Source organism: Streptomyces sp. NPDC046303 (genome assembly GCF_055588085.1).
Map to the genome: position 1 here is coordinate 114,519 of NZ_JBVJFA010000002.1, position 57,406 is coordinate 171,924.

A 57,406-nucleotide genomic window follows, 5' to 3' on the forward strand; every position below is an offset into this window, starting at 1 on the left:
GGCGCCCGATGCGTGTCCGGCGAAGGTCATCGCGTCGTAGCCGGTGGTGGGACCGGGGATCATGCCCAGCACTCCCGCCACCAGGAATACCACGCCGATCAGCAGCGCGGCCCATTGCACCAGGGACGCGGGAGCCGCCGCGCGGCGGCTGCGAGGGGACATGGCGAGCCTCCTTCGCTCAGGACGGCCCCGGGCGGGACGAGCCCCGGATCCCGTCTCCCTGCGGCTACCCCCGTTTCCGGAGGCTACGCAGCCCCACGGGGTGGCTGGTGGATCAGGGATCGGCCGGGCCGGGGGTGGTCATGAGGTGGTCGTACAGGCGGAACAGCCGCAGTCGGCCGGGGTCCTTGTCGTCGCCCGCGGCGAGGGCGTCCCAGCAGCGCAGGGCCAGGGCGCGGGCGCGGGTTCCGGGCCAGGGCTGCGGGAGCAGTTCGAGGGGCAGGAGCGGGTCGGGTGCCATCGCGGCGGTGAAGGCCGTCGCCAGTTCGATCGCGTACGTCAGCCGCTCGGTCCCGGTGGGCGGGGCGGGCTCGGAGAATCTGGCCAGGCGGGCGGCGGCGAGCGCCGCGAGGGCCTCGTGGCGGTCGGCGATCGCCCCGAGCGGCCAGAGCAGGGCGGCCAGCCGGACGGGATCGGATTCCTCGCCGACCCGTAGGTCGCGGCTGGTGAGGCGGGTGAGGGAGGGCAGGACGCCGAGGTGCCGGGCGTGGGCTTCGAAGACGTCCCCGATCGCGTTGGCGCTGACGTAGAGCCCGCCCTGAAGGGGGGCCGCGCCGAGGTGGAGCAGGGTATCGCGCAGCGTGTCGCGGGCCTGCCGGGCCGACTCGGGAATCGCGAAGCCGAACAGGTGCCAGGTGCCGTCCCAAGGGGCGAGTCCCTGGTCCTGCCGGTAGGCGTGGCGGACGTACTCCACCTCCGGCGCGATGGCGCCGGTGGGGTCGGCGGTGGCGTGCAGCCGGGCCTTGCGGCCGCGCCCTTCCTGGGTGAACCGGCCTTCGGAGACCAGCCGTTTGATGCACAGTCTGACTTGCTGGTCCGTCATGCCGAGCGCCTCGGCGACCGCGTACAGCTCTCCGGCGTCGACGGTCCCGTCCTCACGGACGAGGGCGAACACCAGGGTCCGCGTGCCGATGCCGGGCGCGGCGGGCTCCGTTCCGGGCGCGGGTCCGCTGGTCATCGCTGCTGCTCCTTGGAGGTGCCGTGGACGCCGTCACCGGGGGGCGCGGGAACGGCGCGATGCATCGTGGTCACCGCGCCGAAGCCCATCAGGCCCCTGAGGTACGGCGTCTGCTCGGTGCGTCCGGCGGTGAAGCCGTGTCGCTCGTACAGGGCGCGGGCCCGGGGGTTGACGTCGATGACGTCCAGGCGGACCCGGGAGCAGCCGTGTTCGGCAGCGATGGCCGCGACCTCGGTCAGCAGCATACTGCCGATGCCGGCGCCCCGGTGGGCAGGGTCGACGGCGATGCCGTCCATGACGAGCTCCCCCGGCTCCGGCGTCCGTTCGAGCAGGGCCAGCAGGGCGATCCGCGGCAGGCCGCGGAAGAGTCCGTACTGCGAGAGCACGTCGCGGACGCCGCCGCCGGTCAGCGCGCGCCCGCCGAGCTGGTAGCCGGCCACACCCACGACCCGGTCGCCGTCGCCCGGGGCGAGGGCGACCGCGGCGCGGTCGTGGTGGAGGTGGCCGGCGATGAACGCGCGGCCCTGCTCCGGCGGGCCCAGGCCGGCGCCGAGCTTGCGGCCGAAGGCCTCCCAGTACAGCTCGGCTACCCGCTCTTCGGCCCCCGGGGGCACGCCCCGCCGGATGACGACTGCAGTGTCCATGATCTCTCCTCGCGTTCTCCGTACGAGCATAGTACGGTCGATTCAGGAACGACCGTTTTGGATTCGATAGTTTCGAGGGGGATGGATGACGCCGACGAACACGCCGTACCGCCGCCGGGTGCTGCGGGCCGTGCTCGCGACGCTGGCCGCACTGGCCGTCGTGGCGGCCGGCCTGGGCGGGCTGGTGGTCTGGCAGAACACCTACGACCTGCGGGAGGAGCGGGTCTCGTTCCACCGGGACCGGGACCGGGAGGGCCGGGACGGCGGGGCCCTGGACGGGGTACTGGCTCTGCCCAAGGAGGGCAAGGGGCCCTTCCCGCTGGTGGTCTTCGTCCACGGGGACGGGCCGGTCGACGCGACGCACGAGACCTTCTACCGGCCGATCTGGGAGTCCTTCGCCCGCGCCGGATACGCCTCGCTGTCCTGGAACAAGCCGGGCGTGGGCGGCTCGCCCGGCGACTGGCTCGACCAGTCCATGGACGACCGCGCCCAGGAAGCCGTCGACGCCATCGCGTGGGCCCGGCAGCGGCCGGACATCGACGGCGCCCGGATCGGCCTGTGGGGCGCCAGCCAGGCCGGCTGGGTGCTTCCCAAGATCGCGGCCAAGGACGGCGGTGTGCGGTTCGTCATCGCCGTCTCGCCCGCCGTCAACTGGCACCGGCAGGGCCGCTACAACCTCCTCGCCGAACTGCGCCGGGACGGCGCCTCCGAGACCGAGGTCGCCGCCGCGCTGCGCCGCCGCGACACGGGCCTGGAACTGCTCGGGAGGGGCGCGTCCTACGAGGAGTACGTACGCGCCGTCGGCGACCCGCAGGGCATGACGGCCGCCCGCTGGAGGTTCGTCTCCAAGAACCACACGGCCGACGCGAGCGCCGACCTGCCGGCGCTGCGCGGGGTGCCGGTGCTGCTGGTGCTCGGCGGACACGACGTGAACGTGGACGTCGCCGACACCGAGGCCGCCTACCGGCGGCTGCTGCCGGGGCCCGCGCTGCGCGTCAGCCGCTACCCGGACGCCACGCACGGCCTGGTGAGGCACGAGGTCGAGAGCTCCTCGTTCCGCCTCACCGTGACCGCGCTGTGCGCGCCGAGGGCCCTGTTCGCCGAGGGATTCCTGGCCGGCCAGCGGCACTTCCTGACCTCTGTCGGCGCCGAAGGGGCGAAGCGATGACCAGTCGACCCACGGCAGGACCGGCAGGAGCCTCGGCGGGACCCGCGGCGGGGGCGGCGGCGGGGGCGGCGGCCGCACCTCGGCGCCTCTCCGACGTCGACGCCCTGCGCGGCTTCGCCCTCTGGGGCATCCTCATGGTCAACATCGCCTTCATGGCCTCGGCCTACCGGGGCACCGGCACGGACGATCCGGCGTTCGGCTCCGCGCTCGACACCGCCGTCCGCTTCGTCACCGGGGTCTTCTTCGAGACCAAGTTCTACCTGCTCTTCTCCTTCCTCTTCGGCTACAGCTTCACCCTCCAACTGGCCTCCGCGGACCGCGATGGCGCCGCCTTCCTGCCCCGCTTCCTACGGCGCTGCGCGGGCCTGTTCGTCCTCGGCCTCTGCCACGCCGTCCTGCTCTTCCCCGGGGACATCCTCACCACGTACGCCGTGCTCGGACTCCTCCTGCTCGCCGTGCACCGGATCCGGCCGCGTACCGCGGTGCGCGCCGCCGTCGTCCTGTTCGCCGTCACCGCGGTCGGCTACCTGCTGCTGGCCTGGGCAGTCGCCGCCACCGGGGGCGGCGGCATCGACACCGCCGCCGTCGCCGAACGGGGCGGCCAGGCCACCGAGGCGCTGCGCGGCGACGCCGCAGCGGTGATCGGAGCGCACCTGCGGCAGCTGCCCGACGTGGTGTTCATCCTGGCCTTCTTCCAAGCACCGGCCGCTTTCGCCGCGTTCCTGCTGGGTCTGGCGGCCGGCAAACGCTCCGTGCTCGCCGATCCCGCCCGCCACGCGCCGTTGCTCCGCCGCATCCAGTGGACCGGCTTCACCGTAGGTATCGCGGGCGGCCTGGTCTGGGCACACGCGGGCCAGTGGCATCCGGGTACGGCGTACCAGCTGGTGGCGGTGGCCGTGGACGTGGTGACCGCGCCACTGCTGGCGGCCGCCTACGCGGCCACGGTGCTGCGGACGCTGGCCGGACCCCGTGGCCGGCCGCTGGCGGCGGCCCTTGCCCCGGCGGGCAGGATGACGCTGACCAACTACCTCACCCAGTCGCTGGTCCTGGCCTTCGTGTTCACCGGTTTCGGCGCCGCGCTCGTGGGACGGGTCGCCCCGGCGCTGGTATCGGTGACGGCCCTGGCCCTGTTCGCCGTACAGCTGGTCTTCAGCCGCTGGTGGCTGGCCCGCCATCGCTACGGACCCGTCGAGTGGGCGCTGCGCGCCGTGACCCTGGCCCGTCTGCCGCGCCGGAAGGACCGGGCGGCGTGAGGGTGCCGGCGCGGGAACGGGGAACGCGGCGTGCGGCGCTGGCAGGTGGAGCAGCGGAAGCCGGCGGACGGGCCCACCAGAGGCCGTAGAGCGTCCGTTCGGGTGGCGTCATCCCTTCGCCGACCGCAAGTGCCGCTGGAAGCACCCCGGTCCGTGCTGTGCTGTGGCCACAGCCGCAAGACGGCAGTACGCGGGCCCGCCCGCTGTTCGTGGCAGGCACGCCCCAACAGCGAAGGAGGACTGATGTCGCGCAACCGGAAGGACCGGCGAAGCCGGAGCAGGATCGGCCAACTACTGGCCGCCGCAGTCGTGTTGACCGTGACTTTGCTGAACGTCTCAGGCGCCCATGCCGCCGTGGTCCACTCCAAACCGGACCCGGACTGGGACGCCATCGCCCGATGTGAATCGAGCGGGAACTGGCGGGCGAACACCGGCAACGGCCATTACGGCGGGTTGCAGTTCACCCAGTCGAGCTGGAAGGCGGCAGGAGGCCGCAAGTACGCACCACGCGCCGACCTCGCCACGAAGGCGGAGCAGATCGCGACGGCGAGGAGACTCGCCAAGATCCAGGGCATGGGCGCCTGGACCTGCGCACGCCGCCGCTGAGGAGGACCGGACGCGGGACGCGCCCACGGCCGGCAGCCGTTGCCGACCGCGTCCGTCTTTCCGCCGCGCACGACCGGCAGTTGGAGGCGTAGCCGCCGACCCGGAACGAGTCGGCCTGGTGCCTGGTGCCTGGTGGTCTGGTGGCCGCCGGGTCCGGACCAGGCCGGCTCACGCGGCGGCGCTACGCCCGCTGCGCTCGGGCGTCGGAATACCCCGGCCTTCGGGTGAACACATCCCCGAATGCTGCGAGGTCACCGCACGACGCCCTCGGCCCGCTGGAATTCGACCCGGAAATGCGCGTCGGCTTGCCGCGCTCCGGTGCTTTCCTGTCAGAGCCTGCTGAAATGAGCCACGTCAGGGCTGATTCCCTCCAGGTGACACCGGAACGTCGAAGCGTCGGGAACATCGCTCGGCATGACCGGCGCCAGCCGCCTTGACCTGGACTTTCGCCCGATCCGCGGGTCGGGGAAGCACGAGGGCGTGACCGTCTCCATGTAATCCATGCCTCCATACAAGCCGTGTCACCTCGAGCTCTCCTTGAGCCCCTCTGGGGATCGCATTCAGAGACGCGTCAGCGGCGTGTCCGTCGGGCAACTCTCCTGCTAAATTTCCGGATTCATGAACTATCGCTTGTGATAGACATGAAGAAATATGCGCGGGCATACCGGGGACCGACTCGCCCCGTGCAGCCGTCGCATGCACGACCCGACCGCTCCCACACCCCGCCGCATCCACGTCACCTCCGGGGCCTGGCCGGACACCCCGCGCCCTCCCGTGACGTGTCTCCGCATGCGCGAGCTGCGAACCCACCCACCGACATCATCGACAGTGAGGGAATTACCGTGCCGGCACACCAGAAGCTCTACCTGCGCCCGTCCGTGGTGGCCCAGCCCCTGCTGCACCGCTGGTACGCGTGGCCCTACCTGCTGGCGCCCCACACCGGCGCACTCAACCTGCGGGACCGTCTCCTGCCGATCGTGGACAGCTACCTGAAGGCACCCCACCTCCACGATGCGGTCACCTCGGACCCGCACCGCTACGGCGCGCCCTTCCTCGACCCCCAGGGCGCCACCCACGATGAAGTCCAGGCGGCGCGCGAGACCATGGTCAAGGAAGGCCAGGCCAAGCTCCAGCTCGCCGACGACATATCCGAACTCCGCGCCCTGCTGCGCGAGAAGGCGCTCGGCGGATCGATGGAACCCCTCTACCCCCTGGTTCCCCACTCCCTCCGCGGGCGGGTCGAGCTCATCTACGACACCGCCCACCGGCCCTCCTTCCGCTTCTTCGAAGCGCTGATGTACGGCTCGCCGGCGTATGAGCGCGACGCCCAGTGCGTCTCCCTCACCGCCGCACCGAGCCCCCAGCCCTTCGTGTACAGCAGCCCCGTCCTCCCGCGCCCCGACCGCCTGGACATCGATCTGCCCTTCGACTCCCCGCTGTGGAACGAACTGTTCGCGGCGCGCCTCGACCCCGTCGACGTCCCGCACCTCGCGCAGCGCCTCGGGGTCGCCGATGCCGACCTTCCGGCGTTCACCGCGCTGTTCCACGACGTGCCGCCGTCGCCGCACACCCCGCCCGCGCCCGGAGACGTCCGGATGCGGTACCTCAATCACGCGTCCGTGCTGATCGAGACCGGCACCTCGTCCGTGCTCCTCGACCCGCTCATCGGCTACACCGGCGACGGATACGAGCACTACACCATCGAAGACCTCCCCCGGCACATCGACGCCGTCGTCATCAGCCACTTCCACTCGGACCACTTCTCGCTCGAGACCCTGCTCCAGCTCCGCACCCGCATCGGCACGATCATCGTCCCCCGCGCCTCCGGCGGATCGCTGCCCGATCCCAGCCTCAAGGCGATGCTCCAGGCCCTCGGGTTCTCCAACGTCCAGGAGCTGGCCGAACTCGAAACCCACCGCGTGGCCGACGGCGTCGACGTCACCGCCCTGCCCTTCGTGGGCGAGCACGCCGACCTCGACATCCGCACCAAGATGGTGCCCCTCGTCCAAGCCGGCGGCCGCAGGCTCCTGTTCGCCACCGACATCACGCCGCTCGAACCCGCCCTGTTCGACAACGTCCCCGGCCTCACCGAGACTCCTCTCGACGCGCTCTTCATCGGCCTCGAATGCGTCGGAGCCCCCCTGAACTGGCTCTACGGGCCGATGCTGGAAGGGAAGCTCTCCCGTGAGCACAACAACGGGCGCCGGCTCAAGGGCAGCAACGCCGCCCAGGCCGACGAGCTCGCCCGCCAGCTCAACGCCCGGCACGTCTACGCCTACGCCATGGGCCTCGAGCCCTGGCTCAAGCACCTCACCGGTTCCGAATACGACCCCGAAGCCGAACCCGTGCAGCAGGCGGGCGTCCTCACCCGGCTGAGTGCCGAACGCGGCATCACCGCCGAGCTCCTGCGCGACCGGGCCGAGCGCACCTGGCCCGTGGCCGACCCGGCGAACCCGTAGGTCCGGCCGTGTACTCGAGTGTTAATAGAGGGCCCTTCGATCAGCCGGGGCTAGGCTTTGAAAATCGAGAATTGCCAATAATCCGGCAGGGGGCGTTTGTTGATGAACCATGAGGATCCGAAGACTCTGACTTTCCTTTTCGAGGAATGCGCCAGAAGATTTTCGGGTCATACTGCCCTGGAATTCGAAGGTGAGCTCCTGAGCTACGGCGAGCTGAATCGCCGGGCAAACAAACTGGCCCACCACCTGCGGGACGCGTGCGGAGTCCGCCCCGACGACCGGGTGGCGATCCTGGTCCGGCATCCGCCCGACGTGATCATAGCCATGCTGGCCGCCCTCAAGGCCGGCGGCGCCTACGTCCCGCTGGACCCCGACAACCCGCCCGCGGTAACCCAGCGGATCGTCGAGGACGTGGCACCGAGGGCCATGGTGATCGAGTCTTCAGCGGCCGCCGGCGCGATGTTCTTCGACGGCGAGCTCTTCGTTCTGGACGTCATGGGCGGCGCCCTCGACACGCCGGACTCCGACCCCGAGCCGGCCGCCGGGCCCGGCGACCTCGCGTACGTGGTGTACACCTCGGGATCGACCGGCGCCCCCAAGGGCGTGGCCGTCGAGCACCGAGCGATCGTCAATACGCTGACGTGGCGCAATTCCTATTACGGATTCGGTCCGCACGATGTGACCCTGGCCATTCCGCGGCCGTCTTTCGACAGTGCCGTGGCGGACACTTTCTGTGCCCTCACCTCCGGTGCGCGTCTGCTCCTGCCGCGCCGCGACCGAATTACCGACCGGCATTATCTCACCGGCCTGATGGAGCACCGGGAGGTCAGCCACTTCCTGATCACCCCGATGCTGTACAAACGCCTCCTGGAAGGCATGGAAGCCCAGCGGGTGACGTCCCTGCGGTGCGTCACGATCGCCGGTGAATGGTTCACGCCGGGCCTGACCCAGGAGCATTTCCTGCGTGTTCCGGACGTGCACCTGTACAACGAGTACGGGCCCTCCGAAAACGCGGTCTGCTCCACGGTCCACCGCCTCGCCGCCACCGACGAGCGCGTGCTCATCGGCAAGCCGATCGAGCACACCGAGGCGTTCGTCCTCGACGAGGACGGTGCGGCCGTGGCGCCGGGCGGAATCGGCGAGCTCCACCTGGCAGGAGCGGGCCTGGCCCGCGGCTACCTGGGACAGCCGGACCTGACCGCGGAGCGGTTCTTCACGCCGGCCTCGCCCCCGGCCGCCGGGAAGCGCCTCTACCGCACCGGGGACATCGTCCGGCAGCACGAGAACGGCGACCTCGAATTCATCGAGCGCCGCGACGGCCAGGTGAAGATCCGGGGCCGCCGCGTCGAGTTGGGCCACGTGGCCCGGGTCCTCTCGCAGGACGTCGCGGTCGGCCACGTCCACGTGCTGCACCACGCCACCGACGCCGACACGCCGCTCCTGCTCGCCTTCGTCCAGGGGGCCACCGGCCAGGACGTCGACCGGCTGCGCGCCACGGCGCAGGAGAACCTGCCGGAGTACATGGTCCCCTCGGCGATCATCCCGGTCGACTCCGTGCCGCTCACCGGCAACGGCAAGGTCGACAACAGGGCCCTGCTGGCCCTGTACGCGGATTCCGTCGGCCAGGGCGCCACGGGCCCCGAGCCGTCGACACGAGTCGAAGCCGCGCTCCTGGAGATCTGGCGGGAGCTGTTCGCGCCCCTGCCCGTCGGCCTGGACGACGACTTCCTGGACCTCGGCGGCGACTCCCTCGCCGTGATGGACCTGCTCTCCCGCGTGGAGACGCGGATCGGGGTACAGCTCGACGTCTCCGACCCGTACACGGACCGGACCATCCGGAGCCTGGCCCTCAACATCGAGAACCGACAGAACGACAAGGTGGGTACAAAGTGAGCAGGCAAAGCGGTACTGACTCCGTGTTCGGCGGTGTCGACTACGACGTGGTCATCGCGGGCGGCGGCCTCGCCGGGCTCTGCCTGGCCAAGCAGCTCAAGGACGCGCAGCCCGAGCTCTCCGTCCTCGTCCTGGAGCGCGAGCGCTCACCCATGCCGCTGTCCGCGCACAAGGTCGGCGAGTCCTCGGTCGAGGTGGGCGCGTACTACTTCCACCACGTCCTCGGCCTGTACGACTACCTGGAGGAGGAGCACCTGGAGAAGCTGGGGCTCCGGTACTTCTACGGCGGCGGCTCGGGCCTCCACGAGGAAGCCGAGTTCGGCGTCAACCGCTTCCTCCCGGCGAAGTCCTACCAGCTCAACCGCGGCTCCTTCGAGGAGCACCTGCGCGTGGTGGCGACGGGCGCCGGCGCCGAGCTGACGCAGGGCGTCAAGGTGCTCGACATCGAGCTCGGCGAGCAGGACACCCCGCACCGGGTGACGTACCAGTCCGTCGACGGGGACGGCCAGGAGGCGACCGGCGTCACCTGCCGATGGGTCGTCGACGCCACGGGCCGGCACCGGCTGCTGCAGCGCAAGCTCGACCTCACCAAGCGGTACCCCAAGCCCCACAACTCGGTGTGGTTCCGGCTCGAAGGCCGCCTCGACACCGACGAGGCGGTCGGTCCCGAGCACACCGGCTGGCACGACCGCATCACCGAGCCGCGCTGGCACTCCACCAACCACTTCATGTTCGAAGGCGGTTGGATATGGGCCATCCCGCTGGCCCCCGACCACACCAGCGTCGGCATCGTCGTGTCCGACGACCTCCACCCGGTCACCAAGTTCAACCGGATCGAGAAGGCCATCGACTTCGTCGTGGAGCGCGTTCCGGGCTTCGACCCCGCCATCCGCGAGCTGCCGGTCCTCGACTTCCGCGTACTGAAGAACTACAGCCACTCCTCGCAGCAGGTCTTCTCGCAGGACCGCTGGGCGTGCGTCGGCGACGCCGCCGTCTTCGCCGACCCCTACTACTCCGTGGGGTCGAACCTGATCGGCTACGCCAACAGCTTCGTGACCGAAATGGTCAGCCGGGACGTGAAGCAGTCCTTCGACGAGGGCTTCGTGCGGTACGCCAACCGCTGGTTCCTCTCGCTCGCCGAGGGCCTCACCATGAACATCCAGGGCTCCTACGCCTTCCACGACAACGCCGTGATCATGTCGTTGAAGACGATCTGGGACTACTACGTCGGATGGTCCTTCTCCGACCCGCAGTTCTACGGGAAGACCTTCCTGGACGAGTCGGCGAGCACGACCCTCAGCGCGCTCGGCGCCCACGCGGTGGCGACCCAGGGCACGATCATGAACCTGTTCCAGGCCTGGGCGCGCACCTACCGCGGCGTCTTCGCCTTCGACTACATCGACTACTACGACGACGTGCCCACCCTCGCCCGGCTCTTCGAGCAGAACCTGCCGGGTGACGACGTACCCGCCTTCGGTACGGTGCTCACGAGCGTGCGCGACGGTCTGGACCGCATCGAGGAGCTGGCCCACGTCATCTTCTACCTCGCCCTCGAGGACGCCCTTCCCGAGCGCCTCGAAGAGATCCGCTCGCGGGGCTGGCTCAACGTCTCGGCCCTGAGCCTGGACCCGGAACGCTGGGAGCGGGACGGCCTGTTCACGCCCAAGAGCCGGCCCAGGCTCGACGAGGTCGAGGCCCTGGAGAAGGAGCTGCGCGCCCTCTACCGCAGCACCCAGGCGCCCGCCGTACCGTAGCGGCCCGCACCGCCCGCCCACCCGGGCGAACACCCGGGTGGGCGGGCGGGTACCGTCCCGGAGGCGGAGCTCTCCGTCTCCTTCTCGAGTTCCGATCCAGCGCCGGTCGAGCGGTGTTGCGGGCCCTGTGATGCTGTCGTAGCGTCAACTCCATTGAATGCCCCCGGCGTCGGAGCCAGTCGAGGTGGGCGACCCGCACGTCACCACCGCCGCAGCCGCGCCCGAAGAGCAGCCCCGCTCCTCCGCCCCCTCTTCAGCAGCCGGTGCAGCCCGATGTGCGTGCGCCGGCCGGAAAACACCTCCCGAAGGGCTCACTGCGTTGCGTCACTCATCGACATCGGCCGATTCGGTCTACCCGCGGCCGCTGGAAGCCTACGGTTGGTCCCCTGAGCTCGACGGCCAGTTCGCCTCCCTCGCCGACGCCGCGTGGGTGCCCGGCCGGGTCATCCGGGTCGACCGCGGCCGCTGCGACGTCGTGATCGCCGACGGCGACTCCGAGGTGACCGTCGTCCACGCCGACACCGGTCCGGTCGCGAACCCCGACCCGATGAAAATGCCCTGCACGGGCGACTGGGTGGCCGTCCAGGTCGGCGCGGCCGGCACGTACGTCCAGGCGCTGCTGCCGCGCCGCACGGCGATGGTCCGCTCCAGCGCCTCGCAGCGCTCCGACGGCCAGGTTCTCGCCGCCAACATCGACACCATCGGTGTCGTCGTGGCCCTGGACACCGAGCCGGACCTCGGACGGATCGAGCGGTTCCTCGCCCTCGCGTGGGAGAGCGGCGCGCAGCCGGTCATGATCCTCACCAAGTCCGACCTCGCCGAGGACGCGGACGGCGTCCGCGAAACGGTCGAGCAGGCCTCGCCCGGCGTGGACGTCCTGGTCGTCAGCGCCACCACCGACGACGGCATGGACATCCTCGCTGCCGTACTGACGGGGACCAGCGTCCTGGTCGGACAGTCGGGCGCGGGCAAGTCCACCATCGCCAACGTCCTGATGGGCCGCTCCGTGATGGAGACCCAGCAGACCAGGAGCGACGGCAAGGGCCGCCACACCACGACCACCCGCGAGCTGATGCCCCTGCCCGGCGGCGGGGTCCTGATCGACACCCCCGGCATCCGCGGCGTGGGCCTGTACGACGCCTCCGACGGCCTGCAGCAGACGTTCTCGGAGATCGAGCAGCTCGCCGAGGAATGCCGGTTCCGGGACTGCGACCACATCGCGGAACCCGGCTGTGCGGTACGCGAGGCCATCGAGGACGGCATGCTCCAGCAGCGCCGCCTGGACAGCTACCACAAGCTGCTCCGCGAGAACCAGTGGATCGCCTCGCGGAGCGATGCCCGCCTGCGCCAGGAGCGCCTCAAGGCGCTGAAGACGCAGGGCAAGGAAGGCATGGCCAACATGATCGCGAAGCGCGGCTGACGCGAGGCAACGGCCCGGCCGGGGCACCGGGCGCCCGCACTGCGGGCCGCCCGGTGCCCCGCCCCGAAAGTGCATGGGCACCCTGTGGTGTCAGCGGTGACCTGCGGACCGGCTCGGCCACGACCCGGCGGTGCGCGGTCCCTTCGCGTCCCACTCGGTGACGGGTGTGCCCGCACGTGCCCGACGCGGTGTTCGAACCCCCATGGCCGCCCACGCGCCGGGGAGGACACCGCTTGGCCAACGGGCAGTTCTTCATTCGTCCTCGAGCAAGGAATCTGCCCATGACGTCCGACCCTGTTGTGCCCGCCACCACGATCCGCCCCCGGCGCACGGGCGCCGCGCAGTCGGCGCCGGCCCGTGCCCGGCTGGCGCTGACCGCCTCCGCCTCCGACGGCCTGGCCAAGGTCTCCGGCGGGCGCCCCCTGGAGGAACTGGTCGCCCTCACCGCAGCGACGGCAGTGGTCGTCGGTGCGGCCGAGCACACCGACGAGCCGGTGGTGGCCGTGTCCGGCCCGGCCGGGCCGGTGCTGGCCGGGATAGGGCTCGCCGACCGGTCCACCGTCGGCGATCTGGTCCGGGCCGCCGACGCGTCGCTGCGGTCGGCGCCCGTCGTGTCCGACGAGGAGGCGGCACTCGCCGGCGCGGTGCTGGTCCGCTCGGCCCGGGTCGGCGCCGGCCTCCCCGCCCGCGCGTCCCGGCAGGACGTCATCGAGCTGACCCTGACCGAGCCCGGTGCGGACGGCGTACGCGAACTCGTGGCCGAGGCCGGACCGGATCGCGCCGAGCCATGGTTCCTCGACGTCCTGCTGCGGTCGCTGGCCCGGGTCCTGGCCGGATTCGCCGACCCGCACGGCCCCGCCGCCGCACTCCCGGCGGCCGACGCGGACGATGTCGCGGCGGCCACGGCCCTCGGCCGACGCGGCTTCACACCACAGATCGCCCCCACGACGCTGACGGCGCCCATCGAAGAGGCGGTCCGTGCGCACCCGGACCGTACGGCCGTCGTCGCCGGCACCGAGACCCTGACCTACCGCCAGTTCTGGCAGGCCGCGCAGGCCGTGGCGGCCCGCCTGCACGCGGCCGGCATCGGACGGGGACACCGGGTCGGGGTGCTCACCGGCAAGACGATCCACGCCGTGCCGGCGATCACCGGCACCCTGCTCGCGGGCGCGGCCTACGTGCCGCTCGACCCCAGGTCACCGGCGGCGAGGCTGGCCGAGATCCTCGACGACGCCGCATGCGCAGCCGTCCTCGCCGCACCCGACCTGCTCACCGGGCTGCCCGCCGGCCTCACCACCCCGGTGATCGACATCCAGGCCGCGGCCGCCGGCCCCGCCGCCGAGTCCGACGCCGGCCTGCCCGGGCCCCTCCCGGACGACCTCGCGTACGTGGTGTACACCTCGGGGTCGACCGGCAGGCCCAAGGGCGTGGAAGTCCGGCACCGCGCCATCGCGAGCTACGTGCACTGGAAGGTGCGCCACCACGGTCTGGACCCCGACACCAGGGTGCTGCAACTGCCCTCGCTGGCCTTCGACAGCTCGGTCGCCGACCTCTTCCCGGTACTGGCCGCCGGCGGACGCCTCGTCCTCGCGGACACCCACCAGCTCCTGCCGCGCCGGCTGGCCGAGCTCGCCGAGCAGCACCGCGTCACCCACCTCACCACCGTCCCGAGCCTCTACCGGGTCCTGCTCGGCGAACTCCCGCGGGCCGCGGCCTCACTGCGCGCCGTCACGGTCGCCGGCGAGGCCACGACGCCCGATCTGGTGCACCGCCACCACGAACTGCTGCCCGGAGTACGACTGATCAACGAGTACGGCCCGACGGAGAGCTCGGTGGGCGCCACCGCGTTCGACCACGGCACGGCCGCCGGACCCGGCTTCCCCATCGGACGGCCCATCGACAACACCGTCGCCACCGTCACCGGCGCCGACGGCCGGGTCCTGCCGATCGGATTCGTCGGAGAACTCAGGCTGGCGGGACACGGCCTCGCCGACGGATACCGCAACCGGCCGGAGCTGACGGCGGCGGCGTTCGTGGCCGACGCCGAGGCACCCGGCGGACGGAGCTACCGCACGGGGGACCTCGTCTGGTGGCGTCCGGACGGAATGCTGGAGTTCACCGGACGGGCCGACGACCAGGTGAAGATACGCGGCCACCGGGTCGAGCCCGGTGAAGTGGAGAGCGTGCTGGGACTGCTGCCGGGAGTCCGGCAGGCGGCGGTCGCGGTGATCACCGGTCCCGACGGCGCTCCGGCGCTGGCGGCCTGGCTGGAAGCCGTGGACACGACGGTGGAGGAGATCAGGGCGGGGGCCAATGCCGCACTGCCGCCCGCGATGGTGCCGACCTCCCTCACACTGATCGACGAGCTGCCCCGGATGGTGAGCGGCAAGATCGACCGGGGTGCGCTGGTGCGGCTCGCCGAGACGGACACCGCCGAGGCACCCGCGTCCTCCCCGACGCGGACGGCAGCGGACGGCGACGCACTGGAGGCGAAGGTCGGGGCCATCTTCGAGGAGGTCCTCGCCTCCGGCCCGATCGGCGCCGACGGCGACTTCTTCGAGGAGGGCGGGCACAGCCTGCTCGCGATCTCCGTGATCGACGCCATCGAGAAGCAGCTGGGCGTGACCATCGACCTGGGCGACTTCTTCGACACGCCCACGGTCCGCGAGGTCGCCCTCCTCATCCGGAAGGCAGCGCCGGACCTCGAGGTGTAGCAGGCCGTAGCGCACACAGCACTGTGCCCGGGGCGGGAACGCCCCGGGCACAGTGCTGTGCGTGACGCGGCACTAGCCGATCAGGCGGGAGCCGATGGACCGGCGCATGGCACGGGACTTGCGGAGGTCGTGGGTGACGTTGACCCGCTTGAGCCAGCGGTCCGTGCCGTCGTAGCGCGCCTCGAAGGCACTGCGGCTGTGCACCACCCGGTGGTTGTTCATGAAGACACAACTGCCCGGCTCGAGCGGGCAGTCGGTCAGGCCCGCGTCGAGCAGCTCCGCCGCCGCCGCGAGGGCCCGGACGGCCTCCCGGTCCTCCTCGGGCGCCGACATGTGCGTCGCGTCGAAGCACAGCAGGGGATGGGACCGGGAACCGGTCAGCACGGGCACCGGGCCCAGCCCGTCGATGAGGCGCGCGATGTTCTCGAAGACCAGCCGGTCCTCGTCGGTGCGCACCGTGTTGTTCTCCGGCAGGTGCGAGGTGTCCGGCACGATGCGGAACCGGCTCTGGAACAGCACGTCGAGGACGTCCTGCGGCAGTACCGAGAAGTCCGCCTCCGCGACGGTCACCGGCACGGCGTCCGGATTGCGCAGCGCCGACAGGATGATGTAGTCGGCGCGGTAGGGGTGGAAGGCGTCCTCGGTGTGCAGGGTCAGCGGTGTCTTGCTGCCCGTGCCCAGCAGCTCGCGCTCGTACTCGCGGATCGGGAACACGTCGTTGACCAGGTGCCCGTCCTGCTGGGTGGCCCAGCCGAACGGTTCGCCGAGCAGCGAACCGTAGAGGAGCACGAGGATCTCCTCGGGCAGTTCCCGGTGGACCCGGGTCTCGTCCTTCCAGTGCGCGGGCGTGGGCCCGATGCGCTCGTCGTCCACGAGATGGCCGTTGACCACGCAGAAACCGCGCGCCTGGTCGAGGGAGAAGGCACGCAGGAAGCGCCGGACCCGCTCGGGCAGCCCGGTGGCGAGCAACGGCAGCTCCTGGAGGAGCCGTTCGTCGTCGGCAGCGCGGTACTGCCCGGCGAGGCGCAGGGTCAGTTCGGACACCTGCCGGGCCTCGGCCGCGGACAGCCGCAGCTCTGTCCCGGTCCGGGGCCTGATGGACGTCGTCATGGTTCATCTCCTCATGTGCAGGGGCAACAAGTCGGTCAGGCGTCGAACCGGAAGCCGCTGAAGGCCCGGGGCGCCGACGCCGCTTCGGGTTCGGGCTCCGCGGGGTCCTGCAGGAGGCGCTCCACCTCGTCACCGAGCCGCCGCACCATCCGCTCGGCGGTGTCCGCGGCGTAGCGCACGGTGTCGTACTGGAGCCACAGCCGCATGCCGTCGGCGTGTTCCACGAACTGGAAGGACAGCTCGAACATGCCGACGCGCTGGGGTATCGGCCCGCCGCGCAGGGCGATCCCGCCCGGCGCGCACGGTCCGGTGTCGATGCGGGGATACAGGGCCACCCACACGTCGAAGAACGGCGGCCGGCCGGGGGACCGCGGTGGGGCGAGCGCCGCCACCAGCGTGTCGAAGGGCAGCTCGCTGTGGTCCACCGCGTCCACCGTGCGCCGCGCGACCTGTTCGACGAGCTCGTCCGCCGCCATCTCCTCCCGGACGTCCAGCCGCAGCGGGACGGTCGCGACGTGGAAGCCGACCGCGTCGTTCGCACCGAGCCGGGCGCGCCGGTCCACGGGCGTGCCCAGACAGATGTCCGTGCTGCCCGTGACCCCCGCCAGAGTGCGGGCGACGGCGGCGGCCAGCGGTACGAACGCGCCCGCGTGGTGCCGCCTGCCCAGGTCCGTCAGGCGCCGCAGCAGGTCCGGATCGATCTCCCGCACGGCGATGCTGGTGGCGACGCCGGCCCGCCGCGTCCGCGGACCGCGCACCGGGAGGGGCAGCGGAGCCGGAGGGGGCAGGAGCACGCGACGCCAGTGGGCGAGCGAGGCCTCCTGTCCGGTCGGGCGGTGAGCGGGCCGGTCCTCCAGCGGCCCGGCGGCAGCCGGGTCCGCGTAGGCCGCCACGAGCTGCGTGGCGAGGATCTCCAGGCTGCGCCCGTCGCACACGAGGTGGTCCGCGAGCAGCAGGAGCGACCACCGGCCGTCGGGGCGCAGGAACAGGGTGGTCCGTGTGAGCGGGCCGGTCGAGGGGTCGAACGGCACGGTGAGGCGCTCGTCCACCAAGGAGTCGAACCGGGCGTCGCCCGATCCGGGCCCGCGCAGGTCGACGACCTCCAACGGCGGCACCTCGTCGGTGACCACCGCCCGCGGTTCGCCCTGGGCCTCGACGAAGACGGTCCGCAGCGCCGGGTGGCGCCGCGCCAGGCCGGCCAGCGCCGCCGTCAGCCTGTCGACGTCCACGGCACCCTCGCCGTCCAGCAGACAGGGCACCGTGTAGGCCCCGGAGTCGCCGTCCCCGCGCTGCCGTTCGAGCCACAGCCAGCGCGTGGCCTCGGCGACTTCGACTCCCGGCAGCGCGGCCGCGGGCCGCCCGCGCGCGGCGGACGGCTCGGCGGGTTCCACGGCGCCGGGGTCGAGGTCGGGCAGCGCGGCCGCGAGCAGGGCGGGCGTCGCGGCGTCGAAGATGTCCCGTACGCGGACCCGCACGCCGAAGGCCTCTTCCACGGCCACGGCCAGGTCCAGCGCGGACAGGCTGTGTCCGCCGGCGACGAAGAAGTCCGTGTCCGGTGTGACGTCGTCCAGTTCAAGCGTCGCGGCGAACAACTCGCACAGCCGCTGGGCCAGTTCGGGTTGCGTCAGGGTCGCCCAACCTCCGTGGGCGGGGGCGGTGTCAGAAGTCATAGTGTGTTTCGCTCCAAACAGAGCCGGGTGCGGACGGGTCCGGGGTCGGGGGCACGGCCGGTGACGGGCCGATCGGCGGTACCGGCCGGCCGGTGGCCACGGCGCTCAGCACCGCGGCGACGTGATCGGCGTAGCCGCCGGCCTCCGCCTCGTCGAGCAGGTTGTCGTCATAGGTGAGGTCGAGGTGCAGGGTGTCGCCCTTGACGCGTGCGTACAGCCACAGGTCGCTGGTGGCGGGCAGATCGTCCACGAGCAGGTCCTCGACCACGTAACTGTCGGGGCGCAGGCCCGCGTTCTCCCAGCTCACGCCCAGGTCGAGCAGGAGGCTGCGGCCGGGTGCCGCGCGCAGCGCCAGCCGCTGCGCGAGCACGTCGAACGGCAGCCGGGAGTGTTCGTAGGCCTCGATGATCCCGATCTGGACCCGGGACAGCAGCTCGCTCCCGGTCACCGCGGCGTCCAGCGTGACCCGCAGGGGCACCGCGTTGACCAAGTAGCCGATCAGCGCGTCGGCTTCCGGCCGGTCGCGGAGTCCCGCGGCGAAGCCGACGACGAGGTCGGTGGCCCGGGTGCGCTGGTGCACGGTGAGGGCGAATGCGGTGACCACCTGCGCGAACGGGGTCGCGGGGGCGCCGCGGAGCACCGCCGCGGGAAGGGACCGGCGGACCAGTCCGGTCCGGCCCCGGCGGCCCCGGCGGCGGGCCGGGTCCACGGGGTCGGGCCCTTCCGCGACGCCGTGCAGCCGCTCCCGCCAGAACTCCACCTGGCGCTCCGCCTCGGGCCCGGCCAGCCACTCCTGCTCCTCGCGGACCCACTCCTGGTAGGTGTAGGAGAGCGGGGGCAGGCTCGGCGGCTCGCCCGCGACGGCCCGCTCGTACGCGGTGAACAGGTCGTCCAGCAGCACGTCGACGCTCGCGCCGTCGTAGATCAGGTGGTGTGCCGTGACCGTGAGGAGGTCACCGCCGACGGGTCCCGCGAGCAGCCGGACTTCGAACAGGGGCGCCCTGTCGAGGTCGAAGCGGACCCGTCGGGCGTCCTGCAGCGCGGCCGCGACCTCCGGCCCCGAGGGGTCCGCGCCGGGCAGATCCACCACGACCAGCGGCGCGCCGTCGGGCAGCCGGTCCAGCACGGTCAGCTCGGCATCCGTGCCCCGGGGCAGGACCTGCGCGCGCAGCATGTCCTGGCGCTCGACGACGGCACCGAGGGCGCTGCGCAGCGCGCCGGGATCGATCCGGCGGCCCAGCCGTACGAGGTCGGAGATGATGAAGGTGTCCGATCCCGCCCAGCGTGAGGTCAGCCAGACGCGGCGCTGGGCCCGGGACAGCGGCAGGTACCCGCTTTCCGAGGCCGCCGGCGCGACCGGCTCCCGATCCGCCGCGGCCTTCGCCGCCTGCTCTTCCAGGGCGGCGGTGAGCTCGGCCACGGTCTGGAACGTGTAGACGGTGCGCACGTTGACGTGCAGGGCGTGCGCGATGCGCGCGGCGGTCAGACTGTGGCCGCCCAGCTCGAAAAGGTTCGCGTCCGGGTCCGTGACCGGACGCTGCAGTACCTGCGTCCACACGTCGGCGACGCGCTGCTCGGCCGGGGTGAACGGCCGGGCGGCAGCGGGGGATTCCGCGGCCGCCAGGGCCTCGTCGGGCGCGGGCAGCGCCCGGCGGTCGAGTTTGCCGCCCGCGGCCACCGGGAGGGCGGGCAGGCGGACGAAGGCGGCGGGCATCATGTAGGCGGGCAGCCGCGCCGCGAGGTGCCGGCGCAGCGCCGCCGGGTCCGCATCACCGACCACGTAGGCGACCAGCCGGGGTTCGGCGCCGGTCGTCGGGAGGACGGCGGCGTTGCGCAGGCCCGGGGCCTCGGCGAGGACCGCGGCGACCTCGTTCGGCTCGACCCGGTTGCCCCGGATCTTGAGCTGGTCGTCGGCCCGGCCCAGGTACTCCAGGCGTCCGTCGGGCAGCCGGCGGGCCAGGTCGCCGGTGCGGTACATGCGCTCTCCCGGGCGTACCCGGCTGGTGACGAAGCGGGCGGCGGTCAGCTCGGCGTCGCCGAGGTAGCCGCGGGCCAGGCCCGCTCCGCCGATGCACAGTTCGCCCGGGGCCCCCAGCGGGACCAGACCGCCCCGCTCGTCGAGCAGGTCGACCCACTTGCCGGGCAGCGGGCGGCCGATCGAGGCGTCACCGGAAGCCGTGGCGGACCGCGTGTCCGGGGTGCCGGACGCCGCTGTCGTGTCCACCGGCTCCACCGTGGTCACCACACTGTCCTCGGCCGGACCGTACTCGTTGAACAGCCGCACGCCGGGAAGGAGTTCGGCATGCCGGGCGGCGAGCGCCCGGGTGACCCGCTCTCCGCCGAGCACGACCTCGCGCACCTCGCGGAACGCCGGGCCGACCTCGTCGAGCAGCATCTGGTAGAGGCTCGGCACGATCAGTACATGGCGGATCGGATGCTGCCGCATGACCGCGGCCACGTCCTCCGGCGTGAGCAGCTGCTCCCGGGTGACGATCACCATGGGCGCACCCGAACCGAGCGCGCTGAACACGTCGGCGATGCCGGCGTCGGCATGGATCGGATCGACCTGGAGGACCGCTCCGCCGGCGTCGAGGCCGTAGTAGGCGATGCGGAACCGGACGGAGTTGACGATGCCGCGGTGCTCCACCATGACGCCCTTCGGCGTTCCGGTGGAGCCGGAGGTGTACACGACGTAGGCGAGGTCGGCGGGGCCCGCGGGGTGGAGCGGCCGCGGCTCCTCCCGGACCGCGGCGGCCTCGGACGCGTCGCCGGCGGTCACCGTGGGCAGGCCCGCGGCGACGGTGGTCTGCGTGAAGTCCGCCGAGGTGACGGCGGCGACCGCGCCGCTGTCGCGGAGCACCCGCTCCAGCCGGGCCGGCGACTGCTGCGGGTCGAGGGGAAGGAACGCCGAACCGGTCTTGAGGACGGCGAGCAACGCGACGGGCATCCACTCGGAACGCTCGCACAGCACCGCCACCACGCGGTCGGGGCCGGTCGGCGCCACCGCGGCGATGCGGGCGGCCAGCGCGTCGGCCCGGCGGTCCAGTGCGCGGTAGGTCAGGACGCGGTCGCCGCAGACGACGGCCCGGTCCTCCGGCGCGCGCCGCACCTGCGCCGCCACCAGGTCGAGGAGGGTTCCCCCGGTTCCCCCGGTGTCCTCGGTGTCCTCGGCGGAGGGGCTCTCCCCGGTACCGGCCGCGACGAGCGCGGCGTGCTGCGCGCCGGGCAGCAGCGGGGCCGCGCCGACGGGGGCTCCGGGGGCGTCCGCCAGGGCGGTCAGGAGGTGGTCCAGCTGGCCGGCGAGCCGCTCCGCGGTCCCCGCGTCCAGTACGTCCTCGCGGTAGGTGATCGCCACCTCGATCGGACGGTCCGGGCCGGGTTCGCCGAAGCTGAAGACCAGGTCGAACCCCTCCGCACCGCTGTCCAGGCGGATGTGTTCGGCCCCCGGGCCCTCCTCGGTGCCCAGCGGGTCCGTACCGGAGACGGCGGCTTCGACCAGCACGTCGAAGAGCGGATTGCGTCCGGTGATCCGTTCGCGCCCCAGGGCCTCCACGACGCTCTCGAAGGGGTACTCCTCGTGCGCGCGGACCTCCCGCGCGTGCGCCGCCACCGCCGCGACCACATCGGTGAAGGCCTGCTCCGGCCCGACCGGGGTGCGCAGCGCCACCGTGTTGACGAACAGGCCCACGGAGTCGGCCAGTTCGGGACGGTCACGGCCCGAGACGACCGTGCCGAGCACGATGTCGCCGGCCCCGCTCCAGCGCAGCAGCAGGACGCGGACGGCGGCCACCATCGCCGTGAACGAGGTGGTGCCCAGCCGCCGGCACAGGTCCTGCACGGACCGGGTGGTGCCTTCGCCGAGCGTCAGCCGGACGGTGCCCGCCGCCGAACTGCGCTCGGTCGGCCGGTGGCGGTCGAGCGGCAGGTCGACGCCGGGCGCGCCGTCCAGGACGCGCTGCCAGAACGCGCTGCTCTGCGGGTCGTCCTGGCGGGTCTGCTCGCCGAGCGCGTACGCACCGTACTGCGTGGGCTCCGGGACCACCTGCTCCCGGCCGTTCAGGAATCGCTGGAGGTCGCGCAGGATCACCGCGAACGACCAGCCGTCGCAGACGCTGTGGTGGATCGACAGCAGGAGCGTTCCACCGGGGCGCCCGTCCTCGACGAGCCAGTGGGCGCGCAGCAGGGGACCCTCGGCCGCGTCGAACACGTGGCGCTGCTCGGCGTCGGCGATGCGCCGCAGCAGGCCGGCGGCGCCTTCGGGGCCGGTGCGGTGGACCCGCAGCGCGGGCCGGGCCCGCTCGGGAGCCAGCACGATCTGGCGCAGGCCGTCGGCGTCGGTGCGGAACACGGTGCGCAGGGCCTGGTGCCGGTGCACCGTCCGCTCCAGCGCGTCCGCCACCTCGGCCGCACCGTGGGCGCCGGGCAGACGGAAGGCCTCCACCATGTTGTACGGGCGCACCTCCCCGTCCTCGTACTGCTCGAGGAACCACATCCGGCGCTGGGCGTTGCTCGCGGGGACGGGGCCCGGGGTCTCGGGCCACGGCGTCCGGGCGGCGGGCTCCGCACGCCCGTCGGCGGCGGCGCGGCGCAGCAGCGCGCCGAGCCCTTCGGGGGTGCGGGCGGTGAACACGTCGCGGACGGTGATCACGCCGCCGCCGGCGGCCGCGCCGAGCCGGCCCGCGAGGACGGCGGCGGTGAGGCTGTGGCCGCCCGCCGCGAAAAGGTCCTCGTCCCCGGACCGCGGCGCGGTGCCGAGCACGTCGGCCCAGATCCGGGCGGCGGTGCGGTCGGCCTCGTCGCCGGGCTGCCAGACCTGCCCGTCCAGGCTCGCCACCTGGGCCAGGATGGCCACGCGGTCGATCTTGCCGTGCAGGGTGACGGGCAGCTCCGCGAGGCGCAGGATGCGGCCCGGGACCATGTAGCCGGGCAGGCGCAGCTCCAGCCGGCCGCGTACGTCGGCCGGTTCGAGACCCTCGTCGGAGGTGTAGACGGCCACGACGGTCGGCGGCCCCGAGGGGGCGGTGAAGGGGAGGACCGTGGCGGCGACGACGCCCGGGACGGAGCTGAGGGCGGCCTCCACCTCGCCGAGCTCGACCCGGTTGCCGTGGATCTGGATCTGGTTGTCCCGGCGGCCCAGGAAGACCAGCTCGCCCCGGTCGTTCCAGCGGCCGAAGTCGCCGGTCCGGAACACCCGGACGCCGGGGTGTGTGGGGAGCTCGCAGAACCGCCCCGGGCCGGTCGGTTCGTCATCGGCGTAGCCGCGGGCCACGCCGGGGCCGAGCACGTGGATCTCGCCGGGGACGCCGGGCGGTGCGTGGTCCCCGTGGGGGGTGAGCACCAGCACGCCGAAGCCCTCGGAGGGCCTGCCGACCGGGACGGTGGTCAACTCCGGGAACGCCGACCCGGGGCAGGTGAAGGTGGTCGCCTCGATGGTGGCCTCGGTGGGCCCGTACAGGTTGCCGAAGGTGCCCACGCGCAGTCGGTCCGCCAGCCGGGGCAGCAGCCCCGCCGGGATCTCGTCGCCGCCCAGCAGGCAGATGCGGACTTCTTCGGCGGCTCCCGCGGGCAGCCCTTCGGCCATCACGGCGAGCAGGGAGGGAACGCAGTTGACGACGTTCACGCGCAGGCGGCGCGTCGCCGCCCAGAACTCCGGCGGGGAGAGCGTCTGGGGTGAGTCCATGACCACCACGCAGCCGCCCGCGGCGAGCGTCGTGAAGATCTGGTACGTCAGGGCGTCGGAGGTCACCGCCGACAGCAGGGCGCACCGGCTCTCCTCGTCGAAACCGAGGAGCCGCCCGGAGGCCAGGGTCTTGTGGGCGAGCTGGCGGTGGGTGAGCGCCACCGGGCGGGGGAGGCCGGTGGATCCGGAGGTGAAGAAGAGGATGGCCTCGTCGTCGGCTCCGGGTCCGGGGTCGGCTGTTGCGCCTGCGCCTGCGCCTGCGCCTGCGCCCGCGCCCGCGCCGTCGGCGGTGGCCAGGTCCTGCGGGGACACCACCGGGAGGGCCACCTGTCCGGGCAGTTCGTCCTCAGCGGAGATGACGCAGGTGGCGCCGCTCAGGCGCAGCTGACGGGCGACCCGCTCCGGCGGGTGCGAGGGGTCGAGGGGGACCATCGAGGCGCCCGCCCGCAGGACCGCCAGCACGGCCAGCACGAGTTCGGGGCTCCTGGGCAGCAGCAGTGCGACCCGGTCGCCCGGCTTCACACCGTGGTCGAGGGCGAGGGAGCGCGCGGCGCGCGACGAGCGCAGGACCAGCTCCCGGTGGCTCCACAGAACGGTGCCGTCGGACACCGCCTCGCGGTCCGGGAAGCGGTCCGCGGCGTCGTCGACGATGCCGGTGAGGGTCGCGTCGGCGAAGTCGCCCACGACGGGCAGGCCCGACCACCGCTCCAGTTCGGCGCGTTGTGCGGGACCGAGGACGTCCAGCTCCTTGACCGGCCGCCGCGGTGAGCGGCCGAGTTCCGCGAGGGCGGCCGCCGTGCAGCGGAGAAGGGCTGCCGCGGCCAGCGGCAGCTCGCCGTCCGCCTCGGCGGTCAGGGTCAGCCGGCCGCCGGCCCGGCGCAGGGTCAGGCACAGGCCGACGGGCTGCAGCAGCTTGCCGCCCGCCTCCTCGCTCACGATGCCGAGCCGGCCCAGGGCGCGGCCCACGGGCACACCGGCGAGGTGCAGGCGGGAGGCGACCGCCTCCCGGTCGGACCAGGCGAGGGGCAGGGCGGATTCGAGTTCGTCGTGCAGCGCCATCAGGAAGGCCGAGGCGGGCGCCTCGCGGTCGAGGGGAGCGCAGAGCGCGAGCTCGCGCGGCGCCGGGTCCGTGCCCGTGCCCGTGGGCACGGGGATCAGCACCGCATGCCGGGTTTCCTCGTCGAGCGCCGCCAGCGCGAGCCGGGTGGCCGCGACGGTCAGCAGCAGCAGGCCCGTCGCGTCGCCGCCCGTCACGGCGTCCAGCCGCTCGGTCACCGCGGGTTCCAGGACGCATTCCGGGGCGTCTCCGTCCGCGGACACGACATCCAGGAACGGAACTCCGCGGCAGGCCGCCAAGCGGGCGAGCCAGGATTCACTCAGGGCATTGTCACTCAGCATTTTGTACGCTCACCCAATACCTTCGATGGTTCTGAAGAACATGACGGCACTCAAGATCCTGTGCAAGGCAAATAGCTCTTGTCAATCACGAATCCGATGCCTACGGTCGGCCATTGCCCTCTCTTCATCCGGTCGTTATGATTGCCGCTCATCGACGTCCGGCGCCACGGTGCACTCATCAATCGAGGGATCTCGCATGCTCCAATCACAAAGGCTCGCCACGCTTCCGATCGATTCCTACGACTTGACCGAAGATCTTGCGGTCATCGACTCGAACGATGCCGGAGGCGAGTACGACGCATTTTCCTTCGGCTCCTGGTCCGCGCATGTTCTCGCGAACTCCGGAGGAAACGGGAAGGACACCGCCTTCCGACCCTACGAAGGGCAGCTCACCCTCACTGAGCTGGGCAGGAAGCTTCCCGGCATCATGTCGCTCGTCACCGACAACTTCCCTGTCGAGAGGTTGCAGTGGGTGCGCATATTCGGCCTCAGTGACGGAATTCTCGCGCCACACGTCGATTTTCTTGAATTCTCCGAACCGGGTACGCGCCTTCAGATACCCCTGCGCACATTCGAGGACTCGCTGCATTCCGAGAACGACATCGTCTATCACCTCCGGCGTGGTGAGGTCTGGAAAATCCATACGACGGTCCCGCACTCGGCCCGCAGCGTGTCACCGCTCGCCAGGCTCTCCCTCTGCCTTGATTTCTCGGACGCCGAAGCCCCCATTGAAATCAAGAACTCCATCCCGTCGGAGCTGCCCGTCCGCATCATTTCTCGGCCGCCGGTCTCCGACGCCGACGTGGCCGAGCTGCTGTCCTCCGCGGCCGATATGAACGCCGCCACCATGCGCGCCTCCTTCCGGAAGTTCGCCGCCGTCCACTTCACGCGCCAGGCCGATGCGACGGCGGCGTTCGACTGGTTCGTCGAAGCCGCCGTGCGCACCGGGGACGACGCGCTGGTCGAGAAGGCCGAGGCGTTCCGGACGTACTGCATCGAGAAGCGCGGCTACCGCGAGGCGTTCGCCTGGTGAGGAACCAGGGACAGGGGCTGCGCCCCGGGGCCGGGCAGGGCCTTGCGGTCGAGCTTGCCGTTGGGTGAGACGGGCAGGCCGTCCACCAGCCACCAGCGCACCGGCACCATGTAGTCGGGCAGGACCGCGAGCAGCGCCCGGCGCAGTTCCGGGGCCGGCGGCGGATTGCCGGTGAGAGCAGCGTGCAGCTCCACCGCCCCGCCGGCCCGCACCACCGCGAACGCCGCGGCGTCCTTGACCCCGGCGAAGTCCGCGAGGCGCGCCTCCACCTCCCGGGGTTCCACGGCATTGCCCCGGATCTTGATCAGGTCGTCCATCCGGCCCAGCAGCTGGAGCGTCTGGTCGGCCCGCCACACCCCCCGGTCCCGCGTGCGGTACAGCCGGGCACCCGGACGGAACGGATCGGGTACGAACGCGGTGCGGCTCAGCTCGGGATCGGTGTACCCCAGGGCCACCCCCGCACCGCCGATGTACACCTCCCCGACCTCGCCGTCGGGCACCGGCACGCCGTGCTCGTCCAGCAGGTAGACGTAGGTGTTCCACACCAGCGACCCGACCGGCGGCCGCGGTTCGAGATTGCCGGCCGGCCCGCTCATCGAGTGGCTGGCCACCATGTGGTTCTCGGCCGGCCCGTAGTGGTTGTGCAGGGTGATCTCCGGCCGCCGCGTCAGCAGGCCCTCCAGGGCCTCCGTGACCCGGACCGTCTCGCCCGCGCTGATGATGTGGCGCAGGTCGGCGGCGTGCTCGAAGTTCCTCGGCAGCGCCATGACCACGTCGATGAGCGACTGCGGGAAGTCCACGACTTCGATGCGCTCGTCGATCACGAAGTCGATCAGGTCCCGCGGATCGCGCCGCACATGGGGCTCCGGTACGTACAGGCACCCGCCCGACGCGAGCGTGGAGAACATCTCCTGGACCGACACGTCGAAGGTCAGCGGTGCCACCTGGAGGACCCGCCGTCCGCGCCCGATCCCTGACCCGTCCACCTGCCAGGAGATGAAGTTGGCCAGGCAGCGGTGGGTCTGGACGATGCCCTTGGGGGTGCCCGTGGATCCCGAGGAGAAGATGACGTACGCGGGATCCTCCGGCGCGGGCGCCCGGCGCACCGCCGCGGCCGCCGCGCCGCCCGACGGATCCGGTGCCACCAGACCCGCCAGACCGGTCGCACGCACCCCCGGGGCGCCGGTGTCCACCGCCCCCGGATCGGCGAGGACCAGCAGGGCCGCGCTGCTCGCCCGCAGGATCTGCTCGATGCGCTCGGGCGGGTACGTCGTGTCCACCGGCAGATAGGCGGCGCCGGCGCGCAGCGTGCCCAAGGCCGCCGCGGTGAAGTCGGCTCCCGCCCGCGCGGCGATCAGCACCGTGTCGCCGCGCGCGATGCCGAACTCCCGGCCGAGGCGGCCGGCGACGGTGTCCGCGAGACGGTCGAGTTCCGCGTACGTCACCTCCCGGCCCGGCTCCCGCACCGCGGGCGCCTGCGGGTGCGCGGCCACCTCGCGGTCGATCAGCTCCAGGACCGAGGACACACCGGTGTCCACGACCGGCCCCGCGTGCCCCGGGGGAGGGGTCGTCGCCGTCATCGCCGTACCCCCGGCTGCCCCTCCCAGGCCCGGGTGACCGACCCCGGCAGGAACGAGTAGGGGTCCTGCGGATCGTCGGCGGTCGCCTCGACGGCGATGTGGTGACCGACGCCCAGGTCCCGTGCGAGCTCCTCGAACACCTCGACCATGACGAGGTCCTGGAGCGCCAGGCCCGTCGAGTCGTACACGGTGGTGACCGGCGACAGCTTCCGATGGGCCTCCGGATCCATGAGGACCTCGGCGAGCGAGGGCCCGATCTCCTCCGGCGCCAGCTGCTGGCAGTCGCCCTCGGCCCGCGCCTGCGCCACGTGGTCGGGGACGACGACGGCCTTGCGCAGCAGCTCCAGCGGCAGCTCCGTCTTCCCCGGCATGTCGGAGCCGATGGTGTTGATGTGCACCCAGGGCTTCAGGCCGGTCCCGCGGATGACCGGGCCCGCGTACGGCGCGACCGAAGTGGCCGTGCACAGGATGTCCGACCGCTCCTCGACCTCCGCCAGCGGAGCGATCCGTACGGCCCCGGCGGGCAGCCGGGACCGGGCGGCGAAGGAGTTCTCCGCCCGCACGTCCTCGTCGCACACCAGGATCTCGGAGAAGGAGAACACCCTGGACAGGGCGTGCAGTTGGGTCACGGCCTGCGCGCCGCAGCCCACGAGACCGAGGACCGCGGAGTCCGGACGCGCCAGCACCCGGCTGGCCAGCGCGGAGGCCGCACCCGTGCGGATGGCGGTGGCGAAGGTCCCGTCGATGACGGTCCGCAGGTGGCCGCTGTCCGCGTCGAAGGCACACAGGGTGGACAGAATGGTGGGCAGCTGGTTCTTGGCCGGATTGTGCGGGTTGTAGCCGACCATCTTCATGGACACCGTGGCGCCGTGCCGGAGCGCGGGCATCCACTCCAGCAGGCCCAGATGGGGTGTCTCGATGAGGAACCCGTCCCGCTGCTTCATCTCCACCGGTGCGTCGCGGCCGGTGGCGAGAACGGTTTCGAGACGGGCGATCGTCAGATCGTAGAGTTGCCCCAGTCCCACCTTCGTGACGATGGTGGCGATGGCTTCGGCGTCGACTATGCGCGTGCGCTCGGCTTGCAAGGGTCTCTCCTGGCGCTCAGTGTGCGGGCTGGTCCGAAGAAGGTGAAGGAGCAGGGGATTTCGAGGTGGTCGAGGGGCCGCGCCCGTGCCAGGACTCCCACAGCCCGGCGTACGCGCCGCCCGCCGAGACGAGCTCGTCATGAGCTCCTTGCTCGGTGATGCGGCCGGCCTCCATCACGACCACACGGTCCGCGTCATGGGCCGTGTGCAGCCGGTGGGCGATGGCGATGACGGTGCGGCCGCGCAGCACGCCGGCGAGGGAACGCTCGAGGTCGCGGGCGGCCCGCGGGTCCAGCAGCGAGGTGGCCTCGTCGAGCACCAGCGTGTGCGGATCGGCCAGGACGAGGCGGGCCAGGGCCAGTTGCTGGGCCCGGCCGGGGGACACCGGGTTCTCGTCGGTGCCCAGCTCGGTGTCGAGACCGTTCGGAAGGGCCTGGACCCAGTCGTCGGCGGCCACGGCCGCCAGCGCTGCCGTCACCTGCTCGTCCGTGGCGTCCGGCGCGGCCAGTGCGACGTTCTCGCGCACGGTTCCGAGGAACACGTGGTGTTCCTGGGTGACCAGTGCGACGTGCCGGCGCAGTTCCTCCAACGGTAGTTCGTGGAGCGGCACTCCGCCCAGGGTGACCGAGCCGGTGCGCGGCTCGTGGATCCCCGCGAGGATGCGGCCGAGGGTCGACTTCCCGGCCCCGGAAGGGCCGACGATGGCGATGCGCTCACCGGCTCCGACGCTGAGGCTGACGTCCTCGATCACGTCGTGACCGGCCCGGTAGGCATAGGCGATGCCCTCCGCGGCCAGCCGGTCGCCTTCGGGCCGCCGACCGGAGTCCTTCTCCGGGCCGGCCCCGGCCTCGACGCCGATCAGGCGGGCCAGTGAGGCATCGCCGACCTGCAACTCGTCGAGCCAGCCGAGGAGTTCGTCCAGCGGGTCGATCACGGCCCGGGTGTAGAGGGTCGCGGCGGTCACCTCACCGAGGCTCACCCAGCCCTCGATGTAGAACAGGCCGCCGAACAGCAGCGTGGCGGCGACCGGCAGCACGTAGCCGAAGTCCATCAGCGGGAACCAGACGCTGCGCAGGAACAGCGTGCGGCGCTCCGCCCCGTTCGCCCGCTCCACGTCCTCGTCGGTGCGGCGGATGCGCGGGCCGGACCGGCGCAGCGACTCCACCGTGCGCGCGCCGGTCACCGTCTCGGACAGGCCCTGGGCCAGGTCGGAGTAGCCGGCCGCCTCGGCCAGGTAGGCCTCCCGCGCACGCGCGAGGTACCAGCGGGTCGACCAGACGATGAGCGGGACGGCGACGAGGCACGGCAGGACCATGATCGGGCTGGTCACGACCAGCGCCACCAGCGTCAGTGCCACCGAGAGGCTCGCCACCAGGATCGACGGCGCGCCCATGCGGACGGCGCTGGACAGCGCGTCCACGTCGCGCGTGCTGCGCGTCAGCAGATCGCCCGCCCCGGCCTTCTCCACCGTGTGCAGGGGCAGGGTCAGGACCCGCCGCACGAACCCCTCGCGGATGTCGGCCAGGACCAGCTCGCCGAGCCGGGCCCCCTGGAGGCGGGCCGTGCGGGTGAACAGGCCCTGGACCAGGAGGAGTCCGGCGATCATCAGTACGGTGATGTCCACCTGGTCGGTGGTGATGCCCTGCTCCACCTGCCCGACCAGACGGCCCAGCAGGGCGGGTACGGCCAGACCGCAGGCCGTGGCGAGGACGAACCAGAACACGGTGCGGGTCAGCAGGCCGGTATGGCTGCGCACAAGGCCCCGTACGTGACGGCGGACCGTCTTCGCGTCGGCTACCGGAAGACTCACTGGGCACTCCTCTGAGGGCGGCTGTCGGAAGGACGGGGGACGGTGACGGTCACGTCTCCTCCCGCATGACGACGGCGGCGTACTGGGGCGCAGCGGTGGCGAGTTCCCGGTGGGTGCCGGTCACGACGACCTTGCCGTCCTCCACGTAGGCGACCTCGTCGGCCCGGTCGAGCAACAGCGGGCTGTTGCTCACGACCACGGTCGTGAGCTCCGCCCTGGACCTGTGGAGCCGTTCGGCGATCACTGATTCGGTGTGCGCGTCCACGGCACTGGTCGGATCCACCAGCACGAGGACGGGCGGCCGCGCCGCCAGCGCGCGCGCCAGCCGGAGCCGCTGCTGCTGGCCGCCCGAGAAGGCGGAGCCGCCTTCGGTGACGACGGTGGCCAGACCGTCCGGCAGGGCCTCGACGATGTCCTCCGCGTTGGCGGTGTGCAGGGCCTGGGCCCGGACCTGCTCCGACCGTCCGCCCAGATCCTCGGCCAGGACACCGGAGAACAGGGTGTCGTCGTTGCGGGCCACCAGGATGAGCTCGCGCACCTGCTCCGACGGCAGCGAGTCCAGGGGTACGCCGCCGACGGTCACCTGGCCCGGGGCGTAGCGCCCGAGCCGTTCGGCGATCGCGGCGCCCTCCTCCGGAGTGGAGGCGGCGATCGCGGTCATCAGGCCCGGCCGGACCCGCAGCCCCGATTCCGCGTCGTACAGGTCGGGCGCCCCGGAGAGGTCGGCCCGTGCGGCGTCGGCGCCGGGGCCGGAGTCGGGTTCGAGGGCCAGGACCCGCACGACGCGCTGGGCCGCCACGTCGGCGCCGACGAACGACTGCACCGCCGAGGTCGCCGTGCGCATGGGCAGCATCAGGAACGCGGCGTACCCGTAGGCCGCGACGAGTTCACCGGCGGAGAGACTGCCGCCGACGGCGAGGCGGGCACCGATCCAGACGACCGCCACCACGAAGATCCCGGGGAGCAGCACCTCGGCGGCGGGCAGCACCGATTCGACCTTCGCGACGTGGACGCCCGCCTGCCGCAGCCGCTGCGAGTCCTTGCGGTAGCGCTCGCCGAACGCGGCCTCGCCGCCGATGCCGCGCAGCACGCGCAGCCCGGACACGATGTCGCCGGCCCGGTTCGTCAAGTCGCCCTGCAGGTCCCGGTAGCTTCCGATCCGCTTGTGCAGGGGGCTGAGCAGCGGGCCCGTGCCCGCGAGGAGGACGGGGACGCCGATGAGGACGATCAGGCCGAGGGTGACGGAGGTGGAGAGCAGCACGATGGCGACGAGTACGACGGTGACCGCGCTGCCGATGCCGCGTGCGACGGCCCCGGGCAGGGCGCCGATGCGGGAGATGTCCGCCGTGCCGATGGCCACGACCTCGCCGGTGGAGATCCGCTTGGGCAGGGTCGCGCCCAGGCGTACCGCCTGCGCGGCGACGAGGCGGAACGTCAGGTAGTTGGCCTTGAGCCGGCCGATCGTGTCACAGCGGTGCCGCAGGACGCTGCCGGCGGTGGTCACCAGGGCGAGCCCGATGATGACGCCGGTCCACACCAGCAGACGGTCGGTGTCCTTCTGGGACATGGCGTCGATGGCCCGGCCGATGGCGAAGGGCGTCAGGCCCATGCTGGCCATCCACAGGCAGCCCCACAACACCCCGAGGAACAGTGTGCTCGACTGCCTGCCGATCAGCCATCGAAGATAGCTCCGGGGTGACCGGATGTCCGGATCTCCCAGCTCGGGCAGCGGATCGTTGCTTGGCAAAGCGAATTCCTTCGGGGTTGTCCCGTCCCGGCGGGCCGGGGCGGTCGGGGGACTGAGGGGTACTGAGCGGTTCGGCCGTCGCGGGAGGCTCGGCAGCGCCCCGGTCAGGCGTGCGGTGACAGCAGACCGAGGACGAACGCCCTCAGTTCGGCGGCCACGCGGTGGGGATCGGCGTGGTGGTAGAAGTGGTCTCCGGGGAAGGTCCGCACGGTGCCGGCGCCGGTGGTCCAGGCACGCCACGAGCGGATGTGGTCGTCCGTCACCCCGGCGTCGTCCTGCCCCCGCCACGCGCCGAGCGGGCAGGGCAGGAGGGCGTCCTCGCCGGGTGGCGCGTAGGAGTCGCAGAGGGCGAGGTCGCCGCGCAGGGGCCGTGCCACCGCCGACGCGAGGCGGCTGTTGGCGGCCAGGGCGGCGGGTACGGCGCCGTCCGCGACCAGTTCGGCGACGAGCTGCACGTCGGTCAGCCGATCCGTGTCGGAGGGCTCACCCTGCTCGTCCGGGGCCCTGCAGGCCGACGCGACGAATCCGCGGGGCCACCGGCCGTGCTCCCTGCCCAGGGCGCGGGCGAGTTCGTACCCCACCAGTGCGCCCATGCTGTGGCCGAACACGACGTAGGGCAGGTCGAGCCGGGGGGCGAGGGCCGGCGCCAGCTCGTCGATCACCTGCGCCATGCCGGTCGCGGGCTCCTCGCGCCACCGGTTCTCGCGGCCCGGCAGCTGTACGGCCAGCAGGGCGATGTCGGGGCCGAGCAGTTCCTGCCAGGGGCGGAACTGAAAGGCCCCGGAACCCGCGTGGGGAACGCACACCAGCAGCGCCTTCGCCGTGTGCGGCGGGTCCCACTCCATGAGGGACCCCGGCATCACAGCGACCCCCATACGTCATCGGCGGGCGCGCGGCGCCCCTCGGGCCGGTCGTTTCCGGCGGCGCAGTGCCAGCCCGCGTGTGCGTCGCGGGTCCGGACGGGCGGCGTCTGTTCGGCAGTGGCCGGGCTAAGACGTACACGCGAACGTGACGCTTCTGAATGGAGGCACACTGTTTCCCTTGTCAGTCGAAGGTTGCGTTCTGCGCTTGTCGCGAACGGTCCGTGCTCGGCGGCCGGAAATGACTTCAACGGTGGACGCGGTATGAGAAGTCGGGGGAACGGTCCTCATGTATCGATCCTCGAGTCGGACTCGATGCGCGATACACGGCCCCCTGCCAAGTTGCCAATATTCCTATCACGGAACGCACTTGGAATGTCAACGGATGAATCGCGCCTCTCCCCGTATTCGTCCGCACCGCGGCAGCCTCTCCACGGGCCTTTCCGTCCAAGGATTTATGAGTCCGGTCGAATCCGCCTCGAGCTCCGCTTCCGATCGACTGGACATCACATGGAAGAACCGCCATCAGCCCCCGATTCAAGGGAGTTGTGCCGTTCGTCACAGTGGTTGGCCCGCGATGGCCCGTGATTCACTGGCGAGGAATTTACGGGTAAGAGGTCAGTCGACCTGGAGCCTTGTCGGCGAGGGAGTTTCGACGTAACGAGGCGTACCTCTGGCCGGTCGGCGTGCAAGGCGACCCCGATGCCGCTGAAGCAGGTATCCAGAACCCTGCCCCTGACGGGGGTGCGGGATGAACGCGTGAAGCTTCGTGGCGATACAACGCGACGGGGCCGAGGGGGTGTGTGCATGGCGCAGGACAAGCGTGGCGTAGCCGTGGTCTCGGGCGCATCGTCGGGATTCGGCCGGAGAATTGCACAGGTGCTGTGCCGGCGGGGTTATTCCGTGGTCGCCCTGGCCCGCAGGGAGGACCGCCTCAAGCTCCTGGCGGACGAGGACCCCACAGGAGCCATTCTGCCGGTGGTCGCCGATGTCCGTGACCGGGAGGCGCTGGCCCGGGCCCTCGACGAGCTGCCCGCGGAATTCCGGGACATCTCGGTGCTCGTCAACAACGCCGGCCTCTCGCGGGGGTTCGGCCCCGTCCAGTCGGGCAGTGACGATCACTGGCGCGAAATGATCGACACGAACATCTCCGGTCTGCTGAACCTCAGCGGCCTGGTGCTTCCCCGCCTCGTCTCCCGCGGCTCGGGACACGTGGTGAACATCGGGTCGATCGCCGCCCATTACCCGTACATGGGCGGGAACGTGTACGCCGCCACCAAGGCGTTCGTCCACCAGCTGTCGCTGAACATGCGCGTCGACCTCCAGGGGACGGGCGTCAGGGTCAGCTGTGTGGCGCCGGGAATGGCCAAGACGGAGTTCGCCAAGGTCCGCTACGAGGGCGACGAGGAGAGCGCCGACGCGCTCTACCGCGAAATCGAGCCGCTCACCGCCGAGGACGTGGCCGAGGCCGTGGCCTGGTGCCTCTCGCAGCCCGCACGCGTCAACGTCAACATGATCGAACTGATGCCGGCCGAGCAGCACTTCGGGCTCGGCTTCACCGGCAGCCGGCCCGCCGCGCCGGGCGGTGCGGACCGTGCGTGACGCCGTGCTGACCGCCTCCCGGCCCCTGGTCGCGCCGGACACGGTCGTCGCGAGACCCGCGCGCCCCGAGGACGCGGAGCAGATCGCCCTGCTCTCCGCCCCCTTCGTCGAGCAGGGCCTGCTGGTCGCCCGCCCGCTGGCCGAACTCGCCACCGCGTCCCAGGACTTCGTGGTCGCGTGCGAAGGGGACCGGCTGGTCGGCTGCGCCGGACTCGCACCGGCCGGAGGCGGCCTGCTCATCTACAACCTGTGCATCGCCGTCGACCGGCAGGGCCGCGGAATCGGCCGGCATCTGGTCGGTATCGCCGAGACCATCGGCAGGGAACGGGGTTACAGCTCCCTGCTGGCCCTGACCCGGTACGTCGGGCCATGGTTCGGGAACCTCGGGTTCTCGGAGGTCCCGCCCGGCGAGACCCGGGTGGAATGGCGCCGGCTCTTCCGTCCCGGCCGCGGATCCAGCCTCTACCAGTTGAGACTCGTCCCCGAGCAGTCCGGGGACCGAAGCACGCCCATGTGCCGACTCAAGCAGACCGAGGAGTAACACAGTTGATAATCTGCGGGTTGAAACTCACGCATGACGGCGCCGTCGCCCTGCTCGAGGACGACCGTCTCGTGTTCAGTGTCGAGATGGAGAAGCTGGGGAACGGCCTGCGCTACAGCACCGTTTCCGACTTCAGCCTGATCCCCGGAGTCCTCGCCGACTTCGGCTACAAGCCGGAGGACGTCGACCAGTGGGTCGTCGACGGCTGGGACGGGGACGTCTCCGGAACGGTCACCCTCCTCGACCAGGGGACGGCCACGGACCTCGTGGTCGGCCCCTACCGGGAGTCGGCGGCATGCCCGGCGCTCGATGCGCCCAGCGTCTCGGGTACGTTCCCGATGGACGGCCGGACCTACCCCTACACCAGTTACCCGCACGCGGCGGGACACGTGGCGAGCGCCTACGCGTCCAGCCCCTTCGCGCAGCGCGGAGAAGGCTCCTTCGTCCTGGTCTGGGACGGCGGACTCTTCCCCCGCCTCTACTGGGCGGACCCGCGCGACGGCGTGGCGAACCTGGGCGAACTCTTCCCGCTGATCGGCCACGCGTACGCCATCGCGGGACACCACTTCGGGCCCTTCCGCAAGACCGTCCAGTCACCCACGGTCGACGACCTCTCGGTCGCCGGCAAGCTCATGGCGTACATCGCGCTGGGCCGGGTGGACGAGAGCGTCGTCACGGTGCTGCGGGAGGAGTTCCACCGGGTCTTCGAGAGCGACGAGCCGGCCTCGGCCGAGTACCGCGCGACGGTCGGCGGATACGGCAGTCTCTTCGAGCGGTCCGTGCCCCCCGTCCACGAGTTCTTCTCCGCGGTCCGCGCCCGGGTGTCGGACAACGGGATCAGCGACGAGGACGTCCTGGCGAGCGTGCACGCCTTCTTCGAGGGCCTCCTCGTCGAACGGATCACTGCCAAGGTCCGCGCCGCCAAGGGCGAGGGCCCCTGGAACCTGTGCTTCGCCGGCGGCTGCGCGCTCAACATCAAGTGGAACAGTGCGCTGCGCGAGGCGCCGGACTTCCGTGACGTGTGGGTCCCGCCGTTCCCCAACGACTCGGGCTCCGCCATCGGAGCGGCCGTACTGGGCCGCGCGCAGCGCGACGGCCTGGCACCGCTCGATTGGAACCCCCGGCTGGGGCCGGCGCTGACGCCGTCTCCCGAGCTGCCCGCCGGCTGGTCGGCATCCCCCTGCACTCCGGAGGAACTCGCCGCGATCCTCCACGAGTCCGGGGAGCCCGTGGTGGTCCTGCACGGACGCGCCGAACTCGGCCCGCGCGCACTGGGCGGCCGCAGCATCCTGGCCGCCCCGGTCAGCGCGTCGATGAAGGACGAGCTGAACCGGGTGAAGGACCGCGAACCCTACCGGCCCGTCGCCCCCATCTGCCTCGAGGCCGAGGCACCGGAGATCTTCGCGCCCGGTACGCCGGACCCGCACATGCTCTTCGACCACGAGGTCCGGGCGCCCTGGGTGGACCGGATCCCCGCGGTCATCCACCTGGACGGCACCGCGCGGCTCCAGACGGTCGGCGCGGGGGACGACGAGCTGCTCTTCGCCGTGCTGACCGCCTATCACCGGCTCAGCGGCGTCCCCGTCCTGTGCAACACCAGCGCCAACCTCAACGGGCACGGCTTCTTCCCCGACGTGGCCTCGGCCGCCGAGTGGGGCCGCGTCGCCCGGATCTGGAGCGACGGGAAGCTGTACCAGCGGACCGACGGCTGAGCGGCGGCGTGACACCGCAGGAACGCCCCGGCCCGGCCGCCCGGGACGCGGCCGCATCCCTCGTCGCCGTCCTGCCCCGGATCAGGGAACTGCACGGCAGGACCGTGGTCGTCGTCGCCGGGCACGACGTGCTCGGCGACGACGGGCTGCGGCACGCGTTCTGCGGTGACATCGGCTTCCTGCGCTACAGCGGGGTGAGGACCGTCGTGGTGCACGACGGCGGTCCCCACCTCCCGGCATGGCTGGACGACGGCCCGGCCGCGCTGCGCACCCACGTCGCGGGATACGTGCAGCGGCGACTGGTGGGGAGCCTCAACGACCACACCACGCTGGCGGTCGGCCTCACGGGTGAGGACGGCCGCACGCTGGTGGTGGGCGGGGGAGAGGAGGTACTGGTCGATCCGGGGGTGCTGCGCGTGTTCCTCGACAGCGGCCGGATTCCGGTGGTGTCGAGCATCGCGTACGGCCACGACGGCGGCATCCGCCACCTCGCAGCGCCGGCGGCCGCCACCGCCCTCGCGTCGGCGCTCGACGCCGCGTTGGTGCTCCCGGCCGGAGCGGGCGAGGGGGGCCCGGCGTCGGCGGCGTACGTCGACATGGCCGTCCCGCACGCCGTGCTGAGGCACCTGCACCGGCTCTGACGCCCACACGCCGGACGCTTGACCTCAGCCACGCTTGAGGTGTGACGATCATCCCCATGACCACCGAATCCACATCCCACGCCGCAGACATCGAAGCGATCGGCCGGCTCGTCGCCACCGTCGAGCACTCCCAGCAGAACAAGGACCCGGAGGAGTTCCTGGGTCTCTTCCACCCGGACGCGATCTGGACGACGGCCCACGGCAAGGTCCTCATAGGCCTCGACGCGATCTCGGAGTTCACCCGCAAGGTCCTCCCCGCGGCGAGCTGGAACGGCGAGGTCACCTACGAGGTGGTCCACGTGCTCTTCATCCGCCCCGATGTCGCGGCGGTCAAGGTCCGTCAGCGCTACCTGGCCCCGGGCGAGGAGAGCGAGGGCGCACCGCTGTACGTGGTCTCGAAGCAGGACGACGGCCGCTGGCTGCTGACCGCCTGCCAGAACACGGGGGTCGTCGCCGGCTAGTGCCGCGTCAGGCACTGTTCGCCCGTCACTGCGCGGCGCGGCGCAGGAGCAGGGTGACGAAGCCGAGCGTGCCCCGGTAGCCGTGGAGCCAGGCCTCGCGGTGTCCGGCCGCGGCCTCGAGGACCTGGTCGCGGTCCGGGTGCTCCGGATGGTCGAGGGCCCAGCGGGAGAGAGCGCCGGTCCAGGACCACTCGTAGTCGTCCCACTCCTGGAGGGTGCTGACGTGCGCGTGGAGCGGCACCCAGCCGGCGGCCGTGATGCGGTCGACCGTCGTCGCCAGGTCGTCGTGGTCGTCGACGGCGAAACCGGCGTCGAGGGTCTTCCTGTCGGGTTCCCGCTCCCAGAAGCACTCGCCGAGGAGGACGCTTCCGCCCGGGGCGAGGTGGCTGTCGGCGGCCTTCAACGTGGGCAGGAGGCCGCCGAAGGCGTGCGTCGCACCGATGCTGAGGACGAGGCCGTACCGGTGCGGGGAACCGAACTCGGCGGCGTCCTGGGCGTGGAAGACGATCCGGCCGCCGAGCCCCGCCGCGTCGACGGCCCGACCGGCGGCGGCGAGGGCCTCCGCGTCGTTGTCCACGCCGTCGGCGCGGAGGTCCGGCCGGGCGGCCAGTGCGCGCATCAGCCACGTGCCCGATCCGCACCCGAGGTCGAGCAGCCGGGCGTCGGAGCCCGGCAGGGCCGGGTCGGGGAGGGCCCGCTCGAGGAGGGCCCGTACCGAATCGTCGCCCAGCGGAGCGGCGATGGGGTGGTCGGTGTGCGCGAGGGAGCTGATCTGTCGGCGGTCCATGGCGCCACCCTGCCTCCCCACCCGCCCCACGGCCCGCGAAACGCCCCGAAATCCGTCCGATCGGGCAACCCGATCGTGCGGATACCGCTCGACGCGACCAGTGTGCGCAGGTCGGCCAGGGTGGGCTGGGGGTCAACTCGGTGTCCTGGCCGCCGTGTCCTTCGTGGCCACCTGCAGGGCGCCGGCCGGCCCGGGCCCACGGGCCCCGGGCCGGCCGGCGTGTCGGGCAGGTGCCCTCGGCGGCTCCCGGTCTAGAAGCCGCACCCCACGTAGGAGCCGTTGCCCGGCAGCAGGTGGTCGCTCACCCAGCCGAGTTTGCCGTCGGTGACGTTCCGGACGTAAGTCCAGGTGGATCCGTTGGAGTTGCGGGTGTAGCAGTAGTAGACGAGCTGGTCCTGGTTGTCGGCCCAACCCGTGACGCCGCAGCCGGTGTTGGAGCCGGTGCGCATGTTCGCGGCCACCCCCGCCGTCATGCGCACGGTGGTGCCGTCCAGGTAGCGGCCTGCCGTCCCGCAGGCCGCCGCCGCGGACGCCGGCCCGGCCGTGACGATCAAGGCCGCCGGAACGGCAAGGGCGGCCAACGCCGCGCCCGCCTTCGTGTACTTCGAAGACCCGGAGCTGAAGTTCCTGATCACTTTTCCTCCTCTGCGAGAGTGCGACGCGGACGCGGGCAGGGCGGCCGGCCCGGCCGAAGCCTCCGGTGATGCCCCGCGCGCGCCCGTCGCACCGGGAAACCTCGTAGCCCCGTCATGGTCGGCTTCCGGACGCCTCGCCCGCTTGTACATTGCTGCTCAGTTGACGGCGGAGCATCGAGGGCGTCTCGCCGAGGAACCGGCGGACGGTCTTCACGAGGTGCGAGTGATCGGCGAACCCGTGTCGGGTGGCGAGGTCGGCGAGGCTGTCGGCGTCGGCCGCCAGTTCCTCCAGGACGGCGCGGACGCGCAACTCGTTGCGGTAGGCGCTGATCGTCCGTCCGGTGATTCTGCGGAACACCCTGCTCAGGTGGTGCGGTGACGAGCCGACCGCCCGCGCGAGGTCGTCCAGGCCCGCGCCCGGCCCCGCATCCGGACTGTTGAGCAGCTCCCTCACCTGGGTGACGAGGCGCCAGTGCGCGACCTCCGTGGCCACCCGCCGGCCCGGCCCGCGCTCACCCGGGCGCGGCGGCAGCGCGTCGAACAGGTCGAAGAGGCGCTCCGCCCGCTCCAGCCGGTCGCCGGAGCGGCAGGCGGCCAGCAGCCTGCGGTGGCGCAGGTCGAGCGGGAGGCCGACGCTCAACCGCCAGCCCTGCCAGCGGTCGCACCCCGCGACGTGGACCGAGTACGCCGCCTCGCTCATGGCCAGGAAGGTGAACCGCACCCTCCCGTCTCCGGGGAACGCCGATCGCTCCTCGAGCCCGGTGTGCGAGAACGTTCCGCTCGTGGCGTCGACGAGTTCGCACTGGCCCATCGATTCCCGCAGCAGATAGCCCGAGCGCATCAGGTGCACCCCGGTTGCCGTGCCGGGTTCGAACGGCGACCACGTCGGGCGCCCCACGGCGGTCACGTCATGGAGCGTGACCCCGTCCGTGATCGCCCACGCACGGTGCCCGAGCACGGTCAACTGCCGCCCCGCCCGCCCCGCGGCAACAGCGGCCCGCTGCTGATCCGGCATGCCCTGAGAGGGTCTTCGTGACATGCTCCGAGCAAACCATGCGGGGCGTCGGACCGGGCGGGCCGATCCCGGTTCCCATCGCCGGATCCGCGTCGCCGCGCCCTGGATCACCGCTGGATCACCAGCAGGATCGCCGCCGCGCCGAAGACGTCCACGACGCCGCACCACTCCGACCAGGCCCGGGGCACGACCCTGCCGGTGCGGTGATGCACGAGGTCCCAGATGCCGTGGGCGAACCAGCCGGCCGCCACGACGTAGCGGGCCGCCGGCGGATCCACCGCGAGCGCCGTCAGCGCCAGGGCGGTGAAACCCAGGAGGCTGGCCGCTTGGACCGCCCAGGTGCGCCCGGTGCCGAGTTCCCGGCGTACAGCCCCGAAGGCCAGGTAGCACAGCGGCATGACGACGAGGAGGGCCGCGAGCAGCCCGACCGGTGCGGCACCGTCGGCGAACGTGACGAGGACGAGGGCCAGGGCGAGCCAGGTGGGCCAGCGCCGTGCACACGCGGTCAGGACGGCACGGGCCGTCACGCCGCTGCCTTCGTGGCGGACGCGGGTGCCGGAGGGTCCTTCGGGAAGGGTCATGCCGCCACGTTCGCGACCGGCCGCGCCCGGCGGGAGCCCTGCGCCCGCTTCCTGTCACGAACCTTGGGGTGTACGTCCGTCCGGCATAGGGTCGCCCCATGGGGGAACGGCTCATGCTCGTCGTCGGGTACGCCTCGGCCGAGCTGCTCGACATCGCCTGTGTGACCACGGCCCTGCAGATGGCGAACCGGATCGGGGACCTCGCCCGGCCCTACCGCATCCGCCTGGCCGGACCGGGCGGCGTACCGATCGACTGCGGCGGGGGGATCCTCCTGGTCAGCCAGGAACCCCTGGAACGGGTGAAGGGCCCCCTGGACACGCTCGTCGTCTCCGGAGGCGCCGGTTTCGAACGCGCCGCGGAGGACGCGCGGCTGGTGGGGCACGTGCGGCGGCTCGCACGGGAGAGCCGCCGCGTGACCTCCCTGTGCACCGGGGCCGCCGTCCTCGCCGCCGCGGGCCTCCTCGACGGCCGCCGCGCCACCACGCACTGGCGGTTCGCGTCCCGGATCGCGGCCCGCCATCCCGCCGTGACGGTGGATCCGGACCCGCTGTACATCCGGGACGGGAACGTCTACACGGCGGCGGGCATCACCAGCGCCATCGACCTGACCCTCGCCCTGATCGAGGAGGACCACGGCCCGGAGCTGGCCCGCCAGGTCGCCCGCGACCTGGTCGTCTACGTGCAAAGGCCGGGGAACCAGGCGCAGATGAGCCTGTTCACCGCCGCGCCGCCGCCCCGCGACGACGTGGTGCGCCGGCTGGTGGAGTACATCGCCGAACACCCGGACCACGACCTGTCGGCCGGGGCGCTGGCCTCCCGCGCGGGGGTCACCCCGCGCCATCTGAACCGCCTGTTCCTGGAGCACCTGGGGGTGCCTCCCGGGCGGTACGTCCGGCGGGCCAGGACGGAGGCCGCCGCCCACCTGCTGGCCTCGACGACGCTCCCCATGCCGGGCGTGGCCGCACGCTGCGGCTTCGGTTCGGCCGAGACGCTCCGGCAGGTCTTCACCGCCCGGTACGGGATCCCGCCCGCCCGCTATCGCGCCGTGCACCGGACGGGGTAGGTGCCCGGTCGTGGCCGTTCACGACTCCCTCCGACCACCGTGCCCCACTCCACGTTCACGCGGCGCGAGACCGGGCAGGAGCAGGTCATGGCCGTTTTCGTCGGCACTTCGGGATGGCAGTACCGCGACTGGTCGGGCGTTCTCTACCCGCCCGAGCGGCCGCAACGGCTGTGGCTGGAGGAGTACGCACAGCACTTCTCCACCGTGGAGCTGAACAACGCGTTCTACCGGCTGCCCGCGCCCCACACGTTCGCGCAGTGGCGGGCCCGTACCCCGCCCGGCTTCGTCATGGCCGTCAAGGCGAGCCGCTTCCTGACGCACATCAAGCGCCTGCGGGAGCCGGCGGAGCCCGTCCGACGGCTCATGGAGCATGCCGCTCCGCTGGGCGACCGGCTCGGCCCCGTCCTGCTCCAGCTGCCGCCCACGCTCCGCGCCGACCCTGCCGCCCTCGAAGCCTGCCTGGCCTGCTTCCCGCGTACCGTCCGCGTCGCCGTCGAGCCGCGGCACGCGTCGTGGTGGACGCCCGAGGTACGCTCCGTCCTCGCCGACCGCGGCGCGGCCCTGTGCTGGGCCGACCGGCGGTCGCGGCCCGTGACACCGCTGTGGCGGACGGCGGACTGGGGTTACGTGCGCTTCCACGAGGGCCGTGCGCACCCCGCTCCCCGGTACGGCCGCTCCGCGCTGCGGAGCTGGGCGGACCGGATCGCGGACACCTGGCCCCCCGAAGCGGACGTCTACGCCTACTTCAACAACGACCCCGGCGGAGCGGCCGTCGTGGACGCCCGCTCGTTCCGACGTCTGACCACCGCACCGCAGGCCGGCTGACGGGGGCGCAGGCCCGGCGGGCGCCACGTCGGGCATGCGGCAACCTCGGCCGGGGGAGGCGCGTCGTGTGCGAGGAGGCAGCCATGATCATGCGCAGAGCCTGCGGTCGGAGCTGAGGGCGGGGTCTACCGGGCGCTGCTCCATCCGGCCGTGCCGGAATACACGTCCAGCAGGTCCACCACGAAGACCAGGGTCGAGCCCGCCGGGATCAGCGGCGAGGGTGACTGGTTGCCGTAGCCGAGACGCGGGGGAACGACGATCTCGCGCCGACCGCCGACCTTCATCCCCTTCACGCCCCGGTCCCAGCCCTTGATGACCCTGCCGCTGCCCAGGGCGAACTTGAACGGCTCGCCCCGGTCCCAGGAGGCATCGAACTCCTTCCCGGATGCGAAGGTCACCCCTACGTAGTGGACCCTGACCACCATGCCCGGCTTCGCCTCCACCCCGTCCCCGACGACCAGGTCCCGGGTGGTCAGCTCGGTGGGAGCGTCCCCCTTCGGAACGTCCACCTCGGGCTTCGTCAGTTCACTCATCGCAGCCTCTTCACTCTCCGTCGCATGCCACTCCGGGCGGCAGACGGCCAGGCTATCGAGTACGCCGACGGGCGGCGGACGCCGACTCGGTGTCGGAGTACGCCGCCCTGGGGCGGGACGAGTTGCGGCCGGCGGCCCGCTGTCTCGGCGGTTACTTCGGGTCGCGGTTGAACTTCGAGGTCGACCAGCGGTAGCCGAGCACGGTGAGGCCCACGCACCAGGCGACGGCGAGCCATCCGTTGTTGCCGATCTCGCTGCCGAGCAGCAGCCCGCGCAGGGTCTCGATGGCCGGGGTGAACGGCTGGTACTGGGCGATCGGCTGGAACCAGCCCGGCATCGCGTCGACCGGGACGAAGGCGCTGGACAGCAGGGGCAGGAGGATCATCGGCAGGGCGTTGTTGCTGGCGGCCTCGGCGTTCGGGCTGATCAGGCCCATGCCGACCGCGATCCAGGTGAGTGCCAGGGCGAAGAGCGCGAGCAGTCCGAACGCCGCCAGCCATTCCAGGGCGGTGGCGTCGGTGGACCGGAAGCCGATGGCCGCGGCGACGGCGCCGACGAGGACCACGCTCATGATCGATTGCAGCACGCTGCCGACGACGTGTCCGACGAGCACGGAGCCGCGGTGGATCGCCATGGTGCGGAAGCGGGCGATGATGCCCTCGGTCATGTCGTTGGAGACGGACACCGCGGTCCCCACCACGGTGCCGCCGATGGTCATCAGCAGGATGCCGGGGACGAGGTACGCGATGTACTCGGCGCGGTCCGCGTCGCCGTCGCCGATGCCCGCGCTCATGACGTCGCCGAAGATGTAGACGAAGAGCAAGAGCAGCATGACGGGTGTGAGCAGCAGGTTCAGTGTCAGGGACGGGTAGCGCCGCGCGTGCAGGAGGTTGCGGCGCAGCATCGTGGACGAGTCGCGCACGGCGAGGGAGAGGGAGCTCATCGGCCGGTTTCCTTCTGCTGGTCGGGGACGCGCGTGCTGCCGGTCAGGGCGAAGAACACGTCGTCGAGGTCGGGGGTGTGCACGGTCAGCTCGTCGGCCTCGATGCCGGCCGCGTCGAGCCAGTCGAGGAGGGAGCGCAGCTCGCGCTGGCTGCCGTCGCTGGGGATCTGCAGTGTCAGGGATTCGTCGTCCCGGGTGGCTTCGCGCAGGGCGAGGGCGGCGGACTGGTACGCGGCCGGGTCGGCGAAGCGCAGGCGGACGTGTCCGCCGGGGATGAGCCGCTTGAGCTCCTCGGCCGTGCCCTCGGCGGCGATCTTCCCGTCGTTGAGGACCGCGATGCGGTCGGCGAGTTCGTCGGCCTCCTCCAGGTACTGCGTGGTGAGGAAGACGGTGACGCCGCCGTTGACGAGTTCGCGGATGATGCCCCACATGGTGTGGCGGGAGCGCGGGTCGAGGCCGGTGGTCGGCTCGTCGAGGAAGATGATCCGGGGCCCGCCGACCAGCGTCATGGCGATGTCCAGGCGGCGCTTCATGCCGCCCGAGTAGGTGGAGGCGGGCTTCCCCGCGGCGCCCGTGAGGTCGAAGCGCTCCAGCAGCTCGGCGGCGACGCGCTTGCCCTCGCTGCGGGAGAGGTGGTGCAGGTCCGCCATGAGGAGCATGTTCTCCTCGCCGGTGATCAGCCCGTCGACGGCGGAGAACTGCCCGGTGACGCCGATCGCCGCGCGTACCGCCTGCGGGTCGGTGGCCAGGTCGTGGCCGGCGACGCGGATGTCGCCGGAGCCGGCGTCGGCGGAGATGAGGGTGGAGAGGATCTTGACGGCGGTGGTCTTGCCGGCGCCGTTCGGGCCGAGCAGCGCGAAGACGGTGCCTGCCGGGATGTGCAGGTCGATCCCGTCGAGGACGCGCTTGTCGCCGTAGGACTTTCGCAAGCCCGAGGCGGAGACGGCGGCGGGCGGCTCCTGGCCGTTCCCGCGCCTGGACGTGGACATGACAGAAGTGGGCACGTGGCCCTCCCTTTCGAAGGCTGAAGTGACGGGGGAGCGCGCGAGTGGGCGGGGTCGGTGCTCAGCCCCGGGCGCGCACGATGTCGACGTTGCCGTGGCGGGTGCGGACGCGGACCTTGACGGTGTCCTCGGTCTCTCCCGGGGCCTCCGACGCGGTGAGCGTGTTGCGGACCTGGCCGGCGCCCGCGTTGATGTCGAGCCAGGCTGCCGTACCCTCGCGGACGCCGACCTCGACGGCCCCGTAAGAGGTCTCCAACTGGACGGTGCCACGGGCCACTTCACCCACGCGCAGGGTGCCGTGGGCGGTGGTGGCGGTGACCGAGTCCTCGGCGCGCTGGATCACGATGTCGCCGTTCGCGCCGCTCACCCGCAGCTCCCCGGTCGCGGCGCCGACGGTCGTCGTGCCGTGCGAGTTCTTCAGAACCGCGGGGCCGTCGAGGAGGCCGATGCGCAGGCTGCCGGAGCTGGTGGTGATCTCGGCCATGCCCTCGACCCGCTCCACGGTGATCGAGCCGTGCGATGCGGTCAGGGTCAGCGGGCCGGTCGCGTCGAGGCGGACGTCGCCGGACGAGGTCTTCACGCGGACCTCGCCGAGCCGGCCCTCGCCGAGCACCTGGGTCCAGGCGCCGGTCATGTCGATGCTCGAGCCCGTGGGAAGTGCGACCGTCACGTCGACGACGCCGGTGCGGCCGAACAGATTCGACTTGGGCGTCCTGACGGTCAGTGCGCCGCTCGCGTACGTGACCTCGGTCTGGTCGGCCGTCCGCACGTCCAGGTCCTTCTTCGGGTCTCGGGGCCGTACTTCGACGACGGTGTCGGGGCGGTCCTCGCCCGCCGTGAACTGGATGGAACCGGCCTCCACGCGGGCGGTGACCGAGATCGGTTCGGGAGTGTCGAAAGAAGGCATGGCTGTCCCGTCCTCTTGGGTCTTCGGATCGTCCCTGCTGGTGGGACGTGGTGTGGGTGAAGCGGTGTAGGTGAAGTGGTGCGGGTGGGCGAGACGCGGTCAGCGCACCCAGCCCGTGAAGTTCTGTCCGATGGTCCGGGCCTTCTCCGCAGGCCTCGGCTGCGTGCCGCCGCCGCCGCCGCTGCCGCCGCCGACCGCGGCCGACACGGCCCGGACCAGCCACGCGTTGACCGACAGGCCCTCGCGACTCGCGGCCTCCTCGGCGCGCGCCTTGAGGTGGGCCGGCAGGCGCAGGTTGACGCGGGCGGTGCCGCCCTCCTCGCCGTCGGCCGGAGCCTCGGTCCTGACCGCTTCGACGGGCGCGGCCGGCTCCGCGGCAGCGCCGCGGTCGGTGGGCGGCAGCGTCACCACGAAGTCGGGGTCCAGCCCGCGCAGCCGTACGTCGACCGAACCGGGGGCGATGTCACGGGTGATCTCGTCCATCGCGGCGGAGAGCACGTGGAGCATGGTCAGCCGGGTCGCCGACTCCAGGGGAGCGGTGAGCCGCTCGGCCAGCTCGCGGGCATCTTCCCCGCCGGCTTCGGCGGCCACCGCGAGTTCGCGGCGAAGGGTGTCGACATACGGCGTGAGGTCCATGACGCCATGATGGCACCTCGATGGCACCACGCGCAAGCCCAGATGGCATCATGCGCGGGGGGAAGGTGGGCGCAACAGCTCTGAGCTGCGGAAATGTGACGGTGACGGCTGAGTCATGGTGGCACCCCACGCCTTCGTGGTGCCTACGCAGGACGCGGAATGGCGCCCCGTGGCACCTGCTGGCACCATGTGGTGCCACCGGGTGTCATGGGACGCCGGGGGGGCCGTACGGGCGTCAGCCGGTGAGGAAGCGGGTGGCACCGACGTAGACGCGGCCGGTGGAACCGATGGGTTCCTCCGTTACGGGGGAACCCGTCCGAGGCGAATTGATCATCATGGGTTCGCCGTTCCGCGTGCCCGAATAGATGCCGACGTGAGTGACCTCGCTGCCGGTGGCGGGACGGAAGGCGACGATGTCGCCGGGCCGGAGGTCCTCCGTACCGGTGATCCGCACCCCCGCTGCCGAGCCGGCGGGTACCTGCCCGCCGCCCGCGTCGAACTGCGGTTGGGCGTCCCGGGGGATCGTCACGCCGAGCGCGGAGTACACCTGGCTGGTGAGGCCGGAGCAGTCGTAGCCGAATCCGGAGGTACCGGACCACAGGTAGGGCAGGCCCAGGAAGGCGCGCGCGGCGGCGACCACGTCCGTGCCGCTCGGTGCGGACGGCACCCTCGCGAGATCGCCGGCCCGGAAGAACACCCGGCCGCCGCTGGGGGAGTGGGCGGTGACGACTCCGGGCAGCGGACCGGCCCCCACCGGGAAGGAGGTGTTGTACGAGTACTCGCCGACCTGCCCGGATTCGCGGCCGGCGAGGGCGTCCTGGGCGGTGGCGAAGCCCCGGGCCGTGGGGCGGACGACGCGTTCCTCATGCGTACCGGCGGGTGGGCGGCGGTGCTCCGAGGTGAGTTGCCGGTCGGGAATCCAGCCCGGGTAGGCACCCCGTCCGGCCTGGTCCCTGGGGGTGGGCTGGCCGTGCACCCAAACGTGGTCCCAGCGCAGGCCGCCGTGCCACTCGCTGCGATCGACGGTCACCCGGATGCCGTGCAGGGCCTGCGTCTCCCCGGCGACCTCACGCCGCTCGTCCAGGGACATGCCGGCCAGCCAGCCGCGGATGTCAGCGGGATTGGTGGTCGCCTTGGCGTCCACCGGACGGACCTGTCCGGGGCTGACCCAGACCTGGGCGACCGCCACATCGACGTAGCAGGTCGGGGCGGCGTCGCACGGGCGCCGCGCGGCGGTGGGGGAGTCGGGGACCGCGGTGGCCGGAGAGGCGAGGGCGAGGGCGAGGAAGGCTGCGGCAGTGGTCGTCAAGACGGTCTTCACGGAGTACATGCGTCGATCCTTTCCAGCACGCCGCACCCGCGAACCCCGCCGACCCGGCCTGCCTCCCCACGCGTCGTGGAACCGGCTCGATGGGGACGGCCGGCACCCGCCGCCGCCGCGCGAGGCCGTTGCCGACGGCGCCTGCAACGAATAAAAATCCACGTCAGGCGCCGTTTCTCAGGCGTCTAGAACAAGCCGAGACGCTTCGGGGAGTACGAGACCAGGACGTTCTTCGTCTGCTGGTAGTGCTCCAGCATCATCTTGTGGGTCTCGCGTCCGATGCCCGACTGCTTGTAGCCGCCGAACGCCGCGTGGGCCGGGTAGGCGTGGTAGCAGTTCGTCCAGACGCGGCCCGCCTGGATCGCGCGGCCCGCGCGGTAGGCGGTGTTGATGTCGCGGGTCCAGACCCCCGCTCCCAGGCCGTACGCCGTGTCGTTCGCGATCCGCACCGCGTCGTCGAAGTCGTGGAACGAGGTCACCGACACCACCGGGCCGAAGATCTCCTCCTGGAAGATCCGCATGCGGTTGTCGCCCTCGAAGATCGTCGGCTGGACGTAGAAGCCGCCCGCCAGGTCACCGCCGTGGTCGATGCGCTCCCCGCCGGTGAGGATCTTCGCGCCCTCCCGCCGGCCGATCTCCACGTACGACAGGACCTTCTTCAGCTGCTCCTCCGAGGCCTGCGCGCCGATCATCGTGTCCGTGTCCAACGGATGCCCCGGCACGATCAGTTCGGTGCGTGCCACCGCCGCGTCGAGGAAGTCCCCGTACCGGCCCCGCTCGATCAGGGCGCGCGACGGGCTCGTGCACACCTCGCCCTGGTTGAGGGCGAACATGGCGAACCCCTCCAGGGCCTTGTCGCGCAAGTCGTCGTCGGCCGTCCAGATGTCGTCGAAGAACAGGTTCGGGCTCTTGCCGCCGAGTTCCAGGGTGACCGGCTTCAGGTGCTCGGCCGCGTACCGCATGATCAGCCGTCCGGTCGAGGTCTCCCCGGTGAAGGCGACCTTCGCGACGCGCGGGCTGGAGGCGAGCGGCTTTCCCGCCTCTTCGCCGAAGCCGTTGACGATGTTCACCACGCCCGGCGGCAGCAGGTCCGCCACCAGGCTGAGCCAGTAGTGGACGGAGGCCGGGGTCTGCTCGGCCGGCTTCAGGACGACCGTGTTGCCCGCCGCCAGCGCGGGGGCCAGCTTCCACACCGCCATCAGGATCGGGAAGTTCCACGGGATGATCTGGCCGACGACACCCAGGGGTTCGTGGAAGTGGTAGGCCACCGTGTCGTCGTCGAGCTGGCTCAGGGCGCCCTCCTGCGCGCGCAGCGCACCCGCGAAGTAGCGGAACTGGTCGATCGCCAGGGGCATGTCGGCGGCGAGCGTCTCGCGGATCGGCTTGCCGTTCTCCCAGCTCTCCGCGACCGCGAGCGCCTCCAGGTTCTGCTCCATCCGGTCCGCGATGCGCAGCAGGATCGCGGACCGTTCCGTGACGGAGGTCCGCCCCCACGCGGGCGCCGCCGCGTGCGCCGCGTCCAGTGCCCGCTCCACGTCCTCCGCCGTACCGCGCGCCGCCTCCGTGAACGTTTCCCCGGTGAGGGGGGAGGGGTTGGCGAAGTACCGGCCCCGGACGGGCTCGACGTACTCGCCGCCGATGAAGTGGCCGTAGCGGGACGCGTACGACATGAGCGCCCCCTCGGTACCGGGCGCAGCGTAACGGGCCATGGGTGTCCTCCCCTTGCCGGGCGCCGGCCGCCGTCGGACAGCGCTCGGTGGGAGGCTAGGAGCGGGCAGGTTGCGGATACGTTGCACGCCCGCGGCCGCCGGTGCCAGCGGGCGGCCGTACGGAAAGCCCGCCCGCGCCGAGCCCACCGCCCAGGCCGAGTTCACCGTCCAGGGCGCGTACGCGGGCCAGCGCGGCCGAGCGGTCCTCGGGCGGCAGCGCCGACGCGAGGGCCCGCCACGCCTCGGTGTCGTCCGCGCCCCACGGGCTGCACACCCAGTCGGTCAGCAGTCCGGCATCCGCGCGGGCGATCACGGCCGCCCGCGCCTGGACCTCGATCCGCCGCCGCAGCCGGACGATCCCCGGAGCGGTGGAAGCCGGCAGGAGCGGGCCGGGGTAGCGGGTCAGCGCGGCGGAGACCGCGCCGGTGGCCAGGTGCCGGGTCAGGGCCGTGAAGTCGGCCTCCAGCGGACCGGCCGTGCGATAGGGCCGCGAAAGCGGGGCGGCGGGCCCCAACAGGGCCCGGAGGCGGGAAATTTCGGCGCGCAACGTCACCGGTGACACCGACTCGTCCTCGTACAGCGCGATCGCCAGCTCCTCGCCCGACAACCCCGCCGGATGGTGCGCCAGCAGCACCATGATCTCGCTGTGCCGCCGCCCCAGTCGCACCGGTCGCCCCCCGGTGACCAGCAGCGCCTCGTCCTGGCCGAGCGCGGTCAGCGTGTCCCCCGCCGCCGGCGGCCCGGGATCGATCAGGACCAACTGGGCCTGCGCCGCCCGCGCGACCGCCTGGACGAACGCGAGGGAGTGGGGGTGGGCGAGACCATCGCCGCCCGTGATGTCCACCGCACCCAGCAGCCGGCCCGTCCGCGGATCGCGCACCGGGGCCGCCGCGCAGGTCCACGGGTGGACCCGGCGGCTGAAGTGCTCGGCTCCGAAGACCTGCACGGGCTCGCCGACAGCCACCGCCGTACCCGGTGCGTTGGTCCCCATCGCCGTCTCCGCCCAATGCGCGCCGGGGACGAACCCGAGCCCCTCCGCCCGCCGCAGCGTGCCCGGTTCGCCCTCGACCCACAGCAGCCTGCCCTGCGCGTCGCACACCGCCAGCAGGTGCGCCCCGTGCGCCGCGAACGCCCCGACGAGGTCCCGGAACAGCGGCATCACGCGGGCCAGCGGGTGCTCCTCGCGGTACGGCCGCAGCTGCGCCTCCGCCCATTCCACCCGGGGAGCGCACTCCGGGCTGACGCGTGCCCGGGCGCACCGCCGCCAGGACCGTGCGATGACCGCCCGGACCGGGGCCTCGACCCGGCCGTCCCGGGTGAACACGGCATGCGCGCGGCGCAGTTCGCGCGTGCGCTCGGCGGGATCGGTCCCGCCCGGCAGGACCACCGACGGATCGTCCATGTTCGCCCTCCCGTGGTGCCGTGGTGCCGCGGTATCGGAGCCAGGGCCCCGGAGCGCCCCATCGTCGTCCCGGTACCGGCCCCCGACAAGCGGTACGTCGGCCAGTCCGCGCCGAAACCGCCCGGGACCCGGGCGGACTGGGGCCTACGCGGGATCGGCGGCAGCCAGGGCCGAGGCCGGATCCGTGGCGGCCGGGCCCACCGGGATCCAGTGGCCCGCCTTGCGGCGGTACGGCCACCACCGCCCGTCCCGGCCCAGCCGGATCTGGCGTCCGGTGTGCGCCTCCGTCCAGCGGGCGCGGACCGTATTCTTCAAATTTGACTACTGGGTCGGGGTGGCCGAGGTTACCCCACCGAAGTCGCCGGAGGGCTCGACCCCGGCCGTGACCCGGGTCACTTCGCGGGCCGTCCGGGTGTCCGGGAACGCGCGGTCGCGGTGGTGCGTTGAGGGGGAGGTAGTGGTCGACGACGGGTGGAGGTGTCCGCAGATGTCCACGAGCGGAAAAGTCGCGGTTGCCGGAATCGCGGTAGCCATCGTGCTGTTCTGGGCGGTCGGGTTCTGGGCGGGGCTGCTGGTCCTGATCGGTGTGCCCGCTGCCGCCTATCTGCTGCTGGACTCCTCTCAGCGGCGTCGTCTGCGGGGCGTATCCCGGAAGCAGATCGGCCGCTGACGCCCGGGGGGCCGGCCGCGCCCGCGCTCCGGCGCGAAGCCCGGCCGATCCGACGGCCTGCGCGGGAGCGGCCTGCTCAAGAGGGGTCTGCTCAAGGGTGGCCTGATCAACAGGGGCCTGGCCAGGGGCGGCCTGCCCCGTGGCCGTCCGCTCAGTGGCCGCCGGCTCAGTAGTAGTCGCGCATCAGGGCCGTCGCCCACTCCGGCTGCCGCACGTCGCCGCGGGGGCCGAACTCCGCCATGTACGGCTTCAGGTCGAGGACCGGAGTGCCGGCCACCGCGTCGAGGCCCTCCACGTGGACGTCGAGGCCGTCCACCTCGACCACTCGGCACCGCGAGACGCCGATCCGGTTCGGCCTGTTCTTGCCGCGCTGGGCGAAGATGCCGACGAGCGGCCAGTCCGGGTTGCCCCGCGGACGGCGCGCGCCCGTCTCGACCTTCTCCACCGGCACCCGGTCGAAGTGGTAGACGACCTCGACGTGCGAGAAGTCCTCCAGCCCGTACAGCGCCTCGGGGCCGAACCGGTCCGCGTCCAGACGGATCACCGCCGTTTCCCGTCCCCAGTCGTCGTCGACCACCTCGGCGCGGCCACCCACGACCACCCCCACCGGCTCGCACTCCACCGTCATCCGTCCTCCCCCCGTCCCCTTCGGATCTCTGTTCGTGCCGTGGGTGTTCAGGCCGGTCGTACGGCGATGCGGTTGAGCGCCGCCAGCAGCTCCGGCACGTCGGTCGCTCCGTCGCGCGGAACCGCGAGCACCCCGCTCGGCTCCTCGTCGAGCAGGACGAAGGCGGCGTCACCGGTGCGGGCCACCAGTGACCAGCCGGGACCGTCCGCCCGCAGCGTCCGGGCCTCCTCGCCCGCGAAGGAGGAGCGCACCCGCCCGGGCGGCGGCGGGGTCGTCGCGTACCCCGCGGCCTGCTCCAGCGCCCGGGCGAGCCCGGGATGAGCGGCGGCGGCCGCCCCGCCGTCCAGCGCCGCGCGGTCGCGCCACTCGCCCCACTGCCGGGCGATCTGGTCCGCGGCCATCCGCCGCTGCACCGGCCCCCAGGCCTCCGCCGAGGGCGGCGTCAGCGGCACCCGCCCGGTGCCGTCCGCGCCCTGCTCCGGATCGTGCGGTTCCGGGATCCCCGAAGCCGCCACCGACAGCTCCAGCGGCCAGCCCGCCAGCGAGACCACGATCGTCCGCTCGTCGGGGGACAGGTCGTACTCCATCCCGCAGTCCCAGGAGGCGATGGCCGTGGCCACGAGCGAGACGTCGTCCACGACGACGGTCCAGCGCGCGCCCTCCTCGTCCTGGCCGAGCACCAGCCCGTAGCCCTCCCCGTTCGGCGCGACGCCCAGCAGGGAGCAGGCCTCGGGGAAGTCGTCGCCCAGGACGCTGGGGAACTGCGCGGGGGTCAGCAGCACGGCGGTCAGCACGTACAGCGAGCCGCCCTCCTCGTCGTCGGACACCTGGCCTCCCCAGTCGCTCTCTCGTCGGCGCACCTTAACCAGCGGGTAACCCGCCCGTCGAGGGCCTGCGGCCGATGATTTCCAAGGCCGCTACCTGCACGTAGAGTTGGGAGCCCGCCACAGAAAGGGACACCCGGTGCAGCGTTACGACCGGCTGAGGGAGATCCTCCGTCTCGACCCCGACAAGGACTTCCTGGCCATCTACCGGCTCACCGCCACCTATGAGTTCCCGTGGGACTTCACCCGCGCCCTGGAGCTCGCCCTGTTCCGTACGTACGCCGTCCCCGCCATCGGCGGCCTGCTGGCCGAGACCGCCGAGTTCACGGACCGCGCTCAGAAGCGCTACGACGACACCGCACTGCTCCTCGACGCCGTCGTGGAGCACGGATTCGAGAGCGACACCGCCCGCACCGCGATCCGCCGCGTCAACCAGATGCACCGCAGTTACGACATCTCCAACGAGGAGATGCGCTACGTCCTGTGCACGTTCGTGGTGATTCCGTCGCGCTGGCTGGACGCGTACGGCTGGCGTCCGCTGACCCACCACGAGCGCCGGGCCTCCGCGAACTACTACGCCACTCTCGGCCGCCACCTGGGCATCACGGACATTCCCGGCTCCTTCGAGGAGTTCGAGTCCGTGCTGAACGCCTACGAGGAGGCCCACTTCGGCTGGGACGAGGGCGCGCGGAAGGTCGCGGACTCCACCCTCGACCTGATGGCCTCCTGGTACCCCGCGCCGCTCGCCCCCGCCGTCCGCGGCGCGAGCCTCGCCCTCCTCGACGAGCCGCTCCTGGACGCCTTCCGGTTCACCCGCCCGTACCCCCGGGTGCAGCGGCTGGTCCAGGGCGCCCTGCGGCTGCGCGGGCGCGCGGTACGGCTGCTGCCCCCGCGCAAGGCCCCGCACTACGCGCGGCAGAACCCGGAGATCAAGAGCTACCCCGGTGGCTACGACGTGGGCGAGCTCGGCACCTTTCCCGTGCCCGGAATGAGCGGATGCCCCGTTCCGCATCCCCGCCGGCCCGCCGGAGCCGATGCTCAGCCTCCGGCGTGATCCCGGGCACCTCCGCTCGTCCCGGGCAAGGTGCCGACGTATGAAAAATCCGTCACCGGTGTCACGGGGGCCGCTGAGGTCACGGGCGTCACCGGTGGCGTACGGCCAGGGCCAGGAAGCGGGCGTCCTCGTCGGAGTACGAGGTCATCTCCCAGCCCGAACGGGCCAGTAGCGGGCCGAGGTTGTGCTCGGCCCGCAGGTCCTGCGGGGTCAGCTCGCGGCCCTGCCGGGCGGCGAGGGCCGCTCGCCCGATCGGGTGGAACAGCGCGAGCCGCCCGCCGGGGCGGACCACCCGGGCCAGTTCGCGCAGGTTCGCGGGCGGGTCGGGCAGATGCGCGACGAGCCCGGAGGCGAACACCGCGTCCAGCGCCCCGTCGCGCAGCGGCAGCCGGCCCACGTCCGCGAGCAGCAGCGCACCCTGCGCGCCCCGCCCCGCCCGCTGCGCGGCGGCCAGCATCTGCGGGGTGACGTCCGCCCCGAGCGCGATGCCGGCGGGCCCGACGGCGGCACGCAGCGGGGCCAGCGCCCGCCCGGTGCCGCAGCCCGCGTCCAGCACGCGGTCCCCGGACCGCAGTCCGAACTCGGCCACGGCGGCCGCGAAGGCGGGCGCGTCCTCGGGGAACTTGCGGTCCCAGTCGGCGGCGCGCGCGCCGAAGAACTCCTGTACGTGCGTGTGGTCTTCGCTCATACGCCCATGATCCCCCAAGGGCGGACGCGGGGGCCTGCGGACCGTGCGCAAGGTGGTACGCGGCGTGATCGAAGATGAACGTATCTCTGTCATATTCCAGCAGTTACAGCGGCTTTCGAAATGCGCCCCCTGTTCGCTCCCTCACCCGGACTAGCGTCCGGTGGCCATGGGACACCTGGGACATCTGGACCACGCCGCCTACGGCTGGCTGACACCCGTGCTGTCATACGTGATGGCATCCATCGGCGCCGCCCTCGGGCTGCGCTGCACCGTCCGCGCGCTCGCCGCGACGGGCGCCTCCCGGCGCAACTGGCTCCTCACCGCGGCTTCCGCGATCGGCACCGGCATCTGGACGATGCACTTCGTCGCGATGCTCGGCTTCGACGTCACCGGCACCGAGATCCACTACAACGTGCCGCTCACCCTCCTCAGCCTCATCGTCGCCATGCTGGTGGTGGGCGCTGGAGTGTTCGCCGTCGGCTACGGCAAGGACCGCGGCCGGGCCCTCGTCCTGGGCGGCCTCACCACCGGCCTCGGCGTCGCCAGCATGCACTACCTCGGCATGGCTGCCCTGCGCCTGCACGGGCACGTCTCCTACGACCCGCTCACCGTCGGACTGTCCGTCGCCATCGCCGTGGTCGCGGCCACCGCCGCCCTGTGGGCCGCGCTCAACATCAAGTCGCCGGTGGCCGTGGCCGTCGCCTCGCTCGTCATGGGCGCCGCCGTCAGCAGCATGCACTACACCGGGATGACCGCCGTCGCCGTCAGCGTCACCCCTTCTGACGCCGCACTGCCCGGAGCCACGGCCATGCAGTTCATCTTCCCGCTCGCCGTCGGGCTCGGCTCCTACCTGTTCATCACCGCCGCCTTCGTCGCACTGTCGCCGACCGCCGACGAGCGGGCCGCCTCCGACTCCGTCCGCAGGCTGGGGGAGCGGGCCGCGGCCGCCCACTGAACACACCGCGCGCGCCTCGGCACCGCCCTGTGCGTGCACCTGCCCCCACCCCCAACCCCCCACCCCGCACCTGTCGGAACCGCCCCGGAACGAGGAGCCCATGCGCACACCCCGCAGACAACCGGAAGCAGCGGAGCCGCGGCTCCCCGCGCCGGCGGGCGGCCACGGCCACGGCGCGGGAACGGGCCGCCGGGCCCACGCCGGTCCGCCGGCCGACGAACACCCGGAGCGGGCACTCCACCAGCCCCCCCAGCCCGCCCAGCCCGCCCAGCCCGCCCAGCCCGCCCAGCCCGCCCAGCCCGCGCAGCCCGCGCAGCCCGCCCCGGTGGGCCCGCCGCCGCACGACCGGGGCCGACGTCTGCGGCTGCGCCCCGCCACCGTCCGCGCGAAGATCGTCTCGCTGCTGATGGTCCCCGTCGTCTCCCTGCTCGCCCTCTGGGCCTTCGCCACCGTCAGCACCGCCCAGGACGTCGCCCGGCTCAGCCGCGTCCAGCAGGCCGACACCGAGATACGCACCCCCGTCGCCGCCGCCGTCACCGAACTCCAGGCCGAACGGCGCGCCGCCGTCCGGCTCCTCGCCGACCCCGCCGCCGACCCCGCCGCCCTGGAACAGCAGGCCCGCCGCACCGACTCCGCCGTCCGGCGCCTGCGGCTCGGAGACCGCAACACCGCCGCCGACTCCGGCGGCTACGGCTCGGACGTCGTGGTCCGCCTCGGGGCGTTCGTCGCCGACGCCGAGGCACTCGAGTCCGCCCGCAAGGACGTCACCGGGCGCCGGGCCAGCCCCGAAGCCGCCTACGAGATCTACACCCGCGTGCTCGACTCCGCCCTCGCCGTGGGCGGCGCCCTGACCGGCGGAGACGACGCCGAACTCGGCCCCGGCTCCCGGGTCCTGCTGGAATTCGCCCGCGCCGGGGAACTCCTCTCCCGGGAGGACGCGCTGCTCGCCCTCCCCGGCCCGCGCAGCGCGGAAACGCTTCGGCAGCTGACCGGCACCATCGAGACCCGCCGCGCCCTCACCGCCGCCGCTGCCCGTGATCTGCCCCCCGCCCAGCAGGCTGCCTGGCAGTCCGTCGCCAAGAGCGCCGCCTACGCCGACCTCACCGCCGCCGAGGACCGGGCGCTGGCCGCGGGCGCCACCAAGGAGGTGCGCGCGGTGCCCGCCGGATGGGAGGCGGCTCACACCGGCATCGCCGCCTCGATGCGC

At 72.4% G+C, this 57,406-nt stretch carries 47 protein-coding genes (2 of these 47 only partly in view); 20 read left to right on the forward strand and 27 right to left on the reverse strand.

All coding sequences use genetic code 11. The annotated features are described in order from the left end of the window. The 3 genes from ACZ6I1_RS02290 to ACZ6I1_RS02300 all read right to left on the reverse strand — a co-directional run. On the reverse strand, positions 1-162 hold the 5' end (the start) of the coding sequence (locus ACZ6I1_RS02290; RefSeq protein WP_469282159.1) for a DUF4383 domain-containing protein. The gene continues 294 nt to the left of window position 1, outside the view; 162 of the gene's 456 nt are visible here — the first part of the coding sequence; the start codon lies at positions 160-162; its stop codon lies off the left edge, out of view. Between the two features lie 112 nt (positions 163-274). Further along, the gene (locus tag ACZ6I1_RS02295) at positions 275-1,177 is read right to left on the reverse strand and encodes a PaaX family transcriptional regulator C-terminal domain-containing protein (RefSeq protein WP_469282161.1); all 903 of its coding nucleotides are present in this window, start codon (positions 1,175-1,177) and stop codon (positions 275-277) included. Beyond that, positions 1,174-1,821: a GNAT family N-acetyltransferase gene (locus tag ACZ6I1_RS02300; RefSeq protein WP_469282163.1), complete on the reverse strand. Its 648-nt coding sequence runs from the start codon at positions 1,819-1,821 to the stop codon at positions 1,174-1,176. Before ACZ6I1_RS02300 ends, ACZ6I1_RS02295 begins: the two co-directional genes overlap by 4 nt. Before the next feature lie 85 nt (positions 1,822-1,906). Here ACZ6I1_RS02300 and ACZ6I1_RS02305 point away from each other — a divergent pair, with 85 nt between their 5' ends. From ACZ6I1_RS02305 to ACZ6I1_RS02340, 8 genes are all read left to right on the forward strand, one after another. Then, on the forward strand, positions 1,907-2,989 hold the full coding sequence (locus tag ACZ6I1_RS02305) for an alpha/beta hydrolase family protein (RefSeq protein ID WP_469282165.1): 1,083 nt from the start codon (positions 1,907-1,909) through the stop codon (positions 2,987-2,989). Further along, positions 2,986-4,242: a DUF418 domain-containing protein gene (locus ACZ6I1_RS02310; RefSeq protein ID WP_469282167.1), complete on the forward strand. Its 1,257-nt coding sequence runs from the start codon at positions 2,986-2,988 to the stop codon at positions 4,240-4,242. Before ACZ6I1_RS02305 ends, ACZ6I1_RS02310 begins: the two co-directional genes overlap by 4 nt. Positions 4,243-4,485: 243 nt before the next feature. Beyond that, positions 4,486-4,848: a transglycosylase family protein gene (locus ACZ6I1_RS02315; protein WP_469282169.1), complete on the forward strand. Its 363-nt coding sequence runs from the start codon at positions 4,486-4,488 to the stop codon at positions 4,846-4,848. A gap of 842 nt (positions 4,849-5,690) precedes the next feature. Further along, entirely contained in the window at positions 5,691-7,307 is a 1,617-nt protein-coding gene (locus ACZ6I1_RS02320; protein ID WP_469282171.1) for an MBL fold metallo-hydrolase, read from the forward strand. A gap of 102 nt (positions 7,308-7,409) precedes the next feature. After that, a complete protein-coding gene (locus ACZ6I1_RS02325) occupies positions 7,410-9,200 on the forward strand; it encodes an amino acid adenylation domain-containing protein (protein ID WP_469282173.1) in 1,791 nt (596 codons plus the stop codon). After that, positions 9,197-10,954 (forward strand): NAD(P)/FAD-dependent oxidoreductase, encoded by a 1,758-nt coding sequence (locus ACZ6I1_RS02330; RefSeq protein WP_469282175.1) that lies wholly within the window; start codon positions 9,197-9,199, stop codon positions 10,952-10,954. The genes ACZ6I1_RS02325 and ACZ6I1_RS02330 overlap by 4 nt, the downstream gene beginning before the upstream one ends. Positions 10,955-11,273: 319 nt before the next feature. Continuing rightward, positions 11,274-12,374 (forward strand): ribosome small subunit-dependent GTPase A, encoded by a 1,101-nt coding sequence (gene rsgA / locus ACZ6I1_RS02335; protein ID WP_469282176.1) that lies wholly within the window; start codon positions 11,274-11,276, stop codon positions 12,372-12,374. 281 nt (positions 12,375-12,655) lie between these two features. Further along, positions 12,656-15,088: a non-ribosomal peptide synthetase gene (locus ACZ6I1_RS02340; RefSeq protein ID WP_469282178.1), complete on the forward strand. Its 2,433-nt coding sequence runs from the start codon at positions 12,656-12,658 to the stop codon at positions 15,086-15,088. Positions 15,089-15,160: 72 nt separating this feature from the next. On the opposite strand, the gene vioC is transcribed toward ACZ6I1_RS02340, so the two are convergent. From vioC to ACZ6I1_RS02355, 3 genes are read right to left on the reverse strand one after another with little or no spacing between them, the layout of a single operon-like run. Continuing rightward, a complete protein-coding gene (vioC, locus tag ACZ6I1_RS02345; RefSeq protein WP_469282181.1) occupies positions 15,161-16,198 on the reverse strand; it encodes an arginine beta-hydroxylase, Fe(II)/alpha-ketoglutarate-dependent in 1,038 nt (345 codons plus the stop codon). A 35-nt stretch (positions 16,199-16,233) separates the two neighbouring features. Continuing rightward, on the reverse strand, positions 16,234-17,868 hold the full coding sequence (locus tag ACZ6I1_RS02350; RefSeq protein ID WP_469282183.1) for a condensation domain-containing protein: 1,635 nt from the start codon (positions 17,866-17,868) through the stop codon (positions 16,234-16,236). Next, positions 17,858-24,868: an amino acid adenylation domain-containing protein gene (locus tag ACZ6I1_RS02355; protein ID WP_469282186.1), complete on the reverse strand. Its 7,011-nt coding sequence runs from the start codon at positions 24,866-24,868 to the stop codon at positions 17,858-17,860. The genes ACZ6I1_RS02350 and ACZ6I1_RS02355 overlap by 11 nt, the downstream gene beginning before the upstream one ends. A gap of 274 nt (positions 24,869-25,142) precedes the next feature. Between ACZ6I1_RS02355 and ACZ6I1_RS02360 the strand changes: the two genes are divergently transcribed. Beyond that, positions 25,143-25,979: a putative nonproteinogenic amino acid hydroxylase gene (locus tag ACZ6I1_RS02360; protein ID WP_469282188.1), complete on the forward strand. Its 837-nt coding sequence runs from the start codon at positions 25,143-25,145 to the stop codon at positions 25,977-25,979. On the opposite strand, the gene ACZ6I1_RS02365 is transcribed toward ACZ6I1_RS02360, so the two are convergent. The 5 genes from ACZ6I1_RS02365 to ACZ6I1_RS02385 form a co-directional block, all read right to left on the reverse strand. After that, entirely contained in the window at positions 25,955-27,559 is a 1,605-nt protein-coding gene (locus ACZ6I1_RS02365) for an amino acid adenylation domain-containing protein (RefSeq protein WP_469282190.1), read from the reverse strand. The genes ACZ6I1_RS02360 and ACZ6I1_RS02365 overlap by 25 nt on opposite strands. Continuing rightward, positions 27,556-28,644 (reverse strand): ornithine cyclodeaminase family protein, encoded by a 1,089-nt coding sequence (locus ACZ6I1_RS02370; protein WP_469282192.1) that lies wholly within the window; start codon positions 28,642-28,644, stop codon positions 27,556-27,558. The genes ACZ6I1_RS02365 and ACZ6I1_RS02370 overlap by 4 nt, the downstream gene beginning before the upstream one ends. A gap of 16 nt (positions 28,645-28,660) precedes the next feature. Further along, on the reverse strand, positions 28,661-30,454 hold the full coding sequence (locus tag ACZ6I1_RS02375) for an ABC transporter ATP-binding protein (protein WP_469282194.1): 1,794 nt from the start codon (positions 30,452-30,454) through the stop codon (positions 28,661-28,663). A 49-nt stretch (positions 30,455-30,503) separates the two neighbouring features. Then, complete coding sequence (locus tag ACZ6I1_RS02380) at positions 30,504-32,201, reverse strand: ABC transporter transmembrane domain-containing protein (protein WP_469282196.1); 1,698 nt, start codon at positions 32,199-32,201, stop codon at positions 30,504-30,506. 104 nt (positions 32,202-32,305) lie between these two features. After that, positions 32,306-33,061, reverse strand: coding sequence for a thioesterase II family protein (locus ACZ6I1_RS02385; protein ID WP_469282198.1), 756 nt, complete (start codon positions 33,059-33,061; stop codon positions 32,306-32,308). A gap of 807 nt (positions 33,062-33,868) precedes the next feature. Here ACZ6I1_RS02385 and ACZ6I1_RS02390 point away from each other — a divergent pair. From ACZ6I1_RS02390 to ACZ6I1_RS02410, 5 genes are read left to right on the forward strand one after another with little or no spacing between them, the layout of a single operon-like run. Next, positions 33,869-34,663, forward strand: a complete 795-nt coding sequence (locus tag ACZ6I1_RS02390; RefSeq protein WP_469282199.1) for an SDR family NAD(P)-dependent oxidoreductase — start codon at positions 33,869-33,871, stop codon at positions 34,661-34,663. Next, on the forward strand, positions 34,656-35,204 hold the full coding sequence (locus ACZ6I1_RS02395; RefSeq protein WP_469282201.1) for a GNAT family N-acetyltransferase: 549 nt from the start codon (positions 34,656-34,658) through the stop codon (positions 35,202-35,204). Before ACZ6I1_RS02390 ends, ACZ6I1_RS02395 begins: the two co-directional genes overlap by 8 nt. Before the next feature lie 20 nt (positions 35,205-35,224). Then, the gene (locus ACZ6I1_RS02400; protein ID WP_469282203.1) at positions 35,225-36,916 is read left to right on the forward strand and encodes a carbamoyltransferase N-terminal domain-containing protein; all 1,692 of its coding nucleotides are present in this window, start codon (positions 35,225-35,227) and stop codon (positions 36,914-36,916) included. A gap of 8 nt (positions 36,917-36,924) precedes the next feature. Next, positions 36,925-37,557, forward strand: coding sequence for an amino acid kinase family protein (locus tag ACZ6I1_RS02405; protein WP_469282205.1), 633 nt, complete (start codon positions 36,925-36,927; stop codon positions 37,555-37,557). A gap of 56 nt (positions 37,558-37,613) precedes the next feature. Beyond that, positions 37,614-38,018, forward strand: a complete 405-nt coding sequence (locus ACZ6I1_RS02410) for an SgcJ/EcaC family oxidoreductase (RefSeq protein WP_469282207.1) — start codon at positions 37,614-37,616, stop codon at positions 38,016-38,018. Between the two features lie 25 nt (positions 38,019-38,043). Here ACZ6I1_RS02410 and ACZ6I1_RS02415 read toward each other — a convergent pair whose 3' ends face one another. From ACZ6I1_RS02415 to ACZ6I1_RS02430, 4 genes are all read right to left on the reverse strand, one after another. Continuing rightward, the gene (locus ACZ6I1_RS02415; RefSeq protein ID WP_469282209.1) at positions 38,044-38,805 is read right to left on the reverse strand and encodes an SAM-dependent methyltransferase; all 762 of its coding nucleotides are present in this window, start codon (positions 38,803-38,805) and stop codon (positions 38,044-38,046) included. Positions 38,806-39,056: 251 nt separating this feature from the next. Then, complete coding sequence (locus tag ACZ6I1_RS02420) at positions 39,057-39,440, reverse strand: SH3 domain-containing protein (RefSeq protein WP_469282211.1); 384 nt, start codon at positions 39,438-39,440, stop codon at positions 39,057-39,059. A 112-nt stretch (positions 39,441-39,552) separates the two neighbouring features. After that, positions 39,553-40,455: a helix-turn-helix domain-containing protein gene (locus ACZ6I1_RS02425; RefSeq protein ID WP_469282213.1), complete on the reverse strand. Its 903-nt coding sequence runs from the start codon at positions 40,453-40,455 to the stop codon at positions 39,553-39,555. Positions 40,456-40,562: 107 nt separating this feature from the next. Next, entirely contained in the window at positions 40,563-41,036 is a 474-nt protein-coding gene (locus ACZ6I1_RS02430; RefSeq protein WP_469282215.1) for a hypothetical protein, read from the reverse strand. 98 nt (positions 41,037-41,134) lie between these two features. Here ACZ6I1_RS02430 and ACZ6I1_RS02435 point away from each other — a divergent pair, with 98 nt between their 5' ends. Together ACZ6I1_RS02435 and ACZ6I1_RS02440 are read left to right on the forward strand one after the other, a co-directional pair. Continuing rightward, the gene (locus ACZ6I1_RS02435; RefSeq protein WP_469282216.1) at positions 41,135-42,100 is read left to right on the forward strand and encodes a GlxA family transcriptional regulator; all 966 of its coding nucleotides are present in this window, start codon (positions 41,135-41,137) and stop codon (positions 42,098-42,100) included. 87 nt (positions 42,101-42,187) lie between these two features. Then, the gene (locus ACZ6I1_RS02440; RefSeq protein ID WP_469282217.1) at positions 42,188-42,925 is read left to right on the forward strand and encodes a DUF72 domain-containing protein; all 738 of its coding nucleotides are present in this window, start codon (positions 42,188-42,190) and stop codon (positions 42,923-42,925) included. A gap of 125 nt (positions 42,926-43,050) precedes the next feature. Here the strand turns inward: ACZ6I1_RS02440 and ACZ6I1_RS02445 are convergent, their stop codons facing one another. From ACZ6I1_RS02445 to ACZ6I1_RS02485, 9 genes are all read right to left on the reverse strand, one after another. After that, positions 43,051-43,458, reverse strand: a complete 408-nt coding sequence (locus ACZ6I1_RS02445) for an FKBP-type peptidyl-prolyl cis-trans isomerase (protein WP_469282219.1) — start codon at positions 43,456-43,458, stop codon at positions 43,051-43,053. A 151-nt stretch (positions 43,459-43,609) separates the two neighbouring features. Continuing rightward, positions 43,610-44,401: an ABC transporter permease gene (locus ACZ6I1_RS02450; protein WP_469282221.1), complete on the reverse strand. Its 792-nt coding sequence runs from the start codon at positions 44,399-44,401 to the stop codon at positions 43,610-43,612. Continuing rightward, positions 44,398-45,390, reverse strand: coding sequence for an ATP-binding cassette domain-containing protein (locus tag ACZ6I1_RS02455; protein WP_469282223.1), 993 nt, complete (start codon positions 45,388-45,390; stop codon positions 44,398-44,400). The genes ACZ6I1_RS02450 and ACZ6I1_RS02455 overlap by 4 nt, the downstream gene beginning before the upstream one ends. A gap of 76 nt (positions 45,391-45,466) precedes the next feature. Next, a complete protein-coding gene (locus ACZ6I1_RS02460) occupies positions 45,467-46,312 on the reverse strand; it encodes a DUF4097 family beta strand repeat-containing protein (protein WP_469282225.1) in 846 nt (281 codons plus the stop codon). A 99-nt stretch (positions 46,313-46,411) separates the two neighbouring features. Continuing rightward, positions 46,412-46,948: a toxin-antitoxin system HicB family antitoxin gene (locus ACZ6I1_RS02465; protein WP_469282227.1), complete on the reverse strand. Its 537-nt coding sequence runs from the start codon at positions 46,946-46,948 to the stop codon at positions 46,412-46,414. Positions 46,949-47,183: 235 nt separating this feature from the next. Further along, positions 47,184-48,278: a C40 family peptidase gene (locus ACZ6I1_RS02470; RefSeq protein WP_469282228.1), complete on the reverse strand. Its 1,095-nt coding sequence runs from the start codon at positions 48,276-48,278 to the stop codon at positions 47,184-47,186. A gap of 176 nt (positions 48,279-48,454) precedes the next feature. Then, complete coding sequence (exaC, locus tag ACZ6I1_RS02475) at positions 48,455-49,978, reverse strand: acetaldehyde dehydrogenase ExaC (RefSeq protein ID WP_469282230.1); 1,524 nt, start codon at positions 49,976-49,978, stop codon at positions 48,455-48,457. A gap of 55 nt (positions 49,979-50,033) precedes the next feature. Then, on the reverse strand, positions 50,034-51,380 hold the full coding sequence (locus ACZ6I1_RS02480; protein WP_469282232.1) for a winged helix-turn-helix domain-containing protein: 1,347 nt from the start codon (positions 51,378-51,380) through the stop codon (positions 50,034-50,036). Positions 51,381-51,524: 144 nt separating this feature from the next. Then, positions 51,525-51,695 (reverse strand): hypothetical protein, encoded by a 171-nt coding sequence (locus tag ACZ6I1_RS02485; RefSeq protein ID WP_469282234.1) that lies wholly within the window; start codon positions 51,693-51,695, stop codon positions 51,525-51,527. A 172-nt stretch (positions 51,696-51,867) separates the two neighbouring features. Here ACZ6I1_RS02485 and ACZ6I1_RS02490 point away from each other — a divergent pair, with 172 nt between their 5' ends. Then, positions 51,868-52,050 carry a hypothetical protein gene (locus ACZ6I1_RS02490; protein ID WP_469282236.1) on the forward strand — a complete coding sequence of 61 codons (183 nt, stop codon included), beginning with the start codon at positions 51,868-51,870 and terminating at the stop codon, positions 52,048-52,050. A 166-nt stretch (positions 52,051-52,216) separates the two neighbouring features. Here the strand turns inward: ACZ6I1_RS02490 and ACZ6I1_RS02495 are convergent, their stop codons facing one another. Continuing rightward, positions 52,217-52,678: an SAM-dependent methyltransferase gene (locus ACZ6I1_RS02495; RefSeq protein ID WP_469282238.1), complete on the reverse strand. Its 462-nt coding sequence runs from the start codon at positions 52,676-52,678 to the stop codon at positions 52,217-52,219. A gap of 47 nt (positions 52,679-52,725) precedes the next feature. Continuing rightward, positions 52,726-53,505 carry a hypothetical protein gene (locus tag ACZ6I1_RS02500; protein WP_469282240.1) on the reverse strand — a complete coding sequence of 260 codons (780 nt, stop codon included), beginning with the start codon at positions 53,503-53,505 and terminating at the stop codon, positions 52,726-52,728. Between the two features lie 136 nt (positions 53,506-53,641). On the opposite strand from ACZ6I1_RS02500, the gene ACZ6I1_RS02505 reads away from it, so the two are divergent. Further along, a complete protein-coding gene (locus ACZ6I1_RS02505; protein ID WP_469282242.1) occupies positions 53,642-54,556 on the forward strand; it encodes an oxygenase MpaB family protein in 915 nt (304 codons plus the stop codon). Between the two features lie 88 nt (positions 54,557-54,644). Here ACZ6I1_RS02505 and ACZ6I1_RS02510 read toward each other — a convergent pair whose 3' ends face one another. Then, positions 54,645-55,244 carry a methyltransferase domain-containing protein gene (locus ACZ6I1_RS02510; RefSeq protein WP_469282244.1) on the reverse strand — a complete coding sequence of 200 codons (600 nt, stop codon included), beginning with the start codon at positions 55,242-55,244 and terminating at the stop codon, positions 54,645-54,647. 175 nt (positions 55,245-55,419) lie between these two features. Here ACZ6I1_RS02510 and ACZ6I1_RS02515 point away from each other — a divergent pair, with 175 nt between their 5' ends. Next, entirely contained in the window at positions 55,420-56,199 is a 780-nt protein-coding gene (locus ACZ6I1_RS02515) for an MHYT domain-containing protein (RefSeq protein ID WP_469282609.1), read from the forward strand. Positions 56,200-56,299: 100 nt separating this feature from the next. Further along, positions 56,300-57,406: the 5' portion of a sensor histidine kinase gene (locus ACZ6I1_RS02520; protein WP_469282246.1), read on the forward strand. Its footprint extends 1,662 nt past the window's final position; 1,107 of the gene's 2,769 nt are visible here — the first part of the coding sequence; it begins with the start codon at positions 56,300-56,302; its stop codon lies beyond the right edge, outside the window.

Bases quoted from the DNA above. Each gene is read 5' to 3' on its own strand.
- ACZ6I1_RS02295 (WP_469282161.1), bottom strand. From the start codon at position 1,177: ATGACCAGCGGACCCGCGCCCGGAACGGAGCCCGCCGCGCCCGGCATC.
- ACZ6I1_RS02300 (WP_469282163.1), bottom strand. From the start codon at position 1,821: ATGGACACTGCAGTCGTCATCCGGCGGGGCGTGCCCCCGGGGGCCGAA.
- ACZ6I1_RS02305 (WP_469282165.1), top strand. From the start codon at position 1,907: ATGACGCCGACGAACACGCCGTACCGCCGCCGGGTGCTGCGGGCCGTG.
- ACZ6I1_RS02310 (WP_469282167.1), top strand. From the start codon at position 2,986: ATGACCAGTCGACCCACGGCAGGACCGGCAGGAGCCTCGGCGGGACCC.
- ACZ6I1_RS02315 (WP_469282169.1), top strand. From the start codon at position 4,486: ATGTCGCGCAACCGGAAGGACCGGCGAAGCCGGAGCAGGATCGGCCAA.
- ACZ6I1_RS02325 (WP_469282173.1), top strand. From the start codon at position 7,410: ATGAACCATGAGGATCCGAAGACTCTGACTTTCCTTTTCGAGGAATGC.
- ACZ6I1_RS02340 (WP_469282178.1), top strand. From the start codon at position 12,656: ATGACGTCCGACCCTGTTGTGCCCGCCACCACGATCCGCCCCCGGCGC.
- vioC (WP_469282181.1), bottom strand. From the start codon at position 16,198: ATGACGACGTCCATCAGGCCCCGGACCGGGACAGAGCTGCGGCTGTCC.
- ACZ6I1_RS02350 (WP_469282183.1), bottom strand. From the start codon at position 17,868: ATGACTTCTGACACCGCCCCCGCCCACGGAGGTTGGGCGACCCTGACG.
- ACZ6I1_RS02360 (WP_469282188.1), top strand. From the start codon at position 25,143: ATGCTCCAATCACAAAGGCTCGCCACGCTTCCGATCGATTCCTACGAC.
- ACZ6I1_RS02365 (WP_469282190.1), bottom strand. From the start codon at position 27,559: ATGACGGCGACGACCCCTCCCCCGGGGCACGCGGGGCCGGTCGTGGAC.
- ACZ6I1_RS02385 (WP_469282198.1), bottom strand. From the start codon at position 33,061: ATGCCGGGGTCCCTCATGGAGTGGGACCCGCCGCACACGGCGAAGGCG.
- ACZ6I1_RS02390 (WP_469282199.1), top strand. From the start codon at position 33,869: ATGGCGCAGGACAAGCGTGGCGTAGCCGTGGTCTCGGGCGCATCGTCG.
- ACZ6I1_RS02410 (WP_469282207.1), top strand. From the start codon at position 37,614: ATGACCACCGAATCCACATCCCACGCCGCAGACATCGAAGCGATCGGC.
- ACZ6I1_RS02415 (WP_469282209.1), bottom strand. From the start codon at position 38,805: ATGGACCGCCGACAGATCAGCTCCCTCGCGCACACCGACCACCCCATC.
- ACZ6I1_RS02425 (WP_469282213.1), bottom strand. From the start codon at position 40,455: ATGCCGGATCAGCAGCGGGCCGCTGTTGCCGCGGGGCGGGCGGGGCGG.
- ACZ6I1_RS02430 (WP_469282215.1), bottom strand. From the start codon at position 41,036: ATGACCCTTCCCGAAGGACCCTCCGGCACCCGCGTCCGCCACGAAGGC.
- ACZ6I1_RS02435 (WP_469282216.1), top strand. From the start codon at position 41,135: ATGGGGGAACGGCTCATGCTCGTCGTCGGGTACGCCTCGGCCGAGCTG.
- ACZ6I1_RS02440 (WP_469282217.1), top strand. From the start codon at position 42,188: ATGGCCGTTTTCGTCGGCACTTCGGGATGGCAGTACCGCGACTGGTCG.
- ACZ6I1_RS02445 (WP_469282219.1), bottom strand. From the start codon at position 43,458: ATGAGTGAACTGACGAAGCCCGAGGTGGACGTTCCGAAGGGGGACGCT.
- ACZ6I1_RS02450 (WP_469282221.1), bottom strand. From the start codon at position 44,401: ATGAGCTCCCTCTCCCTCGCCGTGCGCGACTCGTCCACGATGCTGCGC.
- ACZ6I1_RS02455 (WP_469282223.1), bottom strand. From the start codon at position 45,390: ATGTCCACGTCCAGGCGCGGGAACGGCCAGGAGCCGCCCGCCGCCGTC.
- ACZ6I1_RS02460 (WP_469282225.1), bottom strand. From the start codon at position 46,312: ATGCCTTCTTTCGACACTCCCGAACCGATCTCGGTCACCGCCCGCGTG.
- ACZ6I1_RS02465 (WP_469282227.1), bottom strand. From the start codon at position 46,948: ATGGACCTCACGCCGTATGTCGACACCCTTCGCCGCGAACTCGCGGTG.
- ACZ6I1_RS02470 (WP_469282228.1), bottom strand. From the start codon at position 48,278: ATGTACTCCGTGAAGACCGTCTTGACGACCACTGCCGCAGCCTTCCTC.
- exaC (WP_469282230.1), bottom strand. From the start codon at position 49,978: ATGGCCCGTTACGCTGCGCCCGGTACCGAGGGGGCGCTCATGTCGTAC.
- ACZ6I1_RS02480 (WP_469282232.1), bottom strand. From the start codon at position 51,380: ATGGACGATCCGTCGGTGGTCCTGCCGGGCGGGACCGATCCCGCCGAG.
- ACZ6I1_RS02490 (WP_469282236.1), top strand. From the start codon at position 51,868: ATGTCCACGAGCGGAAAAGTCGCGGTTGCCGGAATCGCGGTAGCCATC.
- ACZ6I1_RS02495 (WP_469282238.1), bottom strand. From the start codon at position 52,678: ATGACGGTGGAGTGCGAGCCGGTGGGGGTGGTCGTGGGTGGCCGCGCC.
- ACZ6I1_RS02510 (WP_469282244.1), bottom strand. From the start codon at position 55,244: ATGAGCGAAGACCACACGCACGTACAGGAGTTCTTCGGCGCGCGCGCC.